Genomic DNA, 46659 nt, shown 5'->3' on the forward strand with positions numbered 1-46659 from the left:
CCAAGAAGGCAGCCGCCAAGAAGGCACCGGCCAAGAAGGCCGCGGTGAAGAAGGTCGCCGCCAAGAAGGCCGCACCGGCCAAGAAGGCTGCTGCCAAGAAGGCGCCCGCCAAGAAGGCTGCTGCCAAGAAGGCTGCACCGGCCAAGAAGGCTGCCGCCAAGAAGCCGGCTGCCAAGAAGGCCGCTGCCAAGAAGCCGGCTGCCAAGAAGGCTGCCGGCAAGCCTGCCGCGGCCCCTGCCGTTGCTCCCGCTTCGGCTGCCAAGACCGCGCTGAACCCGGCTGCGGCCTGGCCGTTCCCGACGGGCAACCGTCCGTAAGCTGCGCCGCCACGGCGTGGACCCTACCCGTTCCGCAAGGAACCACCACGGCACGCAAGTCGTGCCTGTATGACCGGATACCGCGTATCCGGTCCGCAAGACACCTGGTCTTGCCGACCCGCCGATGGCAACCGCCCGGCGGGTTTTTTCATGGGCACGCGAAGGCCGCGCCAGCGCATGGCAAGGCCGCCAGAGCGGCCAAAGAAAAAGCGCCGCACCCTTGCGGGTACGGCGCCCGGGGTGCGCCTTTGGTAAGGGGCCTGCGTGGCCGTCAGTGCGTGACGCGGGTCACGCCGCCGGAGGACAGCAGACGCACCCGTTCGCCAGGGCGGAAGGCTTCGTCGGCCTCCTGCGTGATCGCGCGCATTTCGCCGTTGTCCAGGCGCACGGTGATCTCCAGCGCGCGGCGCTGGTTGATCTTGTTCTCGGCCGCGCTGCCGGCGATGCCGCCCAATATCGCGCCGAGGATGCCGGCCGCCACCGCGCCGTTGCCGCCGCCGATGGTGCTGCCGGCCGCGACGCCGCCGATGGCGCTGCCGGCCAGCGTTCCGGCGCCGCTCTGGCTGCCCTGGATCGTGACCTCGCGGATGCCTTCGACCACGCCGTAGCGCACGGTCTGCTCGCGCTGCGCCTGGCCGGTGCCGTAGACGCTGTTGGAATTGGATTGCGTGGCGCAGCCGGCCGCCAGCGTGGCAACCAGGGTGGCCCCCAGGACGGCAAGCGCGCCGCCGCGTAGCTCGTTGTTCATGTCAGTTCCCGAAAATCTCGCCACGCGCCGGCCGCAGCTCAGGCGTAGCGATACCCGAATGCAGACTGGAACCGGTTGCCGATTTCCTCGCGCGACAACCAGTGGTTCTGCGGACCCTGCTGCGCGATCTTGATCGACCCCATCAGCGATGCGAGGCGGCCGGTCGTTTCCCAGTCTAATCCGTTTTCGATGCCGAAGAGCAGGCCGCCGCGGAAGGCGTCGCCGCAGCCGGTCGGGTCGACGATGCGCTCGGCCGCAACGGCCGGGATAGCGTACTGGCGGCCATCGGCATAGATGCTGGCGCCGCGCTCGCCGTGCGTGACGATGAAGGCACGAACCTTGGCGGCAACCTCGGCGCTGGTCCACGCGGTGCGCGACAGCAGGACCTGCGCCTCGTAGTCATTGACTGTCACGTAACTGGCGAGTTCAACGAACTCCCGCAGGTCGTCGCCGTTGAACAGCGGCATGGCCTGGCCCAGGTCGAAGATGAACGGGACACCGGCCTCGGCGAACTGGCGCGCGTGGTGCAGCATCCCTTCGCGGCTGTCGGGCGCGACGATGCCCAGGCTCGGCGCCTTGTCGCCGCCTAGCGCGTCCTTGACGTGGTTCAGCTGCGACTGGCTCATTGCGCCAGGATGGAAGGCGGTGATCTGGTTGTTGTCCAGGTCGGTGGTGATCATGGCCTGCGCGGTGAAGGTCTCCGGCAGCACGCGGATGTGGCCGGTCGGGATCGCCAGCTTGCGCAGGTATTCCAGGTAGGGTTCGGCATCGATGCCGACGGTGGCCATCACCACCGGATCGCCGCCCAGCATCTTCAGCGTGTAGGCGATGTTGCCGGCGCAGCCGCCGAACTCGCGGCGCATGCCGGGCACCAGGAACGAGACGTTCAGCATGTGGATCTGGTCCGGCAGGATGTGTTCGCGGAAGCGTCCGTCGAACGTCATGATGGTGTCGTAGGCGACGGAGCCGCAGATCAGGCTGGCCATGCTCTCTCCAGGTGTCGGGGTTGGGTTCGGGTGGATCGGCGCCCTTCGCGGGCACAAGCAGTAACGCACAAAACAGAAGCGGCCGCCCCGTGGTCGCGGGCGGCCGCTGACATCGCAGGCGCGCCGCCTGTTACTTCAGCGCGGCCAGGGCGGCGTCGTAGTCGGGCTCGGTCTTGATCTCGGGCACCAGCTGGCTGTACTTGACGGTGTCGTTCTCGTCCAGCACCACTACGGCACGGGCGGTCACGCCGGCGAGCGGGCCGGTCTTGATGTCGACGCCGTAGTTGCCCTTGAACTCGCCGCCGCGCATGGTCGACAGCGGCACCACGTTGGCCAGGCCTTCGGCGCTGCAGAAGCGGCCCATGGCGAACGGCAGGTCGGCGGAGATGGTCAGCACCACGGTGTTGGCCAGGCCGCTGGCGGCTTCGTTGAACTTGCGCGCGGAAGCCTGGCACACCGGCGTATCCAGGCTCGGGACGATGTTCAGCACCTTGCGCTTGCCGGCGAAGTCGGCCAGCGTGACGTCCTTCAGGTCCTTGCCGACCAGCGAGAAGGCGGGGGCCTTGTCGCCGGCTTGCGGGAACTTGCCTGCGACTTCGATGGCGTTGCCGCCGAGGGTGACGTTGCTCATGTCTACTCCTTGATATCTGATGGGTTTCCGGTTGTGGTCCGGAGCGGGGGCAAGGCTCGCCACCAGACTCGGATTCGGTCCGGCGGCGGGCCAGGAATTCAGGGGTAAAAAATCAGCACGCGATAGTTGGCTGGCGCCTGCTGCGTCCGGAATCGTACCCGAACCGGCAGCTCCATGCCCGCGCGCAGCCCTTGCGCGGCAAAGGCCTGCTGCGACGGCTCCAGGTATTCCGCGGGCTGCAGCACCCGGCGCAGCAGCAACTGGTCCTGCAGGTCGGTCATCACCAGCTCGATCGCCGGCAGCGCGGTGCTGGCGCGGCCCAGGTTGCGCAGCGTGACGGCCAGCAGGTAGGTGTCGCCGCCTTCATCCTGGCGCTGCAGCTGCGAGGTCTCGATGCGCAGCGCATCGATGTCGCGCCACGGCGGCACGGTGCAGCCCAGCGGCGCGCATGCCGCCTCGAGTGCCGGGCGCAGCATCGGAAAGTGCCCGGCGAGCTGGCTGCGTCCCAGGTAGGCAAGCTGCAGCAGCGCGGCGATGGCGAGCACCACGACTGCCGCGCGCCACGCGGCGCGTGGCACCGCAATCGGCCGGCGCGGCTGGCGTTCACGCTCGCGCTCGCGCGCGTGCCGCAGGAAGTCCGGGGCGAACACCGGGCCGGCCGGTGCTTCGGCGCGGAGCCAGCGGCGGGTCGCCTGCTCGCGCGCGACCGCGCCGCCGGTGACGCTGGCAAGGGTGTCGGGGCCGGCGGAGCGCGCTTCGTCCTGCTCGCCGGCGGCGGGCAAGGCGTTGGGCGGCGTGGCGGGCGCAGCCTGCTCAGCCGGGCGCGGCGTGTGATCCGGCCAGGGCGCGGCATCGGATGCCTCATCGGCCGATGCCGCGCGCAGGAATTCGCTCGCGCTGGGGATGGCGCCGGGGGCCGGCGCCGCGGGTTTCTCGGCCGGGCTATCTAGCGCGCCGTGGTCGAGCGCCGGCCACGCGGTTGCCGGGACGGGCGGCTGTGCCGCCGGTGCTGGTGCCGCGGCTGGGACCTCGGTCGCTTCGGCACCCGGGCCGTCCGCCTGGCGCTGCGCGTCGCGCGCATCGCGGTCGGCGACGGCTGCATTGGCTTCGCGCAGCGCGCGTTCGATCTCGGCGTCGTCCATGCCGGCCTGCGGCGGCGTGGCCATGTCCTCGGGCGACGACATCAGCATGGTCGGCGCATCCAGCGCCGGCACGTCGTAGCCGGGGTCGATGGTCGGCGTGAAAGCGGGAGTCGGGGCGGGCGTCGGCGCGGATGCCGCGGGTGACGAGGCGGGCGGCGCGGTGGTGTCAGCGGCAGCGGAGGCAGGCGCGGCAGATGCTGCCGGCTTCTGTGCCTGGGCCGGGGCGCTGCCCGCGGTGGTACCCGCCGGCAGCGGAATCTCGATCAGGTGCTCGCGCGCGTCGAACACCGTTTCGCACTGGCCGCAGCGCACCAGCCCCTGGCGCAGCCGCAGCTGGTCGGCGACCAGCCGGAAGGCGGTGCGGCAGGCCGGGCAGCGCGTGACTAGCTTGACGGCGGCCATCTGGCGGAATCAGGGGCGGGTGCCGTGCAGGCAGACCCAGCCTTCCTCGCTGCGCCATACCGTCAGCGGCAGCCAGGGTGCGTAGGCCGCGGCGACTTCCTCGGCCTGGCGCTCGAGCACGCCGGACAGCACCAGCCGCCCGCCGGCGCGCACGCGCGCGCTCAGCATGGCCGCCATCAGCTTGAGCGGGTTGGACAGGATATTGGCGACCACCAGGTCGTAGCTGGCTTCGGACACCGATTCCGGCAGCGCGAACGACGCTTCGACCCGGTTGCGTTCGGCGTTGTAGCGCGACGCTTCCACGGCGTTGGGGTCGATGTCGATGCCGACCGTGTCGCCCGCGCCCAGCTTGCGCGCCACGATCGCCAGGATGCCGGAGCCGCAGCCGTAGTCGAGCACGGTTTCGCCCGGCGTCAGGTTCTGCTCCAGCCATTGCATGCACAGCCGCGTGGTGGGGTGGCTGCCGGTGCCGAAGGCCAGGCCCGGGTCCAGCTCCAGCACCACGGCGTCGGGCTCGGGTGCGTCGTGCCACGACGGCACCACCCAGATGCGCTCGCCCACGCGGATCGGCTCGAACTGCGATTGCGTCAGCCGCACCCAGTCCTGGTCCTCGACCGAGCGCAGCTGGTACGCCGGCACCGGGTCGATGCCGAGCTGGTTGGCGGCGGCTGCCACCACTACGGCCGGGTCGGCGTCATCGCCGAACAGCGCGACCACGCGCGAGCGGTTCCACGCGAGTTGCTTCGGTTCCAGCCCGGGCTCGCCGAACAGCGGCTGCTCATCGGGCGTATCGGCATCGGCGTCTTCCACCGAGACCGACAGCGCGCCGAGGTCGAACAGGGCGTCAGACCAGGCCTCGGCCTGGTCCTGCGCCACTTCGATCACACATTCCTGAAATGCCACGGGCTTCCTTCTGTTGCTGCGGGTTGCTTTGACCGGTGCTCAGGCCTTCGCGCGCTCTGCCAGGCGATGCTCGAGATAATGGATGCTGGTGCCGCCTTCGACGAAGTTGGCGTCCATCATCAGCTCGCGGTGCAGCGGCACGTTGGTCAGGATGCCGTCCACAACCATTTCGGACAGCGCGATGCGCATGCGGGCGATGGCCTGCTCGCGCGTGGCGCCGTAGGTGATGATCTTGCCGATCATCGAATCGTAGTTGGGCGGGACGAAGTAACCATCATACGCGTGCGAGTCGACCCGCACACCCGGGCCACCGGGCATGTGCCAGGCGGTGATGCGCCCCGGCGACGGGATGAACTTGAACGGGTCCTCGGCGTTGATGCGGCATTCGATCGCGTGGCCGCGGAACTGCACGTCCTTCTGGCGGAAGCGCAGCTTTTCGCCGAAGGCGATGCGGATCTGCTCCTGCACGATGTCGATGCCGGTGATCATCTCGGTGACCGGGTGCTCGACCTGCACGCGCGTGTTCATCTCGATGAAGTAGAACTCGTTGTTCTCGTACAGGAACTCGAAGGTGCCGGCGCCGCGGTAGCCCATCTTCTTGCACGCGTCGGCGCAGCGGTCGCCGATACGCTCGATCAGGCGGCGCGGGATATGCGGTGCGGGCGCTTCCTCGATCACCTTCTGGTGGCGGCGCTGCATCGAGCAGTCGCGCTCGCCCAGCCAGATAGCCTGCTTGTGCTGGTCGGCCAGGATCTGGATTTCTACATGGCGTGGGTTCTCGAGGAACTTCTCCATGTAGACCTCGGGATTGCCGAAGGCACGGCCGGCTTCTTCGCGCGTCATATTGACGGCGTTGATCAGAGCGGCTTCGGTATGCACCACGCGCATGCCGCGGCCACCGCCGCCGCCGGCGGCCTTGATGATCACCGGGTAGCCGACGCGGCGCGCGGTCGCCAGGATTTCCTTGGGATCGTCGGGCAGGGCGCCGTCCGAGCCGGGCACGCACGGCACGCCGGCCTTGATCATGGCCTGCTTGGCCGAGACCTTGTCGCCCATCAGGCGGATGCTGTCGGCGGTCGGGCCGATGAAGACGAAGCCGGACTTTTCCACGCGCTCGGCAAAGTCCGCGTTCTCGGACAGGAAGCCGTAGCCGGGGTGGATGGCCTGCGCATCGGTCACCTCGGCGGCCGAGATGATGGCGGGCATGTTCAGGTACGACAGCGGCGACGGGGCCGGGCCGATGCAGACGGCTTCGTCTGCCAGGCGCACGTACTTGGCCTCCTTGTCGGCCTCGGAGTACACCACGACCGTCTTGATGCCCAGTTCGCGGCAGGCGCGCTGGATGCGAAGAGCGATTTCGCCGCGGTTCGCGATCAGAATTTTTTCAAACATGGTCTCTCTCTGCGAGAACAGTAGCGGTCCCGCTGCGTGGCGCCATGGCGCGCCGGGCGCGCTCCGCGATGGCCGGTGGCCACCCGGGCGGCGAGACTGCGGGAACTGCATGGAACTGCACGGAACGGGCCGCTAAGCCCATAACGTCCGTGGCGCGGGAAGCGCCCTGGCATGCCGCGTGGACAGGGCCGCAGTGGACCGCTGGCGCGGAAGGCTGCAGCATCGGGCCCGGCATGCCGGCCAGGATCAGCCGATGACGAACAGCGGCTGGCCGTATTCCACGGCCTGGCCGTTCTCGACCAGGATTTCCTTGATGACGCCGGCCTTGTCGCACTCGATCTCGTTGAGCAGCTTCATGGCTTCGATGATGCAGACGGTCTGGCCTTCCTTGACCGAATCGCCGACGTTGACGAAGGGCGCGGCGCCCGGCGACGGGGCACGGTAGAACGTGCCCACCATCGGCGAGGTCACCACATGGCCGGCCGGCAGCTGTGCCGCCGGCTCGGCCGCCGGTGCGGCGGCGCCGGCCGGGGCGGCGGCAGGAACGGCGGCGGGCAGGGCCTGCATCTGGGGCATGGCCATCGGCGCGGCGATGACTTGCGGCGGTTGCTTGACGATGCGTACCTTGCCGTCGCCTTCGGTGACTTCCAGCTCGGAGATGCCGGATTCGGCCACCAGGTCGATAAGCGTCTTCAGCTTGCGCAGGTCCATCTTTTTATCCTCCTGAATCGGGTTTTCCGCCGCTGCCCGGGACGAGCCGCGGCGGAACAATCGTTGTGCCGGCCACCGGAAACCGGCGCCCGCCGTGCCGAAGCACGCCAACGGGCGCAGGCCGCCGGGCGGCGCGCGCAGGTTGTCGAAATAATCCTTGTGGGGGTTCAGCTCCCCGAACTGTCGGGCGGGGGCTGCTCCTGGCCCAGTACATAGTCCAGCGCCAGCAGGTACCCCTGCCAGCCAAGCCCGCAGACCACCCCGACCGCCATGTCCGAGAAGTACGAGTGGTGCCGGAAGCTTTCGCGCCGGTGCACGTTCGACAGGTGCACCTCGACGAACGGGATCGCCACCCCTGCCAGCGCATCGCGCAGCGCCACGCTGGTATGCGTATAGGCAGCCGGGTTGATGATGATGAACTCGACCCCTTCCGCGCGGGCGGCATGGATGCGGTCCACCAGCGCCCCCTCGTGGTTGGACTGGAACGTATCCAGCGAAATGCCGGCTTTCGCCGCGCGTTCGGCCAGGGCTGCGTCGATATCGGCCAGCGTGGTGTGCCCGTAGGTCTCCGGCTCGCGTGTCCCCAGCAGGTTGAGGTTCGGCCCATGCAGGACCAGCACCTTGCGGTAGCGGGGTGAGCGGCGGATAGAGCGGGATGCAGTCACGGCGGCTCGACCAGATCAACGAAATTGCGCGGAGATTACCGTAGCTTAGAGCGATTTGTCTAGCACGGGATACAGGGCTGGGCGACGCTCGACACGCTCCTGGCGGCCTTTTGAGCACTTCCGCACCAGAACGCGCCACAGCTGAGCCAGATACAGTAAGAACGCCGAAATTCCGCGATGTTGGTGAAAAAGTGATTCAGGTGCGAGGCAGCACGGCACGCAGTTCGTCCGCGGTGACCCGGCCCATCTTGCGATACTTCACCGAGCCGTCCGGATTGATGACGACGGTATAGGGTAGCCCGCCGGCGCTGTTGCCGAAATTGCGGGACAGCTCGGTGCCGGCGAAGCCAGCCACGGCCAGCGGATACGCAACCGGCACTTTCTGGGTGAACTGCTGGATGTTCGCTGCTGAATCGATCCCTATGCCGACAAATTCCACCTGGCGGTGCTTGAACTCCTCATGCAGCGCGGTCAGTTCCGGCATTTCCTCCACACAAGGCCCGCACCACGGCGCCCAGAAGTTGACGACCACGGTCTTGCCGCGCAGCTTGCCCAGGTCCAGTTCTGTGCCGGCGGGATCCGGCAGGCGCGACTGGAACAGGGTTTCGACGGCCTGATCGTTGGCGGGCTTTGGCGAGAACACGAAATGCCCGGCCAGCGCCCCGGCGGCACAGGCGATCACCGCGACAGCGATCCACAGCCAGAGACGCGAACGGCGAGCGGGTGGGGCAACGGTTTCAGTCATGGGGGTGGCTTGACCAGTAGAAGGTAAGACGGGGCTTCAGGCGTTGCCGGCGGCGTCAGCGGCATCCAGCAGGGCCTGCACGGCCTGCACATCGGCGCGGACCGCGCGCCCCGAGGTGTCAGTGCGCATTGCGCCGCGTTCATCGACGGCATCATACAGTGCTATATGGATGCCGACTGGCGCACCCAGTTCCGCGCGGACCTCGCCGGCCAGCAGTCGTGCCTCGCGGCGGTCGGGCCATTGGCCTTTCCACAGGAAACTCAGGGTTTCAACCTCGCCGCGCCCGCCGAAGTGGCGGCTCTCGCTGGTTTCGAAGTCGACCCCGGCGTTGATCAGGTGCAGTGCGGCGTCCTTGGCGCTGTCGCAGAAGCACTGCAGATAGATATCGGAGTGTTCCGTTGCGGTGCCGTTTAGCACCGCGCCGACCAGATAGGGCCGGAACGGCGCCAGGTCTTGCATCGCCAGCACCGCCAGCCGGCGCAGCAGCGCCAGCACGCGTGGCTGGCTGTCGGCGTGGAACAGCGCCTGGTAGGCGCGCACTTCGGCCTCGACCTGTTCATTGTCGGGCAGCCATTCACCCGGCACGCGTTGTTCGCCCAGCACCTGGCGCGCGGCCTTGCGCTTGGCGGTGGCGTAGTCGGCACCGTCCTCGGCAATCATGCGGGCGGCTGCCTGGGCGATTTCCTCGCGCAGGCGGGTGGGATCTGGAGCGGTACGTCGGTTCATGCCCCATGATACCGGAGGCGTCCGCTGTCGCGGTGCGGCGCTGCGCGCGCGCTCGCAGTGCAGGGAAGGGCGCTGGCGCTCGGGTACAATCGGAGGCTTCCTGCCCGGGCGCCGCCGCGCCACAAGGCTCCACCCAGCCGCCGCGCCGCCGGGCCCGAATCCCCAGCCCTGCGGGCTTCAAGTCTTTCCGGGAACACATGCATATTCATATCCTTGGCATCTGCGGCACCTTCATGGGCGGCTTGGCGGTGCTGGCCAAGCAGGCCGGCCACCGCGTCACCGGCTGCGATGCCAACGTCTACCCGCCGATGAGCACCCAGCTCGAAGCCCAGGGAATCGAACTGATCGAAGGCTTCGACCCCGCCCAGCTGGCGCTGGAGCCGGACCTGTTCGTGATCGGCAATGTGGTCTCGCGCGGCAATCCGCTGATGGAGGCCATCCTCGACCGCAACCTGCCTTATGTGTCGGGTCCGCAATGGCTGGGCGAGCACGTACTGGCGCGCAAGTGGGTGCTGGCAGTGGCCGGCACGCATGGCAAGACCACCACCACCTCGATGCTGGCCTGGGTCCTGGAGGACGCCGGCTACAACCCTGGCTTCCTGGTGGGCGGGGTGCCGCAGAACTTCGGCATCTCGGCGCGCGTGACTGAGTCGGACTTCTTCGTGATCGAGGCCGACGAGTACGACACGGCGTTTTTCGACAAGCGCAGCAAGTTCGTCCACTATCGCCCGCGCACCGCCATCCTGAACAACCTGGAATACGATCACGCCGACATCTTCCCGGATCTGGCCGCGATCGAGACCCAGTTCCATCACCTGGTGCGCACCGTGCCGGGCCAGGGCCGGATCGTCGTCAACGGCGTGGAAGAGAGCCTGGCGCGCGTGCTGGAGCGGGGCTGCTGGAGTGAGGTGGAGCAGTTCGGCGTCGGCGACTGGCGCGAGAGCGACGCTGCCGGCACCGAGGCGGCGCCGGGCAAGGATGCGTTCGATGTCTGGTTCGGCAACGCCGTTGCCGGCACCGTGGTGTGGGACCTGCAGGGCACCCACAACCGCATGAACGCGCTCGCCGCGATTGCCGCCGCGCGGCATGTCGGGGTGCCGGCCGAACAGGCGATCGCCTCGCTGTCACGCTTCGCCAACGTCAAGCGCCGCATGGAAGTGCGCGGCGTGGCCGGTGGCGTCACGGTCTACGACGACTTCGCCCACCATCCCACCGCGATCCAGACCACGCTGGACGGGCTGCGCCGCCGCGTCGGCAAGGCCCGCATCCTGGCGGTGCTGGAGCCGCGTTCCAACACCATGAAGCTGGGCGTGATGAAGGCGCAGCTGCCGGCCAGCCTGGAGCAGGCCGACCTGGTATTCGGCTACGGCGCCCCCGCCGGCAAGGACGCGCTGGGCTGGGACCTGGCCGAAGCGCTGGCGCCGCTGGGCGCCACCGCCACCGCGTTCCAGGACCTGGGCACGCTGGTGCGGGCGGTGCGCGCCGCGGCGCGGCCGGGCGACCATGTGCTGGTGATGAGCAACGGCGGCTTCGGCGGCGTGCACCAGAAGCTGCTGGACGCGTTGGCCCAGGGCGCCGCGGGCTGACCGGATTCGCCATGCTGCTGTATCTGCACGGATTCCGCTCTTCCCCCCAGTCGTTCAAGGCCCAGCTGGTGCAGGCGCGCATGCGCGAGTGGGGCGTGGGCCGCTACTACGCCTGCCCCACGCTCAATGTCTCGCCGGCGCTGGCGATGGCCCAGGCCGAGGCGGCGATCCGCGCGGCGCAGGCGGGCGGCGACCAGCAGATCGCCATCGTCGGCTCGTCGCTGGGCGGCTTCTATGCGCGCTGGCTGGGCGAGCAGCACGGCTGCAAGACCGTCTTGCTCAATCCCGCCATCCATCCCTGGACCGACCTCGAAAGTTACCTGGGCGAACAGCCGCTGTGGCACGGCGGCGGCTCGGTCACGGTCGAACGGCGCCACCTGCAGGAACTGCTGGACCTGCGCGTGGACACCATCACACGGCCCGAGCGCTATTACCTGATCGCCGCCACCGGCGACGAGGTGCTGGATTACCGCGAAATGGTCGAGGCCTGCCCCGGCGCGAGAATCCGCGTGATCGAGGGCAGCGACCACGGCATCAGCGAATTTGCCGACTACGTCGACGATGTGCTCGCCTTCTGCGGCTATGGTCCCGGCGGCAAGGTGCCCGCCGGCGCCGACGCGGCATGAGCGCGCAGTCGGTGCGCCGTGGCGGCTGGAGCCCGCACCTGGCCTTCGACGCCGCGATCCCGCCCAACCTGCGGCGCTGGGTCACCGGCGATGACGGCTCGCTGACGGCGCGGCTGGTGGCCGCTTCCGCGCGCTTTCGCGTGGCGCGGCTGCTGCAGGCGCCACAGCGCCCGTTCGCCGACGAATGGCAGGCGCTGGGCCAAGCCGATCGCACTCCCGCGCTGACGCGCGAGGTGCTGCTGATCTGCGACGAGATCCCCGCCGTGTTCGCCCATACCGTGGTGCGGCTGCGCCATGCGCGCCGTGACTGGCCGTTCCTGCGCGGGCTGGGCGAGCGCCCGCTGGGCGGGCGCCTGTTCGTCGATCCGGCGGTGCGGCGCGAGCCGTTCCAGTTTGCGCGGCTGCTTCCGCACCACCCGCTGCGCCAGGCCCTGCACCGCGTGCTGCCGGACATGGCGGCAGTGCCCATGCTGACCGCGCGGCGCTCGGTGTTCCGGCGCGGCGGCGGCGTCATGCTCGTGACAGAAGTGTTCCTGCCAGACCTGCTGTCGCGGCCGTCCCCGGGGACCGAGGCAGTACCGCATCCCAAATATATGCGGACCACAGACCGAAGCCCTGTTTCGACACACACTACCGAAATCAAGAAAGAGACCACGAGATGAAACTGCAGGGTCGGGTTGCCATCATCACCGGTGCCGCCACCGGCATCGGCTTTGCCACCGCGCAGCGCTTTGCCGAGGACGGCGCCATCGTCGTGCTGTGCGACGTGCAGGAAGCGCGCGTGCGCGAGGCCGCCGCCAGGCTGGCGGCCACCGGCGCCACCGTATCGGCCTACCGCGTCGACGTGACGCGCCGCGACGAGGTCGACGCCATGGTGGCCGCGGTGCTGGCCGCGCACGAGCGTGTCGACATCCTGGTCAACAACGCCGGCATCACCAAGGACGCGCGCCTGGCCAAGATGACCGAGGCCCAGTTCGATGCCGTCATCGACGTCAACCTGAAGGGCGTATTCAACTGCGCGCAGGCCGTGGCCGGACTGATGACCGAGCAGGGCAAGGGCGTAATCCTTAACGCCTCGAGCGTGGTCGGCCTGTACGGCAATTTCGGCCAGACCAACTACGCCGCCAGCAAGTTCGGCGTGATCGGCTTCACCAAGACCTGGGCGCGCGAGCTGGGCCCCAAGGGCGTGCGCGTGAACGCAGTGTGCCCGGGCTTCGTCAACACCGAGATCCTGCAGACCGTGCCGGACAAGGTGCTGGACGGCATGAAGTCGTCGTGCTGGCTGCGCCGGCTGGCCGAGCCGGCCGAGATCGCCAGCATCTACGCCTTCCTGGCCAGCGACGACGCCAGCTACGTCAATGGCGTGGCGATCGAGGCCAGCGGCGGCATGTCGCTCTGAGCCCCCGGGCGGGCGGGCGGCCGGACCGGGGTGCGGTATCATGCCAGGTCTCAGGCCGGGTCTTTGCCAGTCACCGGCAGGCCGCCGGCAGGCACATCCGCCCCGCCCCCGTTCCCGTTCGCACGCGTTGATGTCCGGGTGCGCGCGGTGGCACCATTTCTCCCACAGGATCCGCTCCAGCGCCGGCCACAGGGCCGCCCGGCGCGGTTCCGCGCATAGTTGAAAGTACCGATCGATGCAGTTGCTGTTCGAAGAAGGCGGCGAGATCCGCGCCGGCACCGTGCTGAACCAGCAGGGCGAGGCTTACCAGGTGGAGTTGCCGGCCGGCAAGCGCACCAAGGTCAAGTCGCGCGACGTGCTGCTGCAGTTCGCGCAGCCGTCGGCGCCCGAGCTGGTGCGCCAGACCGGCGACATGGTGGCCGAGATCGACCTGGACTTCCTGTGGGAATGCGCGCCCGAGGCCGAGTTCGGCTTTGCCGAGTTGGCCGCCGAATACTACGGGGCGGAGCCCGGCGCGGTGCAGCAGGCGGCGCTGGCGATGGCGCTGCACGGCAACCCGGTGTACTTCCGCCGCAAGGGCCGCGGTCGCTACCAGCGTGCGCCCGAGGACCAGCTCAAGGCCGCGCTGGCCGCGCTCGAGCGCAAGCGCCAGCAGGCGCTGGTGCAGGCCGAATATGAAGACCAGCTGAAGGCGCTGACGCTGCCGGAATCGTTCCGCAACAAGGTGCTGCAACTGCTGTTCAAGCCGGACAAGAACAGCCTGGAATACAAGGCCATGGACGCGGCTTGCACCGCGCTCGGCATGTCGCCGATGCGGCTGATGGTGGCAGCCGGCGGGGTGGCCAGCGCGCGCGCGCTGCACGAGGCCAAGTTCCTGGCCGAGTGCTTCCCCAAGGGCACCGGCTTTGCCGATGCCGACGTGCCCGAGCCGCCGGCTGACCTGCCGCTGGCCGAGGTCGAGGCGTTCTCGATCGACGACGTCACCACCACCGAGATCGACGATGCGCTGTCGGTGACGCAACTGCCCGACGGCAAGCTGCGCGTCGGCATCCATATCGCCGCTCCCGCGCTGGGCATCCGCCGTGGCGAGCCGCTCGACGTGATCGCGCGCCAGCGCCTGTCCACCGTGTACTTCCCGGGCGACAAGATCACCATGCTGCCCGACCCGGTGGTAGAGCGCTACACGCTGCAGGAAGGCCGGGTTTGCCCGGCGCTGTCGCTATACGTGACGGTGGACCCGTCGGTGTGGCTGATCACCGGCAGCGAGACCCGCGCCGAGATGGTGCCGATCGCCGCCAACCTGCGCCACAACCTGCTCGACGATGTCATCACCGAGGCCTCGCTCGCCCAGGGCACCGGCGACTACGCATTCCGCGAGGAGCTGACCCGGCTGTGGCACTTTGCCGGCTACCTGTACGACGAGCGCCAGAAGGCGCGCCTGGCCAGCGGCCTGCGCCCGGAGACGCACAACCGCGCCGACTTCAACTTCTACCTGGACGACCAGGCCGACGGCAGCCAGCGCGTGCGCATCGAGCAGCGCAAGCGCGGCTCGCCGCTGGACAAGATCGTGGCCGAGATGATGATCCTGGCCAACAGCACCTGGGGCAAGCTGCTGGCGGACCATGGCGTGCCCGGCATCTACCGCACGCAGAAGGCCTGGGGCATGCACCGCACGCGCATGCAGACCTACCCGGCGCCGCACGAAGGCCTGGGTGTGGCGCAGTACGCGTGGAGCACCTCGCCGCTGCGCCGCTATGTCGACCTGGTCAACCAGTGGCAGATCCTGGCGGTGGCTCAGCACGGCGTGACCGCCAAGCTGGTGGCGCCGTTCAAGCCCAAGGACGCCGACCTGCTGGCCGCGGTGGCCGACTTCGAAGGCACCTACGCCGCCTATGCCGACCACCAGTCGACCATGGAGCGCTATTGGTGCCTGCGCTGGCTCAAGCAGGAAAACCGCGAGCGCATGGTGGCCTCGGTGCTCAAGGAAGGGGCGGTGCGCTTCACCGAGATCCCGCTGGTCACGCGCGTGCCCGAGCTGGTGCAGGCGCAGCGCGGCACCCAGGTGCTGCTGGAGATCGGCGAGACCGACGAGATCACGCTGGAGGTCTCGTGCCGGGTGCTCGAGATCTTTGCCGGTGAAGGCGAAGTCCCCGAAGAAGAACTGGAAAGCGACGAGGAAGCCGCTGAAATGTCCGCCGAAGCCGCAGCCGATGCAGCGGCCGATGCAGCGGCCGAGGAAGCCGCCGAGCATGCCGCGGGCGTGCCGGATCAGGAGCCGGCCGAAGCGGGCGGCGACGCCGCCGGCGAGGCGTCGGGCGAGCGCGACACCGGCACCCCGGCGGCCGGCTGAAGCCTTCGGAAATCCGCGGGGCTCCCTTACAATGCGGGTCGGGTCTAGTCCGGGCCCGCTCTGCCAGCCGGCACCGGCCGGTGCCGCCGCGGTTGTCTCCCGAGCCCTCATCCATCCATCGTGAACGCCACTCTTGCCGCTTCCCGCCCCTGGTGGCATGCCAGGTGGCACCACAGCAGTCTGCTGGCCCGGGCGCTGGCCATTTCCGTGGCCGTGCACGCGCTATTGCTGATGGTGCGGGTGGCCGCGCCGGAAGTGTTCGAGATCAAGCGCAGCGACGCCGCGCTGGACGTGGTGCTGGTCAATGCCAAGTCGGCGCAGAAGCCGCGCAACCCGACCGCCCTGGCGCAGGCCAACCTCGACGGCGGCGGCGACCATGACCTGCAGCGCGCCACCACGCCGCTGCCGGCGCAGACCCTGACGCAGGAGGGCGACCTGGTGCGCCAGGTGCAGCGCCGGGTCGAGCAGCTGGAGCTGGAGCAGCAGCGCCTGCTGACCCAGGCGCGCGAGGCCGCGCCGGCGGTGCGCAACCAGCCGCTCAAGCCCGGCGAGAAGCGCCAGGAGACGCCGCAGCGCGGCCAGGACGAGCGCACCTCGGCCGACGAGATGGCCAGGCTGGAAGCCGAGATCGGCCGCAACCTGGAGCACTACGCCAAGCGGCCCAAGCGTTTCCAGCTGACCGCCACCAGCGCGCAGGCGGTCGACTACGCGCAGTATTACGACCGGCTGCGCCGCAAGATCGAGGCGCGCGGCACCACGGATTTCCCGCAGCGCAACGGCAAGCCGCTCTACGGCCAGCTGATCCTGGTGATCAACGTCAACCGGCAGGGCAAGCTCGGCTACAACCGCGATGGCTACAACGTCGACGCCATCGACGTGGTCAAGAGCTCGGGCGATCCCGCGCTGGACCGCCAGGCGGTGGCGATCGTGCGCGCGGCCGCGCCGTTCGGCGCCTTTACCGCGGAGATGTCGGCGCGCCAGGACATCCTCGAAGTCATATCCACTTTCAAGTTTTCGCGCAGCGGGCTGGAAACCCGGCTGCAGGCACGCTGATGACATCCACTGACTCTTCCCAAGCCAGCGCCGACCGCTATGTGGTGATCGGCAACCCGGTCGCGCACAGCCGCTCGCCGGCGATCCACGCCGCCTTCGCGCGCCAGACTGGCGAGGCCGTGCAATATGACCGCCTGGAGGCGCCGCTGGACGGGTTTGCCGACACCGTGCGCCGTTTCTTCGCCGACGGCGGCTACGGCTGCAACGTGACCGTGCCGTTCAAGCTGGAAGCCTATGACCTGGCCGACCGCCTGACCGAGCGCGCAGAGGCCGCCGGCGCGGTCAACACGCTGTGGATCGAAGAGGGTTTGATCCATGGCGACAACACCGACGGCATCGGCCTGGTGCGCGATATCCAGGACCACCTCGACACGCTGATCGAGGGCAAGCGCGTGCTGCTGCTGGGCGCCGGTGGCGCGGCGATGGGCGCGATGCTGCCGCTGATCGAATGCCGGCCCTCGCGCATCGTGGTGGCCAACCGCACCGCGTCGCGCGCCAGCGACATGCTCGAGGAGTTTGTCGAGGCGGCCGACCAGTACGGCGTCGAGCTGTGGGGCGGCGGCCTCGATGCGCTCGAGGGCTTGTCCGAGGACGAAGCCGTCGACGTGGTGATCAATGCCTCGTCCAGCAGCCTGCAGGGCGAGGTGCCGCCGGTGCCGGAGTTCCTGCTGGGTGAAGGCGTGCTGGTCTACGACATGATGTACGGCGCCGAGCCCACCGTGTTCCTGCAGTTCGCCGCGCGCTGCGGCGCGCGCGTCAGCGACGGCCTCGGCATGCTGGTCGAGCAGGCCGCCGAGGCCTTCTATATCTGGCGTGGCGTGCGGCCCCGCACCGCGCCCGTGCTGGCCGAGCTGCGCGCCGCGCTGCAGGCCGAACGCAAGGGCTGACCGGGACGCCGCCGGCCGTGGCCAACCGCAACCGCATGGCCAGTGCCACCCGCACCCACGCGGCGCCGGCGCGCGCCGTCTTCAATCCGGTGCGCTGGCTCGGCTACCTGCTGGGTTGCGTGGTCGCCGGCGTGGTGGCGATGCAGCTGTACTTCTTCGTGCAGATCGCCAGCTGGCAGTACCTCAATCCCACCACCACCACCTTCATGCGCGCCGAGCGCTGGCGCCTGTGCGGCATCAACGTGTGGAATTGCGGCCTGAACCGGCAGTGGGTGCCGTACGATCGCATCTCGCGCAACCTCAAGCGCGCGGTGATCGCCAGCGAGGACGCCGACTTCGTCAACCACCCCGGCTATGAACTCGATGCCATGCTCGATGCCTGGGAGCGCAACAAGAAGCGCGGGCGCATCGTGCGCGGCGGCTCCACCATCACGCAGCAGCTGGCCAAGAACCTGTTCCTGTCGTCGGAGCAGCATTACTTGCGCAAGGGCCAGGAGCTTGCGATCACGTGGATGCTCGAATTCTGGCTCGACAAGCAGCGCATCTACGAGATCTATCTGAATTCGGTGGAGTGGGGCGAGGGCGTGTTCGGCGCGCAGGCCGCGGCGCAGCACTACTTCCGCACCGGTGCCGACAAGCTCAGCGTGGGCCAGTCAGCGCGCATGGCGGCGGCGTTGCCCGCGCCCAAGTGCTTCGACAAGAAAGAGTATTGCGCCAACGTGCGCGTGAACTTCCGCGTCAAGGCGGGGATCATCGCGCGGCGGATGGGGGCAGCGACGCTGCCCGACTGAAGCCGCCGGCCTCAGCTCAGCCACCCCTTGCGGCGGAAATACACCAGCGGGATCGCCGCCGACACCGCCATCAGCGCAATTGCCCACGGATAGCCGGCGCCCCAGTCCAGTTCCGGCATGAACTTGAAGTTCATGCCGTAGATGCTGGCAATCAGCGTGGGCGGCATCAGCGCCACCGACACCACCGAGAACAGCTTGATGATCTTGTTCTGGTTGATGTTGATGAAACCGACGGTGGCGTCCATCAGGAAGTTGATCTTGTCGAACAGGAACGCGGTGTGGTTCTCGATTGAATCGATGTCGCGCAGGATCTGGCGCGCCTCGTCCTGCTGCTCGGCCGACAGCAGCTGGCTGCGCATCAGGAAGGACACCGCGCGGCGCGTGTCCATCACGTTGCGGCGGATGCGGCCGTTCAGGTCTTCCTCGCGCGCGATGGTTTCCAGCACGTCGGCCGCGGCGGCATCGGTCACGTTCTCGGCCAGCACGCGGCGGCTGGCTTCTTCCAGTCGCTCGTAGATTTCCTCGATCGAGTCGGCCGAGTATTCCGCGTCGGTCGCGTACAGGTCCATCAGCACGTCCTTGGCGTTGCGCACCGAGCCCGGGCGCATGCGCGCGCGCAGCCGCACCAGGCGGAACACCGGCAGGTCTTCGTCGTGGATGGAGAACAGCACGTCCTTGGTCAGCACGAAGGCGACGCGCACGTTGCGCGACACCTCTTCCTCGTCGAGCAGGAAGTCGGTGCGGATATGGATATTCTCGTCCTCGCCCTCGAAATAACGCGCGGACGCTTCCAGGTCGCCCAGGTCTTCCAGTTCAGGAAGGGCGACGCCATAGGCTTCCTTGATCCAGTTCAGTTCCTCGTCGTCGGGATTGACGACATCGATCCAGATCGGCTTGTGCTGCAGCAGCTCATTGCGCTCGTCGACCTGCTCCTGGGCAAGCCGGCCTTTTTGCAGGACGAACAGGTTGATCATCCCCGGGATTCCTTATTGCTGATTGCGACGAAAAACAAAGACAAGCGCGAAGACAAGCGCAGGCGGCTGGCCGCATTCCCAGGTATTGCGTCATGCCCCGTCTTGGCCCCGCGGCATGCCGCAAAACGAGCCGAAAATGGCCGGGCCACGGGCAAGCGTGATCGCGCTGTCCCGCGGCTGCGCGCGGCAGGCGGACAAGGCGATGGCGTTTGCCTGGGTTGGCTGGCTAGCCGGGAGAGGGAAGATCCGCCACGGTGGGCGCGCATGGAGGCGCCGCCGGTGGCACGGAAAGACACTCGCCCGCAGTTCTGACTGCGGGCAAGGCCGACGAAGCGCGGAGCCGGGTGCTCCGGGCGGGTCGTCGTTACGCAGCCCGCAGTGACATGGCATTCGCAGAGGTCGCAGCGTTGCCGCGCCAACTCGAACACCCGATGCTACTGCCCACGTAATTTCTCCGGGATTGTGATGGCCGCGAGTGTAGCCCAACGGAGGGTGGCTTGTTAAGTGAAATCTCCGCGACGGGCGCGCGCCGTTGCCGGCTCGCGACCCGGCATGCACCGCGGGCGTCAGCCGGCCACGCCGCGCAGCCGGCGCCACAGCAGCGGCGCCAGCATCACCGAGGACAGCGCCAGGAACATCAGCACGATCGCGGCGTAGTCCTGCCAGTGCGGCTGCTCGCCCAGCAGCCACATCCCGGAAAACACCCCGACCACCGGGATGAACATGATCGACAGGCTCGACACCACCGGCGGCAGGCTGCGCGCCAGCCCGAACCACACCAGGTGGCAGAAGGCGAAGACCACCACCGCGTTGTAGGCGATCGCGGCCCATTCGATGGCGGTGGGCATGCGCCAGCCGTCTTCCAGCAGCAACGATCCCAGCGCCAGGAAGGGCAGGGTCGCGGCCAGCATCCAGAAGGTCATGGCGCCGATCGGCACGTCGGTCTGGGTGCGCTTCATCAGCTGGGTGCCGAAGCCCCAGCCGGCCGCGGCCAGCAGCATCAGCAGCGTGCCGGCCGGGCTGCCGGTCAGCGCGGCGAGCTCGCCCGACAGCAGCAGCACCGTACCCGCGAGCGCGCAGCCGATACCCAGCCAGGCCCACGTGCCGATGCGCTCGCGGAAAAACACCAGGCCCCAGACCACCGCCCAGATCGGCATGGTGTAGCCGAGGATGGCGGCGCGGCCCGACGACAGCATCTTGACCGCGCAGATCGCGAACAGGTGCCAGATCACCATGTTGGGCAGCGCCAGCCGCAATACCGTGCCCCATTCGCGCCGCGGCACCGCCAGCGAATCGCCGCGCAGCCGCAAGGCCAGCCCCAGCGCCACCAGCCCGCCGGCCATGCACAGCAGGCGGAAGCCCATCGCCGGAAAATGCGCCACGCCCACCTTCATGATGGGCCAGTTGATGCCCCAGGCGAGCGTCAGCACCACAAGCAGGAAGAGACCACGGCGATCAAGAGACATGACGGGACGCGGCTGTGCGGGATGCCGCGCATTGTTTTGAGACGAAGCGCAAAACGATAGCACGCAGCGGGTAAAATTGCCGAAAGCGACATATGCTGCAGGGATGAAAGGTTTTCACGCCGCTGCGGCCAACCGCGCCGGCCGAGTCCATCGGCCTGATCGGCCAGATCGACCAGGATCGGCCGCACGATGAGACGCCGGCGCCACCAGGACATTCCGAGTACCCATGACTTTCACCGAGCAGCTTGCTGCCGCCTGGCAGCGCAACGATTCCCTCCTGTGCGTCGGGCTCGATCCTGATCCGCACAAGCTTCCCCTGTCCCTGACCGGCGCCGGCGGCGCCATCTTCTCGTTCTGCCGCGAGATCGTCGACGCCACCGCCGACCTGGTCTGCGCCTTCAAGCCGCAGATCGCCTACTTCCATTCGCAGCGCGCCGAAGACCAGCTCGAGCAGCTGATCCACTATATCCATGATGCCCATCCCGGCATCCCGGTGATCCTCGACGCCAAGCGCGGCGACATCGGCTCGACCGCCGAGCACTATGCGCTGGAAGCCTTCGAGCGCTACAAGGCCGATGCGGTCACGGTCAGCCCGTACATGGGCTTCGACTCGATGCAGCCCTATCTCGCCTACCCGGGCCGCGGCGTGATCGTGCTGTGCCGGACCTCCAACCCGGGCGGTTCGGACGTCCAGTTCCTGCAGGTTGATGGCAAGCCGCTGTACCAGCTGGTGGCCGAGGCCGCGCGCGAGCGCTGGAACACCACCGGCCAGATGGGCCTGGTGGTCGGCGCGACCTTCCCCAACGAGATTGCGCGGGTGCGCCAGATCGTCGGCGACATGCCGCTGCTGATTCCCGGCATCGGCGCCCAGGGCGGCGACATCGAGGCCACGGTGAAGGCCGGGCGCACCGCCGACGGCACCGGCATGATGATCAATTCGTCGCGCGCCATCCTGTACGCCAGCCGCGAGAAAGATTTCGCCACGGCTGCGCGCAACGTCGCGCTGCAGACGCGCGAGACCATCAACCGCTACCGCCACGGCTGACCGCTGCACGCGGAAGATAAAAAAACCGCGCCTTCAGGCGCGGTTTTTCGTTGGATCGGCCTGCTTGCGGCGGCGCATGTTTCAGGCCTCGTTGCGCAGCAACTCCACCAGGCCCCGCATCGCGTGCTCGGCCGCCTGGCGCCGGATTTGCGCGCGGTCGCCGGGAAAGCGCTGGGTTTCAACGATGGTGGTGATGCGGTTGCTCCAGCCAAAGCACACCATGCCGACGGGCTTTTCCGGGGTGCCGCCGTTGGGGCCGGCGACTCCGGTGATCGACAGGGAAACCTGCGCGCGACTGTTCAGCAGCGCCCCTTCCGCCATCGCGCGCGCAACCTCTTCGCTGACCGCGCCGTGATCGCGGATCAGCTTGGCGGGCACGCCCAGCATGGTCGACTTGGCCTCGTTGGAGTACGTGACAAAGCCGCGCTCGAACCAGCCCGACGAGCCCGACACGTCGGTAATGGCGGCGGCGACCAGGCCGCCGGTGCAGGATTCGGCGGTGGCCAGCATCAGGGATTTGTCGGCTAGGGCGACGCCGGCCTGGATGGCGAGCTGGTCGAGCAGGCGGCTGACGGACATGATGGGTGCAGGGGTTGTGTTGGGGAATCAGTTTGGCGTTGGCCGCTCAGAACGAGCGCCACAGGGCAAACACCAGCAGCGTGTAGAACGCCGCGAAGATGTCGTCGAACATCACGCCGAAGCCGCCGCGCAGGCCCGGGCCTTTCAAGCTGCGGTCATAGTGGCCGATCGGGGCCGGCTTGGCGATATCGAATAGCCGGAACCACAGGAACGCGGCGAACTGACCCCAGAAACCGGTTGGCATGACAAAGGCCAGCACCAGCCAGAACGCCACGATCTCGTCCCAGACCATGCTGCCGTGGTCGTGCACGCCCATGTCGCGCGCGGTGCGGGCGCACGCCCACAGGCCCACGACGAAGCCGCCGCTGATGATCCACAGCCAGGTGGCGGGCTCGATCCACAGCGAAATCACCACGAACGAAAGCCAGGCGTAGAGCGTGCCGACGGTGCCCGGGCCGACCGGCGACAGGCCCGAGCCGAAGCCGAAGGCGATCAGGTGCGCCGGATGCGCCAGCATGAAGCGTGCGCTCGGGCGCGTGACCTTGACGGTCTGGCCGGCTTCCAGGGTCAGGGCGGGGTCGCGCGGCGCGGCCCCGGGAGGGAAGGTGGACATCAAAGTTGGCTCGTGTGATGCGGATACGGCTTATGGTTATGGCCGGCTTGCGCTGCGATGCGTGCGGGACTCCCGTGCCCGCGCAGGCGCCGATGCCGGCATCATGACATGCCCGTGACCGGGTGTCAGGGGGCTGCGAAATGGTCGAAGCTGGCGCCCTCGTAGCGGGTCGGGTTGCCGGCGCGGTCGACCAGCCGCAGGCCGGGCTCGGGCGTGATCGCGCCGACGCGCGTCAGCGGCAGCGCCAGCCGCTCACTGATGGCCGCAATGGCGGCGCGGTGGCCGGCCGGCGCGGTGAAGCACAGTTCATAGTCGTCGCCGCCGGCCAGCACGCACTCGCGCTGGATGGCATCGGGCTGGCCGGCCAGCACTGCCGAGCGGGGCAGGGCATCGACATCGACCAGCGCGCCCACCTGCGAACGCGTCAGGATATGACCGAGGTCGCCCACCAGGCCATCGGAGATATCCAGTGCGGCATGCGCCACGCCGCGCAAGGCCATGCCCAGCGCCACCCGCGGCGTCGGCGCGTCCATGCGCGGCCGGACCTGGGTGAATTCGGGTTCGGGCAGCAGCCATTCGCCGCGGCAGTCGCCCAGCGCCAGCCGCGCGTCGCCCAGGGTGCCGGAGATCCAGATATCGTCGCCGGGGCGCGCGGCGTCGCGGCGTAGCGCCGCGCGCAGCGGCACGTCGCCGAATACCGTCAGCGACAGCGTCAGCGGGCCACGCGTGGTGTCGCCGCCCACCAGTTCGCAGCCGTGTTCGTCGGCCAGCGCCAGCATGCCGCCGGCCAGGTCGGCCAGCCATTCGGGCTCGGCCTCCGGCAAGGCCAGGGCCAGCGTGAAGGCGCGCGGCTCGGCGCCCATGGCGGCCAGGTCCGACAGGTTTACCGCCAACGCCTTGTGGCCGAGCGCGCGCGGCGCCACGTCGGGAAAGAAATGGCGCCCGCTGACCAGCATGTCGGTGCTGATGGCGAGATGATGGCCGGGACGGCCCTCGATCAGTGCGCAGTCGTCGCCCACGCCGAGCGCAGCCTTGCGCACCGGCCGCGTGAAATAGCGGCGGATCAGGTCGAATTCGGAAAGCTGGGCGGGCTGGGCGTTGGGCATGGATCGACGACGTGCCGGGATGGGCGGTGGAGTGACGGCGGGGTTGGGCAGGAGATCAGCAGGGTTTGCCGGCAAATCCGGCAGCGGCGCGCGGCATCAGCATGGGGCGCGTCGCGCGTTTCAGCAAGATACTGCCGCGCATCACAGCCATGACCGCCCTGCGCTGCGCCGCTTTGCCGGCTGGGCGCTACGCTTGCTGGTGTTGCCCGGGAGGATGGGGCATATTGTACCGAATCGCAAAGGTGCCCCAAGCAAAACGCTTATTGTGAAATAGTTTTTCACTATATAAAATGCTGGGTTCCAAAGGAAGAGAAGGGCGGACGCGTGGAGCCGGTCCGCCGATCGTCCCCGCCTTGTCAATGACGGCTCCACCGATTGGAAGATGCGCCGATGACCAGCCCACAGTCCCCGTCCCAAGACGATCTGAAACAGCAGCAGCGCGAGGCGCTGCGCAAAGCGGCGCTCGAGTATCACGAGTTTCCCACTCCCGGCAAGATCTCGGTCACGCCGACCAAGCCGCTGTCGAACCAGCGCGATCTGGCCCTGGCGTATTCGCCCGGCGTCGCCGCAGCTTGTGAAGAAATCGTTTCCGATCCGGCCAACTCGTTCCGCTATACCGCGCGCGGCAACCTGGTCGCGGTGATTACCAACGGCACCGCCGTGCTGGGCCTGGGCGACATTGGCGCCGCGGCGTCCAAGCCGGTGATGGAAGGCAAGGGCGGGCTGTTCAAGAAGTTTGCCGGTATCGACGTGTTCGACATCGAGATCGACGAGAAGGACCCGGAAAAGCTGGTCCAGATCATCGCCGCGCTCGAGCCCACCTTCGGCGGCATCAACCTGGAAGACATCAAGGCACCGGAGTGCTTCTACGTCGAGCGCAAGCTGCGCGAGAAGATGAAGATCCCGGTCTTCCATGACGACCAGCACGGCACCGCCATCGTGGTGGCCGCGGCCATCATCAACGGCCTGAAAGTGGTCGGCAAGGATATCGCCAAGGTCAAGCTGGTGGCCTCCGGCGCCGGCGCGGCCGCGCTCGCCTGCCTGGACCTGCTGGTCGACATCGGCCTGCCGATCGAGAACATCTGGGTGACCGACCTCGCCGGCGTGGTCTATGAGGGCCGCACCGAGCTGATGGACCCGGAAAAGGCGCGCTTCTCGCAAAAGACCGACAAGCGCAAGCTGGGCGAAGTGATCGACGGCGCCGACATCTTCCTGGGCCTGTCCGCGGCGGGCGTGCTCAAGCAGGACATGGTTCAGCGCATGGCCGACAAGCCGCTGGTGCTGGCGCTGGCCAACCCGAATCCGGAAATCTCGCCGGAGCTGGTCAAGGAAGTGCGTCCGGACGCGGTGATGGCCACCGGCCGTACCGACTATCCGAACCAGGTCAACAACGTCCTGTGCTTCCCGTTCATCTTCCGCGGCGCGCTGGACTGCGGCGCCACCACCATCACGCGCGAGATGGAAATCGCCGCGGCCAATGCGCTGGCCGAACTGGCGCGCCAGGAGCAGAGCGACATCGTTGCCACCGCCTACGGCATCCAGGACCTGTCGTTCGGGCCCGAATACCTGATTCCGAAGCCGTTCGACCCGCGCCTGATCGTCAAGGTGGCCCCGGCCGTGGCCGAAGCCGCGATGAAGTCCGGCGTGGCCGCGCGCCCGATCGAGGACATGGACGCGTACCGCCTGCAGCTGCAGCAGTTCGTGTACCACTCCGGCACGGTGATGAAGCCGATCTACGCCGCCGCGCGCAAGGTCGAGATGGACAAGAAGCGCATCGTCTTCGCCGAGGGCGAGGAAGAGCGCGTGCTGCGCGCGGTGCAGGTGATCGTCGACGAAAAGCTGGCCAACCCGATCCTGATCGGCCGCCCTGCCGTGCTGCAGCACCGCATCGAGCGCTTCGGCCTGCGCCTGCGCGCCGGCGTGGACTTCACCGTGGTCAACCCGGAACACGACGAGCGCTTCCGCGATTACTCCGATGCCTACTACCGCATGATGGCCCGCCAGGGCATCACGCCGCAGTACGCCAAGCTCGAAATGCGCCGCCGCACCACGCTGATCGGCGCGATGCTGGTGCACAAGGGCGAGGCCGACGGCATGATCTGCGGCACCGTCAGCAACACCGCGGCGCACCTGCGCTATATCGACCAGGTGCTGGGCGGCACCAACAAGGTCTATGCGGCGATGAACGGCCTGGTGCTGCCGGGCCGCCAGATCTTCCTGGTGGACACCCACGTCAACGTCGATCCGAGCGCCGAGGAACTGGCCGCGATCACGCTGATGGCCGCCGAAGAGCTGAAGCGCTTCGGCATCGAACCCAAGGTCGGCCTGCTGTCGCATTCGAACTTCGGCTCGTCCGAGGCGCCGTCGGCGCGCAAGATGCGCGAAACCCTGGCGATCCTGCGCGAGCAGGCGCCGGAGCTGGAGATCGACGGCGAAATGCACGGCGACTGCGCGCTCGACCAGAAGCTGCGCGACCAGCTGGTGCCGGACGGCACGCTCAAGGGCGAAGCCAACCTGCTGGTGTGCCCGAATATCGACGCGGCCAATATCTCGTACAACCTGCTCAAGGTTGCCGCGGGTAACAACGTCGCGATCGGGCCCATCCTGCTGGGCGTGAAGGCGCCGGTGCACATCCTGACGCCGTCGGCGACGGTGCGCCGCATCGTCAACATGACGTCGCTGGTGGTGGTCGACGCCGCCGCCAAGCGCTAAGCCGATTGCCTATGCCGGGAACGGGCCAAGGTGACGAAAAGCCGGGCTCGCCCGGCTTTTTTTATCGCCCCGTGACGATGGTTAGTATGCGCACACATACGCTTAACATATTGAAACAATTGAAGAAATTGCGCTGCAACAGGGGCGGGATTGATTAATTGCGTGCATGCGCGTAACCTTACGCCTTTGATACAGGCGCTCGCCATGAGCGCCCCGGTGCGGCCGGCATTCCTCGCGCGACGCTTCAGGCAGCGCAGAGGGGCAGGCCAGGGTGGCCCGGACAGATCGTCTACCCAACCAGCGGCAGGCTCGATTTCCGGTTCAACCAAGACAAGCAACGTGGGTTTCCAAGTTTCTCCGATGCGGCACGCAACGCGCATGCTGGCCCGGTCCCTGACCGGCGCGGCGCTGGTGCTGGCCCTGGCGCAGCCGACGCTGGCACGCCAGGCGCAGACCGAAGGGCTGGGAACCATTGCAGTGCAGCAGTTGCCCAACGAAGCGCGGCAGACCATGGAGCGCATCGAAGCCGGCGGCCCGTTCCCGTATGACAAGGACGGCTCGCGATTCGGCAACTACGAACGCATCCTGCCGCTAAGAGAACGCGGTTATTACCGCGAATACACGGTCAAGAGCGCCAGGAGCCGGAACCGGGGAGCCAAGCGGATCGTCTGCGGCGGGGAACAGCGCGCTGCCAACGATTGTTACTACACGGAAGACCACTACAACAGCTTCAAACGGATACTCAAATGATGACTGACATTTTCGGACTGGGCGACGCCCTTGCCGCCCGCGAAGAGCGCGGCGCCGGAGATGGCTGGCAGCGGGCTCAGCAGCAGGCCCAGAACCTATACGACAACGTGCTGATGATGCCGAGCCAGGAGCTCATGCAAAAACTCCCGCCCGCGACCGCGCCCGTGGCCATGCCCGCCGGTCCCGGTTGGAACGACGGCACCAGCGAGGGGGCCATGAACCTGTTCAAGACGGTGCGTCCGAACATCGTCCAGTCGATCCGCGCCTTCCGCGTGCCGGAACTGGCCCAGGCCGCGGCCGATCTCGGCCAGCATTTCCTGTATGCCAATTGTGCGCATTGCGCGAGCAAGGCGGAGATCCTGGAAACCATCGCCACCTCGTTCACCTTCCCCAAGCATTTCGGCAAGAATTTCGATGCACTGGCCGACTGCCTCACCGACATGATCTACAAGGCCGGCCCGCAGCCGGGTTTCGTGATCGTGCTGGAGGGCCTGCCGATCGCGCAGAAGTTCGACAAGGAAGCGCGCGAGGTGCTGCTCGACGTGTTCCGCGACGCCGCCGAGTTCTGGGGCGAGCGCAAGGTGCAGTTCCGCGTGTTCTATTCGTTCGCCTGACCGCGCCAGCTGCCGTTCCACGGCATACCAGGTAAAAAGCCCGCTGATGCGGGCTTTTTGCTTGTCAGGGTCAGGTGCGGCGCTTATTCCTGCGCCGGCAGGTGGCCATGCGGCGTGAGCCGGTCGATCAGTTCCGGCAGGCCTTCGCTCAACTGCGCCGCCACGTCGTCCTGCGACATGCCGGTGCTCTGCGCCAGCGACTGGAGGGCGCCGGTGTCGTTCAGCGCGTCGCTCAGCGCCGACGGCGTGACCGGCTGGTTGGCACCGCTGCCGATCCATGAATTGACCTGTTCGCCCAGCCCGGCCTGCGCCAGGATCTGCTGCAGCGCGCCGATGCCGCCGGCGGCTGCGCCCAGCGCCTGGCTGTTGGCCGGCGCGCCGCCCTGGCCGCCCAGCAGGCCGCCGAGCAGCGAGCCCAGGTCGAGTCCGCCGGTAGCGCCGCCCGGCGCGGTGCCGGCGCTGGCGCCGCCGCCGAGCATGCCGCCCAGCAGCCCGCCGAGGCTGCCCAGCCCGCCCAGGCCGTCATCGGCCGCGGGCGTGCCGCCGGCGGCATCGCCGCCTTGCGCGCGGCTGCGCATGGCCAGGGTTGCCAGCAGGCCGAGCGCGATCATCAGCTTGGGGTCGAGCCCGCCGGCCTGCCCGCCCTCACCGCGCGCGCCGCCGAGCTGTCCGAGCACACCGCCCAGCACGCTATCGAGTAGTCCCATGGTCGACTCCTTTCAGTCAGGGTTGCAAGGTGACACAGGGCCGGGGTGGCCCCGTCGTCAGAATCCGCCCAGCAAGGCGTTCAGGGTTGCCAGACATGCAAGCCCGGCGGTTTCCGTGCGCAGGATGCGCGGGCCGAGCGACACGCCGGTGAAACCCGCCTGCAGCGCGGCCTGTTCTTCTTCGGGGGCGAGGCCGCCTTCCGGGCCGATCAGCAAGGTGACGCCATCGGCCAGCAGCGCCTCGCGCCGTTCTGCCACCAGCGCCGGCAGCGCTTGCGCGGCACGCGGCGACACCAGCAGCCTGGTGGCGCCGTTGCCGGACCGGTCTGCGCGCGCCAGCCACGTATCCAAGTTAGTGACCTCCGCCACCGCCGGCAAACGATTTCGGCCGCATTGCTCGCAGGCGGCCTGGACCAGCGCCTGCCAGTGCGCCTGGCGCTTCTGCGCGCGCTCGCCGGACAGGCGCACCACCGAGCGGCTGGCCTGCAGCGGCTGGATCGCCGCGACGCCAAGTTCTACAGCTTTCTCGATCAGCCAGTCCATCTTGTCGCCGCCGGCCAGGCCCTGTGCCAGCGTGACGCGGAAGGGCGGCTCCGCCTCGGCCGCGTCATGCGCGCCGATGCGCGCGAGCGCGTGGCGTTTGCCCAGTTCGACCAGCGTGGCGGCGTGGCTGCCGCCGCGGCCGTCGAACAGGGTGATGGCGTCGCCCGGCGCCAGGCGCAGCACCTGCGCGTGGCGCACCACCGGTTCGGGCAGCGGGAAATCCGACTCGGCGGCCAGCATGGTGTCCGCGCCGCCGACAAAAAATCGTGGCGCCATCAGCGTGCCTGGCTGGTCTGGGCCAGTGGCTTGCCGAAGCCCCAGCGGTAGCCGTCGGGATCCTCGACCATGCAGTAGCGGTCGCCCCAGAACTGGTCGGCCGGCGCCATCAGGCTGACCGCGCCGGCGTCGACCGCGCGCTGGTGCATGGCGTCGACATCGTCGCAATAGACATAGAAGGTTTGCGGGCATTCCACGCCGAGCGAGCGCGGCGTACGCGCGGTGCTGCCCCACGCGCCCTCGGGCGCGAACATCACCACCAGCTGGCCCTGGTAGTGCATCTCGGCGTGGGTGGGGACGCCGTTCTCGTCGACCACGTTGCCCGGGGTGAAGCCGAAGGCGCGGCCATAGAAATCCAGCGCGGCGCGGCCATTGGCGACGGTCAGGTAGGGGGTGAGCCAGGGGGTGTTGGCCGGTCTGCTCATGTTCGTCTCCTTGATCGTCTCCTGGTTGCGGGAAACCCGGCGCGGCAGCGTGCCGCGCGGTGCGAGAGTGCATCTTACGCGTGCCGCGCTACGCTGTCGAAGTGCCGAGCCACGGTGCGCGGCCTGGCGCCGGGGTGAAGCATCAGGCATGTCGGGGCCCGGATGGTTCCGGTTGCCGGCATGCGGCGGCGCGGGCGGCCTGCGATGATCGCCCGTACTCGGCCGGCGGGGCGTCCGGGAGTCCGGAAAACCCCCTAGCTTCTGCTAAAATTGCGGTTTTCCTGCCGCCAAGGCTCACGCCGAATCCGCCCGCATGTCCGCCCTTGCCCATCCCGCCACAAGTCCTTTTGCTTCCCAGCCCGCCAAGCTGATGGCCGACGCCATCCGCGTGCTTGCCATGGACGCCGTCCAGCAGGCCAATTCCGGCCACCCCGGTGCGCCGATGGGCATGGCAGACATCGCCGTGGCGCTGTGGGGCCGGCATCTCAAGCACAATCCGAGCAACCCGCAGTGGGCCGACCGCGACCGCTTCGTGCTGTCCAACGGCCACGGCTCGATGCTGATCTACGCGCTGCTGCACCTGACCGGTTACGACCTGCCGGTCGAAGAGCTGAAGAACTTCCGCCAGCTGCACAGCAAGACCGCCGGCCATCCGGAATACGGCATCACCCCGGGCGTGGAAACCACCACCGGCCCGCTCGGCCAGGGCATCACCAACGCGGTCGGCATGGCGCTGGCCGAGCGTCTGCTGGGTGAGGAATTCAACCGCCCCGGCTTCGACATCGTCGACCACTACACCTATGTGTTCCTCGGCGACGGCTGCCTGATGGAAGGCATCTCGCACGAAGCCTGTTCGCTGGCCGGCACGCTGAAGCTCAATAAGCTGATTGCGCTGTGGGATGACAACGGCATCTCGATCGACGGCGACGTGGTGCACTGGTTCAACGACGACACCCCGAAGCGCTTCGAAGCCTACGGCTGGAACGTGATCCGCGGCATCGACGGCCACGACGTGGTCGCGGTCGACAACGCCATCGCGCAGGCCAAGGCCAGCGACAAGCCCACCCTGATCTGCTGCCGCACCAAGATCGGCAAGGGCGCACCCAACAAGGAAGGCGGCCACGACGTGCACGGCGCGCCGCTGGGCGGCGCCGAAGTGCTGGCCACGCGCGAGGCGCTGGGCTGGGCCCACGCCCCGTTCGAGGTGCCGGCCGAGGTCTACGATGCCTGGGACGCCAAGGCCAACGGCCAGGCGCTGGAGCGTGCCTGGAACGCGCTGTTCGAATCGTATGCCGAGCGCCACCCGTACGAGGCCGGCGAATTCACCCGCCGCATGAAGGGCGAACTGCCGGGCGCGTTCGACGCCGCGGTGGAAGCCTTCATCGCCAAGTGCGAGGAAAGGGCCGAGACCATCGCCACCCGCAAGGCCAGCCAGAACACCATCGAGGCCTTCGGCCCGGTGCTGCCCGAGTTCCTCGGTGGCTCGGCCGACCTGACCGGCTCGAACCTGACCAACTGGTCGGGCAGCAAGGCCGTGCGTGTGGATGCCTGGGGCAACCACATCAACTATGGCGTGCGCGAATTCGGCATGAGCGCGATCATGAACGGCATCACGCTGCATGGGGGCTACATCCCCTACGGCGCAACCTTCCTGACGTTCTCGGACTACAGCCGCAATGCGCTGCGCATGGCGGCGCTGATGAAGATCCGCTCGCTGTTCGTGTTCACCCATGACTCGATCGGCCTGGGCGAAGACGGCCCGACGCACCAGTCGATCGAGCACGTCGCCAGCCTGCGCCTGATCCCCAACATGGACGTCTGGCGTACCGCCGACACCACCGAGACCGCCGTGGCCTGGGCCGAGGCGATCCGCCGCGAGGACGGCCCGAGCTGCCTGATCTTCAGCCGCCAGAACCTGCCGTTCCAGCAGCGCGACGACGCCACCCGCGCCAATATCGCGCGCGGCGGCTACGTGCTGCGCGACAGCGTCAACGCCCGGACCGGCCGCCCGGACGCCGTGATCCTGGCGACCGGCTCGGAAGTGGGCCTGGCCGTCGGTGCCGCCGATGCGCTGGCCGCCGAAGGCGTGCACGTGCGCGTGGTGTCGGTTCCCGCGACCACCGTGTTCGACAAGCAGGACACCGCCTACAAGGCCAGCGTGCTGCCGGCCGGCGTGCCGCGCGTGGCGGTCGAGGCAGGCGTGACGGACTTCTGGTGGAAGTACCAGGTCCAGGCGGTGGTGGGCATCGACACCTTCGGTGAATCGGCCCCGGCTGGCGTGCTGTTCAAGCACTTCGGCTTTACCGTCGAGAACGTGGTCCGTACGGTGAAGGACACCCTTATCTAAGCATCCGGGCGCTGGAGCCGCGCGGTGCGCCGCGCGGCAGACGCGGCGCCCACCGGTTTCAATCGATCCTCAGGAGAGACAGTCATGACCATCAAGATCGGCATCAACGGCTTCGGCCGCATCGGGCGCATGGTGTTCCGCGCCGCCGTCGCCAACTTCAAGGATATCGAAGTCGTTGGCATCAACGACCTGCTCGAGCCCGACTACCTGGCGTACATGCTGAAGTACGACTCGGTGCATGGCCGCTTTGACGGCGAAGTGTCGGTCGACGGCAATACCCTGGTCGTCAACGGCAAGAAGATCCGCCTGACCGCGGTCAAGGATCCGGCCGAGCTGAAGTGGGGCGAGATCGGCGCCGACGTGGTGGTCGAGTCGACCGGCATCTTCCTGACCAAGGAAGGCGCGCAGAAGCACATCGACGCGGGCGCCAAGAAGGTGATCATGTCGGCCCCGTCCAAGGACGACACCCCGATGTTCGTGTACGGCGTGAACCACGACACGTACAAGGGCGAGGCCATCATCTCCAACGCCAGCTGCACCACCAACTGCCTGGCCCCGGTGGCCAAGGTGCTGAACGACAAGTGGGGCATCAAGCGCGGCCTGATGACCACCGTGCACGCCGCCACCGCCACGCAGAAGACCGTTGATGGGCCGTCCAACAAGGACTGGCGCGGCGGCCGCGGCATCCTGGAAAACATCATCCCGTCGTCGACCGGCGCCGCCAAGGCCGTGGGCGTCGTGATCCCGCAGCTGAACAAGAAGCTGACCGGCATGTCGTTCCGCGTGCCGACCTCCGACGTGTCGGTGGTCGACCTGACCGTCGAACTGGAAAAGTCGGCGTCGTACGACGAGATCTGCGCCGAGATGAAGGCCCAGAGCCAGGGCGCGCTGAAGGGCGTGCTGGGCTACACCGAAGACAAGGTCGTTGCCACGGACTTCCGCGGCGATGCCCGCACCTCGATCTTCGACGCCGAAGCCGGCATCGCGCTGGACGGCACCTTCATCAAGGTCGTGAGCTGGTACGACAACGAGTGGGGCTACTCGAACAAGGTGCTGGAAATGGCCCGCGTGGTGGCCAAGTAATCCGCGCTTTCCGCGGCCAGGAAAACGCGCCTCCGGGCGCGTTTTTCTTTTTTCAGGCAGGATGGCTGGTCTGCCAGCGCGACTGAAATAGTTGCGTCAGAAAAGAATGATAAAAGTGGAAGCCGAAGGTGTAGGAAAGTCTGGGCGAAGTGCTGGTTGAGCCGCCGCCAATGTACACATCTACGATCAATTGCGACAAAATCGCGCAATTTTTCGGAGTTATGCCATGGGCAGCCGTTTCAGAAATGCCGAATTTGCTTTCCGAGCCTGATTTTTCCTCTTACACTATTAAGACGCTGTTGAAATCTGATGTGCAGCCAGTGCAAGTGGTGGGGCCATCTTAGCTGAGAAAAATCTGACCGGGGCCTGATCATGGTGAACGTAGACACAAAGCTTCTAGTGATCTTCACCGAGCTGCTGAGCAAGCGTAATGCCACTTATGTGGCTGAGAAGATGCACATGACCGCGCCGGCGGTCTCGCATTCGCTGGGCAGGCTGCGCGAAATCTTTGACGATCCACTCTTTATCCGCGTCCCGCACGGGCTGACGCCGACGCCGCGCGCGCTCGAGCTTGGCCCCAAGATCCGCGACATGCTGGACCTGTGGTCGTCGATCAACGAAGGCGACGCGGACAACTTCGACCCGGCTACGGCCACCGGCACGCTCAACATCGGCTTTGCCGCGGAACTGGGCGATACGGTGTTCAACCGTTTCGTGCTGCGCATCAAGGCGCTGGCGCCGGACCTGCATATCAAGCTGGTCGAGTCCCACTCGTGGGAAACCGACGTGGCGTCGATGCGCGCCAATGAGCTCGACCTGGCATTCTCGCCGTTCCCGACCCGCCATCCGGAAATCGTCGAAGAAATGGTGACGTCGCTGAACCTGTGGGTGTGCGCGCGCAAGGACCATCCGGTGCTGAAGGGCCACTGCACGCTCGAGCAATACCTGGACTGCGGTCATATCTTCATGGCGCATTCCGGCGGCTCGGGCCGCCCGGCGCCTTCGCTGATCCCGCTCGACTACGCTCTGCAGCAGCGCGGCCTGAAGCGCAACGCCTCGCTGACGGTGCATTCGTGGCGCGCCCAGGCCGAACTGGCCTCGCAGACGGACATGATCTTCACCGTCAATGCGCTGACCAAGGACATGGCCTGCGAAACCTACGGCCTGAAGGCCTTCCCGCTGCCGGCGGAGCTGAACACCACGCTCGGCCTGAACATGTTCTGGCACCGCAGCCGCAACACCCACCCGATGCTGGTGTGGGCGCGTGGCCTGTTCCGCCAGGTGGTGGGCGAGTTCGTCGGCCTGCCGCAGGCACGCCCGGCCCGGGTGGTGAGCGAGCAGGACCTCCAGGACCTGCAGGCGCGCTGACCCGCGGCAGCAAGCCACCAACAAAAAACCGGCGCCAGGCGCCGGTTTTTTGTTGCCCGTCTGCGCTCCGGCAAGGGAGCGAGCGGTTGCTTATCGTTTGGGTCTGTGGGGACAGTTTGTTTTGGTGCAGTTGCCGTACAGCGACAACGCGTGTTCCTGCAGGGTGAAGCCGCGCTCGCGCGCAATGCTTTGCTGGCGCTGCTCGATCTCGGAATCGAAGAATTCCTCGACCCGGCCGCAATCCAGGCACACCAGGTGGTCGTGGTGCTTGCCTTCGTTGAGCTCGAAGATGGCCTTGCCAGACTCGAAGTTGTTGCGCGACAGCAGGCCGGCCTGCTCGAACTGGGTCAGCACGCGGTAGACGGTGGCCAGGCCGATATCCATATGCTCGTTGAGCAGGATGCGGTAGACGTCTTCCGCGCTCAGGTGACGCTGTTCGCTGGTCTGAAAAATTTCAAGAATCTTCAGCCTGGGCACGGTCGCCTTCAGGCCGATATTCTTGAGGTCCGCCGGACTCGGCATGTGGGTGACTCCCTAGAGTACAATGTCTGGATAGTTGAATCATAAGGGTTTTGGCAGCAAAAGTCGCTCGTGCCGACGATGTCCAGAGGTTGGCGTCGCGTGCCAGGCAAGCTTGCCGACCCATGTGGTTGCGGCGGCAGATGCCATCCGCTCGTGTGGTGCAATCGGCGCATTTTGCGCCGTTTTCATGCCCGCGCAGCCCGTTCTCTGCCGCGTTACTTTTCTTTCCCTCCGGAAACGAGATCCATGCGTTCTATCCGTTCGTCCGCCATGCGTCCGACGCTGGTTGTCTCCCTGCTGGCCGCGGCCCTGCTGGCCGGCGCCTGCTCGGCCTACGATTCCACTTCGCGCAAGGTAGCCAACGCCATCACGCCGTACCGGATCAACATCGTGCAGGGCAATTTCGTCTCGCGCGAAGCCGCTTCGCAGCTGCGCGAGGGCATGACCCGCGACCAGGTCAAGTTCTTGCTGGGCACGCCGCTGCTGACCGACGTGTTCCACGCCAACCGCTGGGATTATGTGTTTTCGTTCCGCCGCGGCAATACCTCGGTGGTGCAGCAGCGCCGCTACACGGTGTTCTTCGACGGCGACCGCCTGGCCAAGTTTGGCGGCGACGAACTGCCGTCCGAGTATGAGCTGATCGCCGAGATCGACGGCATGAAGAAGGCGCTCAAGGAACAGACACCGGGCAAGATCTCCACCAGCGCAGCCGCGGCCCCGGTCCCGGCCGAGCCGCAGACCACGGTCGAGAACTTCGTGCCGCGGCAGGCGCAGCAGCCGGAAGCGTCCGACGCGTCCGCACAACCGGTGCAGGCGGCGCAGCCCGCCGCCGAGCCGTCGGCTCCGGCCCAGGCCACCGCGCCGGCCGACGCGGCCAAGCCCGCCCCCAACTGATCGATCGCGCGCGCCGGCCGCGGCGCGCTGCCGGTTTTCCGGGCCGGCCAGGCATGGCCGGCTCGTTCCTCTTTCGCGCACCGCGCATATTCCGCAGAGCCAGACACCATGAACATCGCCATCGCAGGCGCATCGGGCCGCATGGGCCGCATGCTGATCGAACAAGTGCTGAACACCGAGGGCGTGAAGCTGTCGGGCGCGCTCGAAGTGCCGGGCTCGCCGGCGCTCGGCCAGGATGCGGGCCTGTTCCTGGGCCGCAACACCGGCGTGGCGATCACGGCGGACCTGGAAGCCGGGCTGGCCGGTGCCGACTGCCTGATCGACTTCACCCGTCCGGAAGGCACGTTGGCGCACCTGGCCGCGGCGAAGAAACTGGGCGTCAAGATGGTGATCGGCACCACGGGCTTCGACGAGGCCGGCAAGGCCGCGCTGGCCGAGGCCGCCAGATCGATCGGCATTGTCTTTGCCGCCAACTTCAGCGTTGGCGTCAATGCCACCTTCAAGCTGCTGGAAGTCGCGGCCAAACTGCTGTCGAGTGGCTATGACATCGAGGTGATCGAGGCCCACCACCGCTTCAAGGTCGATGCCCCCTCGGGCACCGCGCTGAAGATGGGCGAAGTGATCGCTGATGCGCTGGGCCGCGACCTGAAGACCTGCGGCGTCTTCGCCCGTGAAGGCCATACCGGCGAGCGCGATCCCAATTCGATTGGCTTTGCCACTATCCGCGGCGGCGATATCGTCGGCGACCACACCGTGATGTTCGCCGGCATCGGCGAGCGCATCGAAATCAGCCACAAGTCTTCGAGCCGCCAGTCGTATGCCGACGGCGCGGTGCGCTCGGCCCGTTTCCTGGCCGACAAGCCGACCGGGCTGTTCGACATGCAGGACGTGCTGGGCCTGAAGTAAGGCCGCCCGGGGCGGCCAGCGCTGCCGCCACGGTTATAATCGATTGCTTTAGCATTGCACGCCGGGCGGGCGCCCACACTGGCGCCCGCCGCTTTCCTTCGAACGAATCTTCCCGGATGCCGGCAGGCCAGTTGCCGCGCAGACGCTGTCCTTGACCGCTGTCCCGACCATGCAAGACAAATATCTTCCTTCCGCCGTTGAACAAGCCGCCCAGCAGCACTGGCAAGCCATCGACGCCTATCGCGTGTCGGAGCATGCGGCCGGGCCCGACGGCAAGGAAAAGCCCAAGTTCTACGCCTGCTCGATGCTGCCGTACCCGTCGGGCAAGCTGCACATGGGCCACGTGCGCAACTACACCATCAACGATGTGATGGCGCGCTACCTGCGCATGAACGGCAACAACGTGCTGATGCCGATGGGCTGGGACGCGTTCGGCATGCCGGCGGAAAACGCCGCGCTGAACAACGGCGTGGCGCCGGCCGCCTGGACCTACGACAACATCGCTTACATGAAGAAGCAGATGCAGTCGATGGGCCTGGCGATCGACTGGTCGCGCGAGGTCGCCACCTGCAGCCCGGACTATTACCGCTGGAACCAGTGGCTGTTCCTGAAGATGCTGGAGAAGGGCATCGCCTACCGCAAGACCGGCACCGTCAACTGGGATCCGGTCGACCAGACCGTGCTGGCCAACGAGCAGGTCATCGACGGCCGCGGCTGGCGCTCGGGCGCGGTGGTCGAAAAGCGCGAGATCCCGATGTACTACCTGCGCATCACCGACTATGCGCAGGAGCTGCTGGGCGACCTGGACCAGCTGGGCTGGCCCGAGCGCGTCAAGGTGATGCAGCAGAACTGGATCGGCAAGAGCGTGGGCGTGCGCTTCGCCTTCACCCATGACATCCCGGGCGAAGACGGCAAACCGATCCACGACGGCAAGCTCTACGTCTTCACCACGCGCGCCGACACCATCATGGGCGTGACCTTCTGCGCGGTCGCCGCCGAGCACCCGCTGGCCACGCATGCCGCGCTGAACAACCCCGAACTGGCCGCCTTCATCGACGAATGCAAGCACGGCTCGGTCATGGAAGCCGACATGGCCACCATGGAGAAGAAGGGCATGCCGACCGGCCTGCAGGTGGTGCACCCGCTCACCGGCGACAAGGTCGACGTGTGGGTCGGCAACTACGTGCTGATGAGCTACGGCGACGGCGCCGTGATGGGCGTGCCCGCGCACGACGAGCGCGACTTCGCCTTTGCCAACAAGTACGGCCTGCCGATCAGGCAGGTGATCGACGTGAAGCGCCAGCCGTACTCGACCGAAGCCTGGCAGGAGTGGTACGCCGACAAGGAAAACGGCACCTGCATCCACAGCGGCAAGTACGACGGCCTCGGCTACCAGGCCGCGGTGGAAGCCATTGCCGCCGACCTGGGCGCGATGGGCCTGGGCGAGAAGAAGACCACCTGGCGCCTGCGCGACTGGGGCATCTCGCGCCAGCGCTACTGGGGCACGCCGATCCCGCTGATCCACTGCGACAGCTGCGGCGTGGTGCCGGTGCCCGAGCAGGACCTCCCCGTGGTGTTGCCCGAAGACCTGGTGCCGGACGGCACCGGCAACCCGCTGGCCAAGGATGCACGCTTCCTGCAGTGCACCTGCCCGTCGTGCGGCAAGCCGGCGCGCCGCGAGACCGACACGATGGATACCTTCATCGATTCGTGCTGGTACTACATGCGCTATACCTGCCCGGACGCGGCCACCATGGTCGATGCCCGCAACGACTACTGGATGCCGATGGACCAGTACATCGGCGGCATCGAGCACGCGATCCTGCACCTGCTGTACGCGCGCTTCTGGACCAAGGTGATGCGCGACCTGGGCCTGGTCAAGTTCGACGAGCCGTTCACCAACCTGCTGACGCAGGGCATGGTGCTCAACGAGACCTACTACCGCGAAGACGCGTCGGGCAAGAAGCACTGGTACAACCCGGCCGAGGTCGACCTGCAGACCGACGAGCGCGGTCGCCCGGTGGGCGCCACGCTGAAGGCCGACGGCCAGCCGGTGGTGATCGGCGGCATCGAGAAGATGTCGAAGTCCAAGAACAACGGCATCGACCCGCAGGCGCTGATCGACCAGTACGGCGCCGACACCGCGCGCCTGTTCGTGATGTTCGCCGCGCCGCCCGAGCAGCAGCTCGAGTGGAGCGGTTCGGGCGTGGAGGGCGCGTCGCGCTTCCTGCGCCGCGTGTGGAACTATGGCTATGCCAACGCCGCCGCGATCCGCGACGGCGCCGCCGGCGCGCCGGGCGCGGACGATGCCGAGCTGCGCCGCGAGATCCACGGCGTGCTCAAGCAGGCCAACTACGACTACCAGCGCATCCAGTACAACACCGTGGTGTCCGCCACCATGAAGATGCTGAACGCGCTGGACGACGCCAAGACCGCGTCGCCGGCGGCGCGCCGCGAGGGCTTCGGCATCCTGCTGCGCGTGCTGTACCCGGTAGTGCCGCACATCACCCACGGCCTGTGGGAGCAGCTGGGCTATGCCGCCGAGGCCGGCGACCTGCTCGACGCCCCGTGGCCGCAGGTCGATGAAGCCGCGCTGGTGCGCAGCGAGATCGAACTGGTGCTGCAGGTCAACGGCAAGGTGCGCGGCAGCATCACCGTGCCCGCCGACGCCGACCGTGCCGCGATCGAGGCCACCGCCGCCGCCAGCGACACCGTGGCCAAGTTTGCCGAAGGCAAGGCGCCCAAGAAGATCGTGGTGGTGCCTGGCCGCCTGGTCAACGTGGTGCTTTGACAGCGCCGTCCGCCCGCCGGAACCTGACAAAGGAATCGCCAACCATGAAGCGACTGAACCTGGGACGCCGCAAGCTGCTTGCGGCCCTGCTGGTAGTGCCGGCCACGGGCCTGCTGGCCGGCTGCGGCTTCCATCTGCGCGGCAACTCGGACTTCGCCTTCAAGCGGCTGTATATCGGCATCCCGCCCAACTCGCTGATGGGCGCGGACCTGCGCCGCGCTATCCGCGGCGGCTCGGACACCCAGGTGGTGGCCGACCAGAAAGAGGCGGACGCGCTGCTGGACGTGCTGCAGGACACCCGCACCAAGTCCATCCTGTCGATCACGACCGAGGGCGTGGTGCGCGAATACCGCCTGACCCAGCGCTTCACCTTCCGCCTGCGCGACCCCGCCGGCAAGGAACTGATCGCGCCGTCGCAGCTGGTGCTGACGCGCGACCTGACCTACAACGAAGCCAATACGCTGGCCAAGGACTACGAAGAGCAGCAGCTGTACCGCGACATGCAGCGCGATATCGTGCAGCAGCTGATGCGCCGGCTGGCCGCCGTCAAGGCGATCTGAGCGGGCACGGCTGACGGCATGCAGCTCAAGCTCGACGGGCTCGACGCGCACCTGCGCCAGGCCAAGGCCAAGGGGCTGGCGCCGCTGTATGTGGTGCACGGCGATGAACACCTGCTGGTGCTGGAAGCGGTCGACCGCCTGCGCGCGGCGGCGCGCGAGGCCGGCTTCTCCGAACGCGAGGTGCTGGTGGCCGAGCGCGGCTTCCAGTGGGGCCGGCTGGTCGAGGCGCAGCAGTCGATGTCGCTGTTCGGCGACCGCAAGATCGTCGAACTGCGCATTCCCTCGGGCAAGCCCGGCAAGGACGGCGGCGAGGCGCTGCGCGCCGTGGCCGCGCAGCCGTCGCCCGACGTGGTGATGCTGGTGACGCTGCCGCGGCTGGACTTTGCCGCGTCGAAGTCGGCCTGGTTCCAGGCGCTGGAAGGCGCCGGCGTGTCGATCAAGGTCGACACCGTGGACCGCACCCGCTTGCCGGCGTGGGTCGGCGAGCGGCTGGCGCTGCAGCAGCAGCGCGTGCAGGGTGGGGAGCCCGGACGGCGCGCATTGCAGTTCATTGCCGACAAGGTCGAGGGCAACCTGCTGGCGGCGCACCAGGAAATCCAGAAGCTGGGCCTGCTGTATGCACCCGGCGAACTGAGCTTCGACCAGGTCCACGATGCGGTGCTGAACGTGGCCCGCTACGATGTCTTCAAGCTGTCGGAATCGATGCTCTCGGGCGACGTGCCGCGGCTGGTGCGCATGCTCGAAGGGCTGCGCGGCGAGGGCGAGGCCACGGTGCTGGTGCTGTGGGCGCTGACCGAGGAAATTCGCGTATTATCCAAGGTCCGGCAAGGGCTGGCGGCCGGCAAGCCGGCGGGCGTGCTGATGCGCGAACTGCGCGTCTGGGGCCCGCGCGAGCGGCTGGTGCCGCAGGCCGCGCAGCGCCTGTCGCAGCCACGGCTGGAAGCGGCCCTGGCGCTGGCCGCACGGCTGGACCGCCAGGTCAAGGGCCTGCAGGATTTGCCGCCGGCAGGCGCCGCGCCGCTGCCGGCCGAGCCCTGGGACGGCTTGCAGCAGCTGGCGCTGATGATTGCGCGCTGAGCGTTTGCTCCCGGAAGATTTGCTCCCCTCTCCCGCGCGCGGGCGAGAGGAGGAACACACACTGACGGCCTTTCCCCTGGCCACTGACATGACCGAGTTCGACCTCAACCAATACATGGACCGCGTCGGCCGCCAGGCCCGCGCCGCGTCGCGCGCGATGGCGCGTGCCTCCACCGCCGACAAGAACCGTGCGCTGCTGACCATTGCCGCGGCGATCCGCCGCGATGCCGACAAGCTCAAGGCCGTCAACGCGCGCGATGTCGAGCGCGCCCGCGCCAACGGCCAGGACGCCGCCTTCGTCGACCGCCTGACGCTGTCGGACAAGGCCATCGACACCATGGCCGCGGGCCTGGAGCAGATCGCCGCGCTGGCCGACTCGATCGGCGAGATCTCGAACATGAAGTTCCGCCCGACCGGCATCCAGGTCGGGCAGATGCGCGTGCCGCTGGGCGTGATCGGCATCATCTACGAGTCGCGCCCCAACGTGACCATCGACGCCGCCGCGCTATGCCTGAAGTCGGGCAACGCCACTATCCTGCGCGGCGGATCCGAGGCAATCGAATCCAACACCGCGCTGGCCGCGCTGGTGGCCGAGGGCCTGTCCGCGGCCGGCCTGCCGTCCGAGGCGGTGCAGGTGATCGAGACCACCGACCGCGCCGCGGTCGGCCGGCTGATCACCATGACCGAATATGTCGACGTGATCGTGCCGCGCGGCGGCAAGAGCCTGATCGCGCGGCTGATGGAAGAGGCGCGGGTGCCGATGATCAAGCACCTGGACGGCATCTGCCACGTCTATATCGATGCCGAGGCCGACCTGGACAAGGCCGTGCGCGTCTGCGACAACGCCAAGACCCAGCGCTACGCGCCGTGCAACACCATGGAGACCCTGCTGGTGTCGCGGGACATCGCCGCCGCCGCGCTGCCGCCGCTGTGCCGCATCTACCAGCACAAGGGCGTCGAGCTGCGCGTGTGCCCGGCCACCCGCGCCACGCTGGAAGCGGCGGGCTGCGGCGGCCTGGTCGATGCCACCGAGGAAGACTGGCGCCTGGAATACCTGGCCCCGATCCTGGCCATCAAGACCGTCGCCGGCCTCGATGAAGCCATCGCGCATATCAACGAATACGGCTCGCACCATACCGACTCGATCATCACCGAGAACTACTCGGCGGGCATGCGCTTTATCCGCGAGGTCGATTCGGCCAGCGTGATGATCAATGCCTCGACCCGCTTCGCCGATGGCTTCGAGTACGGCCTGGGCGCGGAGATCGGCATCTCCAACGACAAGCTGCATGCGCGCGGGCCGGTCGGGCTGGAAGGGCTGACCTCGCTCAAATATGTGGTGTTCGGGCACGGCGAGATCCGGACCTGATGCTGGCGGCCCGCCAACAACAATAACCACCGCAAGCCAACCTCTGTCCGCCGATGCTCTGGGTCAAAGCGCTGCATATCGTCTTCGTCGTTTCGTGGTTTGCCGGCCTGTTTTACCTGCCGCGCATCTTCGTCAACCTGGCGATGGAAACCGAGGCCGCCAGCACGCAGCGCCTGCTGCTGATGGCGCGCAAGCTGTTCCGCTTCATGACCATGCTGGCGGTGCCGGCGGTGGTATTCGGGCTGTGGCTGTACCTGGGCTACGGCATCGGCCGCGGCGCAGGGCAGGGGTGGATGCATGCCAAGCTGGCGCTGGTGCTGGTGCTGATCGGCTACCACCATGGCTGCGGCGTGCTGTTGCGCAAGTTCGAGGCGGGGCGCAACGAGCGCTCGCACAAGTTCTATCGCTGGTTCAACGAGCTGCCGGTGCTGGTGCTGCTGGCGGTGGTGATCCTGGTCGTGGTCAAGCCGTTCTGAGGCTGGCCTCTTTTACATTGCTGCCTGTTCCGTTGCGGAAACCAAGATGAGCAAGCTGGTTGATTATTACCTGACGCCGCAATCGCCGTACGTCTACATGGGCCATGCCCGTTTCAGCGACATCGCCGCGCGCCACGGCGCGCAAGTAAACCTGAAACCGTGCGACCTCGGCAAAGTGTTCTCGGTCTCCGGCGGGCTGCCGCTGGCGCAGCGCCCGCCTCAGCGGCAAGCCTACCGGCTGGTCGAGCTAAGGCGCTGGAGCGCGTTCCTGAACATCCCGCTGAACGTCGAGCCGACGTTTTTCCCGGTGTCGGGCGACGCCGCCAGCAAGCTGATCATTGCCGCGCAACTGGCGCACGGCACCGCGCGCGCGATGGCACTGACCGGCGCGATCGGCGCGGCGGTGTGGGCGCAGCAGCGCAATATCGCCGATGCCGCCACGCTGGCGCAGATCGCCGACGAGGCCGGCCTGGATGGCGCCGGCCTGCTCAAGGCCAGCGAGGCCCAGTCGGTGCAGGCCGCCTATGCGCAGAACACGCAGGATGCGATCTCGGCCGGCGTGTTCGGCGCGCCGTGGTACGTGTTCGACGGCGAGCCGTTCTGGGGCCAGGACCGCCTCGACTTTCTCGACCGCGCACTGGCCGCGGCTTGACCTAAGCTACCGATACTTCCCCGTCCGCCACGGCGGACGTTTTTGTTTGCAGGAATCCCTCTCATGACCCAAGCCTTCTTTGCCCCTTGCCCGCGCGGCCTGGAGAGCGCGCTCGCCGAAGAGCTGCGCGAGATCGCCGCGATGCCGGGCATGGCCGCGCTGGCGCCGTTCGCGGTGCACCAGGAAGTGCCGGGCGGCGTCAACTTCTCGGGCGAGATGGCCGCCGCCTATGCGGTCAACCTGCATTCGCGCATTGCCAGCCGGGTGCTGCTGCGCGTGGCCGCGCGCGGCTACCGGCATGAGGACGACATCTACACGCTGGCGCGCGGCGTGCGCTGGGAGCAGTGGTTCTCGCCCGACGAGTCGCTGCGCGTGGATATTACGTCGCACAAGTCGCCGCTGCGCAGCCTCAATTTCACCGCGCTGCGGGTCAAGGACGGCGTCTGCGATGCCATGCGCGAGCGGCTGGGCGCCCGGCCGAGCGTCGACACCGTGAGCCCGGATGTGCGCATCTATGCCCACCTGACCGAGCGCGACTGCACGCTGTATCTCGACACCAGCGGCGAGCCGCTGTTCAAGCGCGGCTGGCGCACCGAGAAGGGCGAGGCGCCGCTGAAGGAAAACCTGGCCGCCGGCATCCTGCGCCTGGCGGGCTGGGTGCCGGGCCAGACCTTCCGGCCCTTCTACGACCCGATGTGCGGCAGCGGCACCTTCCTGGTCGAGGCCGCGCAGGTGGCGCTGGGCATCGCGCCGGGCGGCAGCCGCAGCTTTGCCTTCGAATGGCTCAAGGGCATGGACACCAAGGCCTGGCAGAAGCTGAAGGCGGACGCGCAGCGCGCGCGCATGCTGGCCTCGGCCGATGAACTGCAGGTGGTCGGTTCGGACATCTCCACCGACATGCTGGCGATCACGCGCGCCAACTGGGAACGCGCCGGCCTGCCGGGCGAGGCGCGCACCAAGCAGGTGGACGCGCGCTTCGTGCAGCCGCCGTTTGAGGAGCCGGGCCTGCTGCTGATGAATCCGCCGTACGGGGAGCGCATTGCGGTGCGCGGGCAGCGCCGCGCGCCGGAAGACGAACAGCCGCGCGACGAGGTCGAAGAGGCCGCCGCCAACCAGTTCGCCAGCGCCTTTGCCACCACCCTGAAGCAGCATTTCGCGGGCTGGCAGGCGTGGGTGTTCACCGGCGACCTGGGCTTCCCGCGCCGGCTGCGGCTGAAGGAATCGCGCCGCACGCCGCTCTACAACGGCAATATCGAGTGCCGGCTGTTCCGTTTCGACATGGTGCGCGGCGCCAACCGGGCGCCGCAGGCGGACTGACCCCGGCCACGCGCCGGCGTTGTGACGTCAGGGGCGCTTGCGCCCCGTCAGCGCATCCGGATTGCGGCTGAAGTCGGCCAGGAAGCCCTGCAGGCTGACCACCGGCTCCTGCAGCAGGTGGCGCGGCAGGTCGAACAGCGCGTAGAAGAATTCTTCCCTGCCTTCGCAGCGCTCGGCCGGCAGGCAGTATTGTTCCCAATCGACGCAGGCCGGCGTGTACATGCCGTTGCCGGGCCAGAAGAACGGCACCAGCCGGCCTTCGCGCAGGCCTTCGATCAGCGCGGCGGGGGCATCGTAGGCCTCGGCCGATTCCACCTGCGTCATCAGCCCGGCGCGGGTTTCGATCACCATCAGGGTGGCGTGGCCCTGTGCGGTCAGCAGCAGGATGCCGGCGGGATTGGGGTACAGGTAGTACTCGACAAAGCCGTAGCGCGCAGTCAGCTGGCGCACGCGCTCGGTCATGGCCGGATCGGACAGGAACGAGAACGAATGCCGCGTCAGCAGCTCGCGCAGCGTGCGCGACAGCGTGGCGAAGTACGCCTGCTGCATCGCTTCGATTTCCTGGTCGAGCCGCTCCACCATATTGCTGTCGTGCTTTTTCACATAGCGGTCGATCAGCCCGTGGTTGAAGCCCTGCACGGCGATGCTCTCGTCGGCGGTGCCGGTCAGCAGGATGGTCTTGCACGGCAGATCCTGCAGCGCCTGGCAGAATTCCAGGCCGTCCATCTGTGGCATCGAATAGTCGACCACCACCACGCCGGGCTGCAGGAAGCGGTTGACGTCGTGGATCTGGCGGTAGATGCGGTCGATGTCGAGCTGGACCGTGCGGCGCTCGGTCAGGAAGGTCAGGTCGTCGTGGGTCACGCGCACCGGCAGGAAGCCCGGGAAGCGGGTGGCGTAGGCTTCGCGGATCCACTGCAGCGCCTCGCGCGGATCGGTGAAGGTGATCACCCCGCGCGCGGCATCCATCTGAAACGCCAGGCTGTCGATGAAGGACTTGCTGTCATCCACAAGGACAGTCAGGACCGGGTGATGGAAGACCGACAGATTCCTGTCGTGCGGATTGAAGGTCATGGAGCGGCGGGCAGGAGTTGGCACAGGCGTGGCGCAAGTGGCAAGCCAGCGTGCGTATTCGCAGGCCAGTATAGCGCGCCACGGCTGCCTTGCAAGGCACGCCTTGCGGCCGGGGCCGCCTGCGGCAGGGCCGGAACGGGGGCCGGCCCTTGTTCCTGCAGGGCCGGCGGGCCAGGGCGGTGAACCGCGCCGGAATCACGAAAGCCCGCGCCGCGGGGGCGCGGGCCGGACCGGCGACGCGGCCTTAGTCGACCGCCTTGAACATGTCCTCGACCACCTTCTTGGCGTCGCCGAACACCATCATGGTCTTGTCCATGTAGAACAGCTCGTTGTCCAGGCCAGCGTAGCCGGCG

At 67.7% G+C, this 46659-nt stretch carries 46 protein-coding genes (1 of these 46 cut by a window edge); 25 read left to right on the forward strand and 21 right to left on the reverse strand.

Translation table 11 applies throughout. The features are described from left to right. Positions 1 to 317, forward strand: partial view of a histone H1-like DNA-binding protein gene (locus MKD38_RS21780; RefSeq protein ID WP_115704777.1) — the 3' portion only. The gene continues 262 nt to the left of window position 1, outside the view; only the last 317 of its 579 coding nucleotides appear in the window; its start codon lies off the left edge, out of view; its stop codon occupies positions 315 to 317. A 271-nt stretch (positions 318 to 588) separates the two neighbouring features. Here the strand turns inward: MKD38_RS21780 and MKD38_RS21785 are convergent, their stop codons facing one another. From MKD38_RS21785 to MKD38_RS21830, 10 genes are all read right to left on the reverse strand, one after another. Further along, positions 589 to 1065 carry an outer membrane lipoprotein gene (locus tag MKD38_RS21785; protein ID WP_252679949.1) on the reverse strand — a complete coding sequence of 159 codons (477 nt, stop codon included), beginning with the start codon at positions 1063 to 1065 and terminating at the stop codon, positions 589 to 591. 38 nt (positions 1066 to 1103) lie between these two features. Continuing rightward, the gene (locus tag MKD38_RS21790) at positions 1104 to 2051 is read right to left on the reverse strand and encodes a carbohydrate kinase family protein (protein ID WP_252679951.1); all 948 of its coding nucleotides are present in this window, start codon (positions 2049 to 2051) and stop codon (positions 1104 to 1106) included. A 130-nt stretch (positions 2052 to 2181) separates the two neighbouring features. After that, the gene (gene tpx, locus MKD38_RS21795; RefSeq protein WP_252679953.1) at positions 2182 to 2682 is read right to left on the reverse strand and encodes a thiol peroxidase; all 501 of its coding nucleotides are present in this window, start codon (positions 2680 to 2682) and stop codon (positions 2182 to 2184) included. 98 nt (positions 2683 to 2780) lie between these two features. Next, positions 2781 to 4226: a DUF3426 domain-containing protein gene (locus tag MKD38_RS21800; protein ID WP_252679955.1), complete on the reverse strand. Its 1446-nt coding sequence runs from the start codon at positions 4224 to 4226 to the stop codon at positions 2781 to 2783. A gap of 9 nt (positions 4227 to 4235) precedes the next feature. Next, positions 4236 to 5129, reverse strand: coding sequence for a 50S ribosomal protein L11 methyltransferase (gene prmA, locus MKD38_RS21805; RefSeq protein ID WP_252679957.1), 894 nt, complete (start codon positions 5127 to 5129; stop codon positions 4236 to 4238). A gap of 39 nt (positions 5130 to 5168) precedes the next feature. Beyond that, positions 5169 to 6521: an acetyl-CoA carboxylase biotin carboxylase subunit gene (gene accC / locus MKD38_RS21810; protein ID WP_115661175.1), complete on the reverse strand. Its 1353-nt coding sequence runs from the start codon at positions 6519 to 6521 to the stop codon at positions 5169 to 5171. Between the two features lie 246 nt (positions 6522 to 6767). Then, positions 6768 to 7232, reverse strand: coding sequence for an acetyl-CoA carboxylase biotin carboxyl carrier protein (gene accB, locus MKD38_RS21815; protein ID WP_252679959.1), 465 nt, complete (start codon positions 7230 to 7232; stop codon positions 6768 to 6770). A gap of 167 nt (positions 7233 to 7399) precedes the next feature. Further along, positions 7400 to 7897: a type II 3-dehydroquinate dehydratase gene (gene aroQ / locus MKD38_RS21820; RefSeq protein ID WP_252679961.1), complete on the reverse strand. Its 498-nt coding sequence runs from the start codon at positions 7895 to 7897 to the stop codon at positions 7400 to 7402. A 196-nt stretch (positions 7898 to 8093) separates the two neighbouring features. After that, positions 8094 to 8642 (reverse strand): TlpA family protein disulfide reductase, encoded by a 549-nt coding sequence (locus MKD38_RS21825; protein ID WP_252679963.1) that lies wholly within the window; start codon positions 8640 to 8642, stop codon positions 8094 to 8096. Positions 8643 to 8678: 36 nt separating this feature from the next. Next, entirely contained in the window at positions 8679 to 9368 is a 690-nt protein-coding gene (locus MKD38_RS21830) for a UDP-N-acetylmuramate--alanine ligase (RefSeq protein ID WP_252679964.1), read from the reverse strand. 197 nt (positions 9369 to 9565) lie between these two features. On the opposite strand from MKD38_RS21830, the gene mpl reads away from it, so the two are divergent. The 8 genes from mpl (at position 9566) to mtgA (ending at position 18060) form a co-directional block, all read left to right on the forward strand. Next, the gene (mpl, locus tag MKD38_RS21835; RefSeq protein ID WP_252679967.1) at positions 9566 to 10954 is read left to right on the forward strand and encodes a UDP-N-acetylmuramate:L-alanyl-gamma-D-glutamyl-meso-diaminopimelate ligase; all 1389 of its coding nucleotides are present in this window, start codon (positions 9566 to 9568) and stop codon (positions 10952 to 10954) included. Between the two features lie 11 nt (positions 10955 to 10965). After that, on the forward strand, positions 10966 to 11580 hold the full coding sequence (locus tag MKD38_RS21840) for a YqiA/YcfP family alpha/beta fold hydrolase (protein ID WP_252679969.1): 615 nt from the start codon (positions 10966 to 10968) through the stop codon (positions 11578 to 11580). Next, a complete protein-coding gene (locus MKD38_RS21845; RefSeq protein WP_252679971.1) occupies positions 11577 to 12242 on the forward strand; it encodes a chorismate--pyruvate lyase family protein in 666 nt (221 codons plus the stop codon). Before MKD38_RS21840 ends, MKD38_RS21845 begins: the two co-directional genes overlap by 4 nt. Then, a complete protein-coding gene (gene fabG / locus MKD38_RS21850) occupies positions 12239 to 12979 on the forward strand; it encodes a 3-oxoacyl-ACP reductase FabG (protein WP_252679973.1) in 741 nt (246 codons plus the stop codon). The genes MKD38_RS21845 and fabG overlap by 4 nt, the downstream gene beginning before the upstream one ends. Before the next feature lie 235 nt (positions 12980 to 13214). Further along, the gene (locus MKD38_RS21855) at positions 13215 to 15329 is read left to right on the forward strand and encodes a ribonuclease catalytic domain-containing protein (RefSeq protein ID WP_252679975.1); all 2115 of its coding nucleotides are present in this window, start codon (positions 13215 to 13217) and stop codon (positions 15327 to 15329) included. 120 nt (positions 15330 to 15449) lie between these two features. After that, a complete protein-coding gene (locus MKD38_RS21860) occupies positions 15450 to 16382 on the forward strand; it encodes an energy transducer TonB (RefSeq protein ID WP_252679977.1) in 933 nt (310 codons plus the stop codon). After that, on the forward strand, positions 16382 to 17269 hold the full coding sequence (gene aroE / locus MKD38_RS21865) for a shikimate dehydrogenase (RefSeq protein ID WP_252679979.1): 888 nt from the start codon (positions 16382 to 16384) through the stop codon (positions 17267 to 17269). Before MKD38_RS21860 ends, aroE begins: the two co-directional genes overlap by 1 nt. An 89-nt stretch (positions 17270 to 17358) precedes the next feature. Beyond that, on the forward strand, positions 17359 to 18060 hold the full coding sequence (mtgA, locus tag MKD38_RS21870) for a monofunctional biosynthetic peptidoglycan transglycosylase (protein WP_252680025.1): 702 nt from the start codon (positions 17359 to 17361) through the stop codon (positions 18058 to 18060). An 11-nt stretch (positions 18061 to 18071) separates the two neighbouring features. On the opposite strand, the gene corA is transcribed toward mtgA, so the two are convergent. After that, positions 18072 to 19034 carry a magnesium/cobalt transporter CorA gene (gene corA / locus MKD38_RS21875; protein WP_018006324.1) on the reverse strand — a complete coding sequence of 321 codons (963 nt, stop codon included), beginning with the start codon at positions 19032 to 19034 and terminating at the stop codon, positions 18072 to 18074. Positions 19035 to 19600: 566 nt separating this feature from the next. Continuing rightward, positions 19601 to 20500, reverse strand: coding sequence for a DMT family transporter (locus MKD38_RS21880; protein ID WP_252679980.1), 900 nt, complete (start codon positions 20498 to 20500; stop codon positions 19601 to 19603). Between the two features lie 226 nt (positions 20501 to 20726). On the opposite strand from MKD38_RS21880, the gene pyrF reads away from it, so the two are divergent. Then, entirely contained in the window at positions 20727 to 21545 is an 819-nt protein-coding gene (pyrF, locus tag MKD38_RS21885) for an orotidine-5'-phosphate decarboxylase (RefSeq protein WP_252679982.1), read from the forward strand. A gap of 81 nt (positions 21546 to 21626) precedes the next feature. Here pyrF and MKD38_RS21890 read toward each other — a convergent pair whose 3' ends face one another. The 3 genes from MKD38_RS21890 to thiL form a co-directional block, all read right to left on the reverse strand. After that, the gene (locus tag MKD38_RS21890) at positions 21627 to 22124 is read right to left on the reverse strand and encodes a CinA family protein (RefSeq protein WP_012353857.1); all 498 of its coding nucleotides are present in this window, start codon (positions 22122 to 22124) and stop codon (positions 21627 to 21629) included. A 46-nt stretch (positions 22125 to 22170) separates the two neighbouring features. Beyond that, positions 22171 to 22737 (reverse strand): phosphatidylglycerophosphatase A family protein, encoded by a 567-nt coding sequence (locus tag MKD38_RS21895; RefSeq protein WP_111519171.1) that lies wholly within the window; start codon positions 22735 to 22737, stop codon positions 22171 to 22173. Between the two features lie 125 nt (positions 22738 to 22862). Next, entirely contained in the window at positions 22863 to 23843 is a 981-nt protein-coding gene (gene thiL, locus MKD38_RS21900; RefSeq protein WP_252679985.1) for a thiamine-phosphate kinase, read from the reverse strand. A gap of 390 nt (positions 23844 to 24233) precedes the next feature. On the opposite strand from thiL, the gene MKD38_RS21905 reads away from it, so the two are divergent. The 3 genes from MKD38_RS21905 to MKD38_RS21915 all read left to right on the forward strand — a co-directional run bounded on the left by MKD38_RS21905 (position 24234) and on the right by MKD38_RS21915 (position 27919). After that, complete coding sequence (locus tag MKD38_RS21905; RefSeq protein WP_111519173.1) at positions 24234 to 26555, forward strand: NADP-dependent malic enzyme; 2322 nt, start codon at positions 24234 to 24236, stop codon at positions 26553 to 26555. Between the two features lie 378 nt (positions 26556 to 26933). Next, a complete protein-coding gene (locus tag MKD38_RS21910; RefSeq protein WP_252679987.1) occupies positions 26934 to 27305 on the forward strand; it encodes a guanyl-specific ribonuclease in 372 nt (123 codons plus the stop codon). Beyond that, complete coding sequence (locus MKD38_RS21915) at positions 27302 to 27919, forward strand: barstar family protein (protein ID WP_018006331.1); 618 nt, start codon at positions 27302 to 27304, stop codon at positions 27917 to 27919. Before MKD38_RS21910 ends, MKD38_RS21915 begins: the two co-directional genes overlap by 4 nt. An 83-nt stretch (positions 27920 to 28002) precedes the next feature. On the opposite strand, the gene MKD38_RS21920 is transcribed toward MKD38_RS21915, so the two are convergent. From MKD38_RS21920 to MKD38_RS21930, 3 genes are read right to left on the reverse strand one after another with little or no spacing between them, the layout of a single operon-like run. Next, positions 28003 to 28626, reverse strand: a complete 624-nt coding sequence (locus MKD38_RS21920; RefSeq protein WP_252679989.1) for a YidB family protein — start codon at positions 28624 to 28626, stop codon at positions 28003 to 28005. Between the two features lie 57 nt (positions 28627 to 28683). Further along, positions 28684 to 29445, reverse strand: a complete 762-nt coding sequence (locus MKD38_RS21925; RefSeq protein WP_252679991.1) for a 16S rRNA (uracil(1498)-N(3))-methyltransferase — start codon at positions 29443 to 29445, stop codon at positions 28684 to 28686. Continuing rightward, positions 29445 to 29870, reverse strand: a complete 426-nt coding sequence (locus tag MKD38_RS21930; protein WP_252679993.1) for a VOC family protein — start codon at positions 29868 to 29870, stop codon at positions 29445 to 29447. Before MKD38_RS21930 ends, MKD38_RS21925 begins: the two co-directional genes overlap by 1 nt. Before the next feature lie 313 nt (positions 29871 to 30183). Here MKD38_RS21930 and tkt point away from each other — a divergent pair, with 313 nt between their 5' ends. The 3 genes from tkt (at position 30184) to MKD38_RS21945 (ending at position 34668) form a co-directional block, all read left to right on the forward strand. Beyond that, positions 30184 to 32217, forward strand: coding sequence for a transketolase (gene tkt, locus MKD38_RS21935; RefSeq protein WP_252679995.1), 2034 nt, complete (start codon positions 30184 to 30186; stop codon positions 32215 to 32217). An 84-nt stretch (positions 32218 to 32301) separates the two neighbouring features. After that, positions 32302 to 33300, forward strand: a complete 999-nt coding sequence (gene gap, locus MKD38_RS21940) for a type I glyceraldehyde-3-phosphate dehydrogenase (protein ID WP_171515901.1) — start codon at positions 32302 to 32304, stop codon at positions 33298 to 33300. Between the two features lie 372 nt (positions 33301 to 33672). After that, positions 33673 to 34668: a LysR family transcriptional regulator gene (locus MKD38_RS21945; RefSeq protein WP_252679997.1), complete on the forward strand. Its 996-nt coding sequence runs from the start codon at positions 33673 to 33675 to the stop codon at positions 34666 to 34668. A gap of 90 nt (positions 34669 to 34758) precedes the next feature. Here the strand turns inward: MKD38_RS21945 and fur are convergent, their stop codons facing one another. After that, on the reverse strand, positions 34759 to 35190 hold the full coding sequence (gene fur / locus MKD38_RS21950; RefSeq protein WP_012353845.1) for a ferric iron uptake transcriptional regulator: 432 nt from the start codon (positions 35188 to 35190) through the stop codon (positions 34759 to 34761). Between the two features lie 246 nt (positions 35191 to 35436). Here fur and MKD38_RS21955 point away from each other — a divergent pair, with 246 nt between their 5' ends. The 9 genes from MKD38_RS21955 to MKD38_RS21995 all read left to right on the forward strand — a co-directional run bounded on the left by MKD38_RS21955 (position 35437) and on the right by MKD38_RS21995 (position 45232). After that, complete coding sequence (locus MKD38_RS21955) at positions 35437 to 36084, forward strand: outer membrane protein assembly factor BamE (RefSeq protein ID WP_252679999.1); 648 nt, start codon at positions 35437 to 35439, stop codon at positions 36082 to 36084. 108 nt (positions 36085 to 36192) lie between these two features. Further along, positions 36193 to 36990: a 4-hydroxy-tetrahydrodipicolinate reductase gene (dapB, locus tag MKD38_RS21960; RefSeq protein ID WP_252680001.1), complete on the forward strand. Its 798-nt coding sequence runs from the start codon at positions 36193 to 36195 to the stop codon at positions 36988 to 36990. Positions 36991 to 37159: 169 nt separating this feature from the next. Beyond that, positions 37160 to 39781, forward strand: coding sequence for a leucine--tRNA ligase (leuS, locus tag MKD38_RS21965; protein WP_252680003.1), 2622 nt, complete (start codon positions 37160 to 37162; stop codon positions 39779 to 39781). A 44-nt stretch (positions 39782 to 39825) separates the two neighbouring features. Then, positions 39826 to 40341, forward strand: coding sequence for an LPS-assembly lipoprotein LptE (locus tag MKD38_RS21970; RefSeq protein ID WP_252680005.1), 516 nt, complete (start codon positions 39826 to 39828; stop codon positions 40339 to 40341). A gap of 18 nt (positions 40342 to 40359) precedes the next feature. Next, a complete protein-coding gene (gene holA, locus MKD38_RS21975; protein ID WP_252680007.1) occupies positions 40360 to 41418 on the forward strand; it encodes a DNA polymerase III subunit delta in 1059 nt (352 codons plus the stop codon). An 88-nt stretch (positions 41419 to 41506) separates the two neighbouring features. Continuing rightward, positions 41507 to 42787, forward strand: a complete 1281-nt coding sequence (locus tag MKD38_RS21980; protein WP_252680009.1) for a glutamate-5-semialdehyde dehydrogenase — start codon at positions 41507 to 41509, stop codon at positions 42785 to 42787. Between the two features lie 53 nt (positions 42788 to 42840). Next, on the forward strand, positions 42841 to 43263 hold the full coding sequence (locus tag MKD38_RS21985) for a CopD family protein (protein ID WP_252680011.1): 423 nt from the start codon (positions 42841 to 42843) through the stop codon (positions 43261 to 43263). 46 nt (positions 43264 to 43309) lie between these two features. Next, the gene (locus tag MKD38_RS21990; protein ID WP_252680013.1) at positions 43310 to 43915 is read left to right on the forward strand and encodes a 2-hydroxychromene-2-carboxylate isomerase; all 606 of its coding nucleotides are present in this window, start codon (positions 43310 to 43312) and stop codon (positions 43913 to 43915) included. Positions 43916 to 43978: 63 nt separating this feature from the next. Beyond that, on the forward strand, positions 43979 to 45232 hold the full coding sequence (locus tag MKD38_RS21995; protein WP_252680015.1) for a THUMP domain-containing class I SAM-dependent RNA methyltransferase: 1254 nt from the start codon (positions 43979 to 43981) through the stop codon (positions 45230 to 45232). Between the two features lie 27 nt (positions 45233 to 45259). On the opposite strand, the gene MKD38_RS22000 is transcribed toward MKD38_RS21995, so the two are convergent. Next, entirely contained in the window at positions 45260 to 46306 is a 1047-nt protein-coding gene (locus MKD38_RS22000; RefSeq protein WP_252680017.1) for a response regulator, read from the reverse strand. A 244-nt stretch (positions 46307 to 46550) separates the two neighbouring features. After that, positions 46551 to 46659 (reverse strand): NAD(P)(+) transhydrogenase (Re/Si-specific) subunit beta (locus MKD38_RS22005; protein WP_252680027.1); only part of this gene is annotated, 109 nt, incomplete at its 5' end.

Origin of the sequence: Cupriavidus sp. WGlv3 (assembly GCF_023952475.1) — a bacterium.
Taxonomy (GTDB): domain Bacteria; phylum Pseudomonadota; class Gammaproteobacteria; order Burkholderiales; family Burkholderiaceae; genus Cupriavidus; species Cupriavidus phytorum.

Coding starts and splice junctions, on each gene's coding strand:
- accB (WP_252679959.1), bottom strand. CDS start 7,232: ATGGACCTGCGCAAGCTGAAGACGCTTATCGACCTGGTGGCCGAATCC.
- MKD38_RS22000 (WP_252680017.1), bottom strand. CDS start 46,306: ATGACCTTCAATCCGCACGACAGGAATCTGTCGGTCTTCCATCACCCG.
- MKD38_RS21800 (WP_252679955.1), bottom strand. CDS start 4,226: ATGGCCGCCGTCAAGCTAGTCACGCGCTGCCCGGCCTGCCGCACCGCC.
- MKD38_RS21890 (WP_012353857.1), bottom strand. CDS start 22,124: ATGTCCGTCAGCCGCCTGCTCGACCAGCTCGCCATCCAGGCCGGCGTC.
- MKD38_RS21910 (WP_252679987.1), top strand. CDS start 26,934: ATGCTGGCCCGGTCCCTGACCGGCGCGGCGCTGGTGCTGGCCCTGGCG.
- holA (WP_252680007.1), top strand. CDS start 40,360: ATGCAGCTCAAGCTCGACGGGCTCGACGCGCACCTGCGCCAGGCCAAG.
- MKD38_RS21880 (WP_252679980.1), bottom strand. CDS start 20,500: ATGTCTCTTGATCGCCGTGGTCTCTTCCTGCTTGTGGTGCTGACGCTC.
- MKD38_RS21785 (WP_252679949.1), bottom strand. CDS start 1,065: ATGAACAACGAGCTACGCGGCGGCGCGCTTGCCGTCCTGGGGGCCACC.
- MKD38_RS21830 (WP_252679964.1), bottom strand. CDS start 9,368: ATGAACCGACGTACCGCTCCAGATCCCACCCGCCTGCGCGAGGAAATC.
- MKD38_RS21845 (WP_252679971.1), top strand. CDS start 11,577: ATGAGCGCGCAGTCGGTGCGCCGTGGCGGCTGGAGCCCGCACCTGGCC.
- corA (WP_018006324.1), bottom strand. CDS start 19,034: ATGATCAACCTGTTCGTCCTGCAAAAAGGCCGGCTTGCCCAGGAGCAG.
- mpl (WP_252679967.1), top strand. CDS start 9,566: ATGCATATTCATATCCTTGGCATCTGCGGCACCTTCATGGGCGGCTTG.
- MKD38_RS21920 (WP_252679989.1), bottom strand. CDS start 28,626: ATGGGACTACTCGATAGCGTGCTGGGCGGTGTGCTCGGACAGCTCGGC.
- aroE (WP_252679979.1), top strand. CDS start 16,382: ATGACATCCACTGACTCTTCCCAAGCCAGCGCCGACCGCTATGTGGTG.
- dapB (WP_252680001.1), top strand. CDS start 36,193: ATGAACATCGCCATCGCAGGCGCATCGGGCCGCATGGGCCGCATGCTG.
- MKD38_RS21995 (WP_252680015.1), top strand. CDS start 43,979: ATGACCCAAGCCTTCTTTGCCCCTTGCCCGCGCGGCCTGGAGAGCGCG.
- MKD38_RS21980 (WP_252680009.1), top strand. CDS start 41,507: ATGACCGAGTTCGACCTCAACCAATACATGGACCGCGTCGGCCGCCAG.
- MKD38_RS21915 (WP_018006331.1), top strand. CDS start 27,302: ATGATGACTGACATTTTCGGACTGGGCGACGCCCTTGCCGCCCGCGAA.
- tpx (WP_252679953.1), bottom strand. CDS start 2,682: ATGAGCAACGTCACCCTCGGCGGCAACGCCATCGAAGTCGCAGGCAAG.
- tkt (WP_252679995.1), top strand. CDS start 30,184: ATGTCCGCCCTTGCCCATCCCGCCACAAGTCCTTTTGCTTCCCAGCCC.
- MKD38_RS21895 (WP_111519171.1), bottom strand. CDS start 22,737: ATGTCCACCTTCCCTCCCGGGGCCGCGCCGCGCGACCCCGCCCTGACC.
- MKD38_RS21990 (WP_252680013.1), top strand. CDS start 43,310: ATGAGCAAGCTGGTTGATTATTACCTGACGCCGCAATCGCCGTACGTC.
- leuS (WP_252680003.1), top strand. CDS start 37,160: ATGCAAGACAAATATCTTCCTTCCGCCGTTGAACAAGCCGCCCAGCAG.
- MKD38_RS21930 (WP_252679993.1), bottom strand. CDS start 29,870: ATGAGCAGACCGGCCAACACCCCCTGGCTCACCCCCTACCTGACCGTC.
- fur (WP_012353845.1), bottom strand. CDS start 35,190: ATGCCGAGTCCGGCGGACCTCAAGAATATCGGCCTGAAGGCGACCGTG.
- gap (WP_171515901.1), top strand. CDS start 32,302: ATGACCATCAAGATCGGCATCAACGGCTTCGGCCGCATCGGGCGCATG.
- MKD38_RS21855 (WP_252679975.1), top strand. CDS start 13,215: ATGCAGTTGCTGTTCGAAGAAGGCGGCGAGATCCGCGCCGGCACCGTG.
- thiL (WP_252679985.1), bottom strand. CDS start 23,843: ATGCCCAACGCCCAGCCCGCCCAGCTTTCCGAATTCGACCTGATCCGC.
- fabG (WP_252679973.1), top strand. CDS start 12,239: ATGAAACTGCAGGGTCGGGTTGCCATCATCACCGGTGCCGCCACCGGC.
- MKD38_RS21945 (WP_252679997.1), top strand. CDS start 33,673: ATGGTGAACGTAGACACAAAGCTTCTAGTGATCTTCACCGAGCTGCTG.
- MKD38_RS21985 (WP_252680011.1), top strand. CDS start 42,841: ATGCTCTGGGTCAAAGCGCTGCATATCGTCTTCGTCGTTTCGTGGTTT.
- MKD38_RS21790 (WP_252679951.1), bottom strand. CDS start 2,051: ATGGCCAGCCTGATCTGCGGCTCCGTCGCCTACGACACCATCATGACG.
- MKD38_RS21840 (WP_252679969.1), top strand. CDS start 10,966: ATGCTGCTGTATCTGCACGGATTCCGCTCTTCCCCCCAGTCGTTCAAG.
- accC (WP_115661175.1), bottom strand. CDS start 6,521: ATGTTTGAAAAAATTCTGATCGCGAACCGCGGCGAAATCGCTCTTCGC.
- MKD38_RS21825 (WP_252679963.1), bottom strand. CDS start 8,642: ATGACTGAAACCGTTGCCCCACCCGCTCGCCGTTCGCGTCTCTGGCTG.
- MKD38_RS21925 (WP_252679991.1), bottom strand. CDS start 29,445: ATGGCGCCACGATTTTTTGTCGGCGGCGCGGACACCATGCTGGCCGCC.
- pyrF (WP_252679982.1), top strand. CDS start 20,727: ATGACTTTCACCGAGCAGCTTGCTGCCGCCTGGCAGCGCAACGATTCC.
- MKD38_RS21970 (WP_252680005.1), top strand. CDS start 39,826: ATGAAGCGACTGAACCTGGGACGCCGCAAGCTGCTTGCGGCCCTGCTG.
- MKD38_RS21905 (WP_111519173.1), top strand. CDS start 24,234: ATGACCAGCCCACAGTCCCCGTCCCAAGACGATCTGAAACAGCAGCAG.
- MKD38_RS21955 (WP_252679999.1), top strand. CDS start 35,437: ATGCGTTCTATCCGTTCGTCCGCCATGCGTCCGACGCTGGTTGTCTCC.